The sequence below is a fragment of the Streptomyces sp. NPDC059534 genome, assembly GCF_042743475.1.
In the GTDB taxonomy this organism is placed as follows: domain Bacteria; phylum Actinomycetota; class Actinomycetes; order Streptomycetales; family Streptomycetaceae; genus Streptomyces.
The window spans coordinates 39023-95405 of the sequence record NZ_JBHWAQ010000015.1 but is presented as its reverse complement, the minus strand read 5'-3'; the positions used below and the strand labels follow the sequence as shown (position 1 = coordinate 95405).

At 72.2% G+C, this 56383-nt stretch carries 52 protein-coding genes (1 of these 52 only partly in view); 33 read left to right on the top strand and 19 right to left on the bottom strand.

What is annotated here, in order from left to right; translation table 11 throughout:
* The 4 genes from ACFVZH_RS19340 to ACFVZH_RS19325 form a co-directional block, all read right to left on the bottom strand.
* Positions 1-300 carry the 5' portion of a hypothetical protein gene (locus ACFVZH_RS19340; RefSeq protein WP_384898587.1) on the bottom strand. Its footprint begins 858 nt before the window's first position, so 300 of the gene's 1158 nt are visible here — the first part of the coding sequence; it begins with the start codon at positions 298-300; the stop codon falls past the left edge of the window.
* Complete coding sequence (locus tag ACFVZH_RS19335) at positions 282-1010, bottom strand: ABC transporter ATP-binding protein (protein WP_384898586.1); 729 nt, start codon at positions 1008-1010, stop codon at positions 282-284. The genes ACFVZH_RS19340 and ACFVZH_RS19335 overlap by 19 nt, the downstream gene beginning before the upstream one ends.
* 202 nt (positions 1011-1212) lie before the next feature.
* On the bottom strand, positions 1213-2592 hold the full coding sequence (locus tag ACFVZH_RS19330; protein ID WP_384898585.1) for an aspartate aminotransferase family protein: 1380 nt from the start codon (positions 2590-2592) through the stop codon (positions 1213-1215).
* Positions 2577-3083, bottom strand: a complete 507-nt coding sequence (locus ACFVZH_RS19325; RefSeq protein ID WP_033204802.1) for an Lrp/AsnC family transcriptional regulator — start codon at positions 3081-3083, stop codon at positions 2577-2579. The genes ACFVZH_RS19330 and ACFVZH_RS19325 overlap by 16 nt, the downstream gene beginning before the upstream one ends.
* 190 nt (positions 3084-3273) lie before the next feature.
* On the opposite strand from ACFVZH_RS19325, the gene ACFVZH_RS19320 reads away from it, so the two are divergent.
* From ACFVZH_RS19320 to ACFVZH_RS19305, 4 genes are all read left to right on the top strand, one after another.
* Positions 3274-4710, top strand: a complete 1437-nt coding sequence (locus ACFVZH_RS19320; protein ID WP_384898584.1) for a gamma-aminobutyraldehyde dehydrogenase — start codon at positions 3274-3276, stop codon at positions 4708-4710.
* A gap of 140 nt (positions 4711-4850) precedes the next feature.
* Complete coding sequence (locus ACFVZH_RS19315; RefSeq protein WP_384898650.1) at positions 4851-6011, top strand: spermidine/putrescine ABC transporter substrate-binding protein; 1161 nt, start codon at positions 4851-4853, stop codon at positions 6009-6011.
* A gap of 11 nt (positions 6012-6022) precedes the next feature.
* Positions 6023-6553 carry an HXXEE domain-containing protein gene (locus tag ACFVZH_RS19310; protein ID WP_384898583.1) on the top strand — a complete coding sequence of 177 codons (531 nt, stop codon included), beginning with the start codon at positions 6023-6025 and terminating at the stop codon, positions 6551-6553.
* Positions 6554-6616: 63 nt separating this feature from the next.
* Complete coding sequence (locus ACFVZH_RS19305) at positions 6617-7156, top strand: hypothetical protein (protein ID WP_384898582.1); 540 nt, start codon at positions 6617-6619, stop codon at positions 7154-7156.
* Here ACFVZH_RS19305 and ACFVZH_RS19300 read toward each other — a convergent pair.
* Positions 7101-7805, bottom strand: a complete 705-nt coding sequence (locus tag ACFVZH_RS19300) for an IclR family transcriptional regulator (RefSeq protein WP_384898581.1) — start codon at positions 7803-7805, stop codon at positions 7101-7103. The genes ACFVZH_RS19305 and ACFVZH_RS19300 overlap by 56 nt on opposite strands.
* A 74-nt stretch (positions 7806-7879) precedes the next feature.
* Here ACFVZH_RS19300 and ACFVZH_RS19295 point away from each other — a divergent pair, with 74 nt between their 5' ends.
* Positions 7880-8530, top strand: coding sequence for a nitroreductase family protein (locus ACFVZH_RS19295; RefSeq protein ID WP_384898580.1), 651 nt, complete (start codon positions 7880-7882; stop codon positions 8528-8530).
* A gap of 16 nt (positions 8531-8546) precedes the next feature.
* Here the strand turns inward: ACFVZH_RS19295 and ACFVZH_RS19290 are convergent, their stop codons facing one another.
* From ACFVZH_RS19290 to ACFVZH_RS19265, 6 genes are all read right to left on the bottom strand, one after another.
* On the bottom strand, positions 8547-9722 hold the full coding sequence (locus tag ACFVZH_RS19290; protein WP_384898579.1) for a serine hydrolase domain-containing protein: 1176 nt from the start codon (positions 9720-9722) through the stop codon (positions 8547-8549).
* Between the two features lie 128 nt (positions 9723-9850).
* Positions 9851-10534 carry a response regulator gene (locus ACFVZH_RS19285; protein WP_384898578.1) on the bottom strand — a complete coding sequence of 228 codons (684 nt, stop codon included), beginning with the start codon at positions 10532-10534 and terminating at the stop codon, positions 9851-9853.
* Positions 10531-11715: a sensor histidine kinase gene (locus ACFVZH_RS19280; protein ID WP_384898577.1), complete on the bottom strand. Its 1185-nt coding sequence runs from the start codon at positions 11713-11715 to the stop codon at positions 10531-10533. The genes ACFVZH_RS19285 and ACFVZH_RS19280 overlap by 4 nt, the downstream gene beginning before the upstream one ends.
* Positions 11715-12494, bottom strand: coding sequence for an SAM-dependent methyltransferase (locus ACFVZH_RS19275; RefSeq protein WP_384898576.1), 780 nt, complete (start codon positions 12492-12494; stop codon positions 11715-11717). The genes ACFVZH_RS19280 and ACFVZH_RS19275 overlap by 1 nt, the downstream gene beginning before the upstream one ends.
* A complete protein-coding gene (locus ACFVZH_RS19270) occupies positions 12491-13180 on the bottom strand; it encodes a glycerophosphodiester phosphodiesterase (protein WP_384898575.1) in 690 nt (229 codons plus the stop codon). The genes ACFVZH_RS19275 and ACFVZH_RS19270 overlap by 4 nt, the downstream gene beginning before the upstream one ends.
* A 19-nt stretch (positions 13181-13199) precedes the next feature.
* Positions 13200-14231, bottom strand: coding sequence for an adenosine deaminase (locus ACFVZH_RS19265; protein WP_384898574.1), 1032 nt, complete (start codon positions 14229-14231; stop codon positions 13200-13202).
* A 174-nt stretch (positions 14232-14405) separates the two neighbouring features.
* On the opposite strand from ACFVZH_RS19265, the gene ACFVZH_RS19260 reads away from it, so the two are divergent.
* Positions 14406-15101 carry a DUF4190 domain-containing protein gene (locus tag ACFVZH_RS19260; protein ID WP_384898573.1) on the top strand — a complete coding sequence of 232 codons (696 nt, stop codon included), beginning with the start codon at positions 14406-14408 and terminating at the stop codon, positions 15099-15101.
* A gap of 97 nt (positions 15102-15198) precedes the next feature.
* On the opposite strand, the gene ACFVZH_RS19255 is transcribed toward ACFVZH_RS19260, so the two are convergent.
* Positions 15199-15765, bottom strand: coding sequence for an NADAR family protein (locus tag ACFVZH_RS19255; RefSeq protein WP_384898572.1), 567 nt, complete (start codon positions 15763-15765; stop codon positions 15199-15201).
* 175 nt (positions 15766-15940) lie between these two features.
* Between ACFVZH_RS19255 and ACFVZH_RS19250 the strand changes: the two genes are divergently transcribed.
* The 8 genes from ACFVZH_RS19250 (at position 15941) to ACFVZH_RS19215 (ending at position 25656) form a co-directional block, all read left to right on the top strand.
* Positions 15941-17455: a gamma-aminobutyraldehyde dehydrogenase gene (locus ACFVZH_RS19250; protein ID WP_384898571.1), complete on the top strand. Its 1515-nt coding sequence runs from the start codon at positions 15941-15943 to the stop codon at positions 17453-17455.
* Positions 17456-17505: 50 nt separating this feature from the next.
* Positions 17506-18753, top strand: a complete 1248-nt coding sequence (locus ACFVZH_RS19245; RefSeq protein ID WP_384898570.1) for a PotD/PotF family extracellular solute-binding protein — start codon at positions 17506-17508, stop codon at positions 18751-18753.
* Positions 18754-18797: 44 nt separating this feature from the next.
* Positions 18798-19967, top strand: a complete 1170-nt coding sequence (locus ACFVZH_RS19240; protein ID WP_384898569.1) for an ABC transporter ATP-binding protein — start codon at positions 18798-18800, stop codon at positions 19965-19967.
* The gene (locus ACFVZH_RS19235; RefSeq protein WP_384898568.1) at positions 19964-20890 is read left to right on the top strand and encodes an ABC transporter permease; all 927 of its coding nucleotides are present in this window, start codon (positions 19964-19966) and stop codon (positions 20888-20890) included. Before ACFVZH_RS19240 ends, ACFVZH_RS19235 begins: the two co-directional genes overlap by 4 nt.
* Positions 20890-21687 (top strand): ABC transporter permease, encoded by a 798-nt coding sequence (locus ACFVZH_RS19230; RefSeq protein ID WP_384898567.1) that lies wholly within the window; start codon positions 20890-20892, stop codon positions 21685-21687. The genes ACFVZH_RS19235 and ACFVZH_RS19230 overlap by 1 nt, the downstream gene beginning before the upstream one ends.
* Before the next feature lie 36 nt (positions 21688-21723).
* Positions 21724-23142 carry an NAD(P)/FAD-dependent oxidoreductase gene (locus tag ACFVZH_RS19225; protein WP_384898566.1) on the top strand — a complete coding sequence of 473 codons (1419 nt, stop codon included), beginning with the start codon at positions 21724-21726 and terminating at the stop codon, positions 23140-23142.
* 133 nt (positions 23143-23275) lie between these two features.
* Positions 23276-23755 (top strand): hypothetical protein, encoded by a 480-nt coding sequence (locus ACFVZH_RS19220; protein ID WP_384898565.1) that lies wholly within the window; start codon positions 23276-23278, stop codon positions 23753-23755.
* 98 nt (positions 23756-23853) lie between these two features.
* Positions 23854-25656, top strand: coding sequence for a chitinase (locus ACFVZH_RS19215; protein ID WP_384898564.1), 1803 nt, complete (start codon positions 23854-23856; stop codon positions 25654-25656).
* On the opposite strand, the gene ACFVZH_RS19210 is transcribed toward ACFVZH_RS19215, so the two are convergent.
* Entirely contained in the window at positions 25592-26356 is a 765-nt protein-coding gene (locus ACFVZH_RS19210; RefSeq protein WP_384898563.1) for a phosphatase PAP2 family protein, read from the bottom strand. The two genes, ACFVZH_RS19215 and ACFVZH_RS19210, sit on opposite strands and share 65 nt — an antisense overlap.
* A gap of 118 nt (positions 26357-26474) precedes the next feature.
* The gene (gene gabT / locus ACFVZH_RS19205) at positions 26475-27809 is read right to left on the bottom strand and encodes a 4-aminobutyrate--2-oxoglutarate transaminase (RefSeq protein ID WP_384898562.1); all 1335 of its coding nucleotides are present in this window, start codon (positions 27807-27809) and stop codon (positions 26475-26477) included.
* A 267-nt stretch (positions 27810-28076) separates the two neighbouring features.
* Between gabT and ACFVZH_RS19200 the strand changes: the two genes are divergently transcribed.
* Together ACFVZH_RS19200 and ACFVZH_RS19195 are read left to right on the top strand one after the other, a co-directional pair.
* The gene (locus tag ACFVZH_RS19200; protein ID WP_384898561.1) at positions 28077-30596 is read left to right on the top strand and encodes an ATP/GTP-binding protein; all 2520 of its coding nucleotides are present in this window, start codon (positions 28077-28079) and stop codon (positions 30594-30596) included.
* A gap of 206 nt (positions 30597-30802) precedes the next feature.
* Complete coding sequence (locus ACFVZH_RS19195) at positions 30803-32356, top strand: PucR family transcriptional regulator (RefSeq protein WP_384898560.1); 1554 nt, start codon at positions 30803-30805, stop codon at positions 32354-32356.
* A gap of 62 nt (positions 32357-32418) precedes the next feature.
* Here the strand turns inward: ACFVZH_RS19195 and ACFVZH_RS19190 are convergent, their stop codons facing one another.
* Positions 32419-32619 carry a hypothetical protein gene (locus ACFVZH_RS19190; protein ID WP_384898559.1) on the bottom strand — a complete coding sequence of 67 codons (201 nt, stop codon included), beginning with the start codon at positions 32617-32619 and terminating at the stop codon, positions 32419-32421.
* A gap of 163 nt (positions 32620-32782) precedes the next feature.
* Here ACFVZH_RS19190 and ACFVZH_RS19185 point away from each other — a divergent pair, with 163 nt between their 5' ends.
* The 10 genes from ACFVZH_RS19185 to ACFVZH_RS19140 all read left to right on the top strand — a co-directional run bounded on the left by ACFVZH_RS19185 (position 32783) and on the right by ACFVZH_RS19140 (position 46072).
* On the top strand, positions 32783-33754 hold the full coding sequence (locus ACFVZH_RS19185; protein ID WP_384898558.1) for an EamA family transporter: 972 nt from the start codon (positions 32783-32785) through the stop codon (positions 33752-33754).
* Between the two features lie 139 nt (positions 33755-33893).
* Positions 33894-35339, top strand: a complete 1446-nt coding sequence (locus ACFVZH_RS19180) for an aldehyde dehydrogenase family protein (protein ID WP_384898557.1) — start codon at positions 33894-33896, stop codon at positions 35337-35339.
* A gap of 285 nt (positions 35340-35624) precedes the next feature.
* Complete coding sequence (locus tag ACFVZH_RS19175; RefSeq protein WP_384898556.1) at positions 35625-37547, top strand: acyl-CoA dehydrogenase family protein; 1923 nt, start codon at positions 35625-35627, stop codon at positions 37545-37547.
* Positions 37548-37617: 70 nt separating this feature from the next.
* The gene (aroA, locus tag ACFVZH_RS19170; RefSeq protein WP_384898555.1) at positions 37618-38853 is read left to right on the top strand and encodes a 3-phosphoshikimate 1-carboxyvinyltransferase; all 1236 of its coding nucleotides are present in this window, start codon (positions 37618-37620) and stop codon (positions 38851-38853) included.
* Between the two features lie 34 nt (positions 38854-38887).
* Complete coding sequence (gene dxr, locus ACFVZH_RS19165) at positions 38888-40138, top strand: 1-deoxy-D-xylulose-5-phosphate reductoisomerase (protein WP_384898554.1); 1251 nt, start codon at positions 38888-38890, stop codon at positions 40136-40138.
* Positions 40135-41442: a M50 family metallopeptidase gene (locus ACFVZH_RS19160; protein WP_384898553.1), complete on the top strand. Its 1308-nt coding sequence runs from the start codon at positions 40135-40137 to the stop codon at positions 41440-41442. Before dxr ends, ACFVZH_RS19160 begins: the two co-directional genes overlap by 4 nt.
* A 103-nt stretch (positions 41443-41545) precedes the next feature.
* The gene (ispG, locus tag ACFVZH_RS19155; RefSeq protein WP_384898552.1) at positions 41546-42703 is read left to right on the top strand and encodes a flavodoxin-dependent (E)-4-hydroxy-3-methylbut-2-enyl-diphosphate synthase; all 1158 of its coding nucleotides are present in this window, start codon (positions 41546-41548) and stop codon (positions 42701-42703) included.
* A gap of 125 nt (positions 42704-42828) precedes the next feature.
* Complete coding sequence (locus tag ACFVZH_RS19150; RefSeq protein WP_384898551.1) at positions 42829-43674, top strand: GNAT family N-acetyltransferase; 846 nt, start codon at positions 42829-42831, stop codon at positions 43672-43674.
* A gap of 42 nt (positions 43675-43716) precedes the next feature.
* On the top strand, positions 43717-44262 hold the full coding sequence (locus ACFVZH_RS19145; RefSeq protein ID WP_384898550.1) for a GNAT family N-acetyltransferase: 546 nt from the start codon (positions 43717-43719) through the stop codon (positions 44260-44262).
* Between the two features lie 109 nt (positions 44263-44371).
* Entirely contained in the window at positions 44372-46072 is a 1701-nt protein-coding gene (locus ACFVZH_RS19140; RefSeq protein WP_384898549.1) for a proline--tRNA ligase, read from the top strand.
* 81 nt (positions 46073-46153) lie between these two features.
* On the opposite strand, the gene ACFVZH_RS19135 is transcribed toward ACFVZH_RS19140, so the two are convergent.
* Genes ACFVZH_RS19135 through ACFVZH_RS19120 form a run of 4 tightly spaced genes read right to left on the bottom strand, consistent with a single transcriptional unit; the run spans position 46154 to position 49088 of the window.
* Positions 46154-47050 carry a slipin family protein gene (locus ACFVZH_RS19135; RefSeq protein ID WP_384898548.1) on the bottom strand — a complete coding sequence of 299 codons (897 nt, stop codon included), beginning with the start codon at positions 47048-47050 and terminating at the stop codon, positions 46154-46156.
* 45 nt (positions 47051-47095) lie between these two features.
* Positions 47096-47995 carry an aminoglycoside phosphotransferase family protein gene (locus ACFVZH_RS19130; protein WP_384898547.1) on the bottom strand — a complete coding sequence of 300 codons (900 nt, stop codon included), beginning with the start codon at positions 47993-47995 and terminating at the stop codon, positions 47096-47098.
* 32 nt (positions 47996-48027) lie between these two features.
* Complete coding sequence (locus ACFVZH_RS19125) at positions 48028-48444, bottom strand: ferritin-like domain-containing protein (protein ID WP_384898546.1); 417 nt, start codon at positions 48442-48444, stop codon at positions 48028-48030.
* Positions 48441-49088 (bottom strand): hypothetical protein, encoded by a 648-nt coding sequence (locus ACFVZH_RS19120; RefSeq protein ID WP_384898545.1) that lies wholly within the window; start codon positions 49086-49088, stop codon positions 48441-48443. The genes ACFVZH_RS19125 and ACFVZH_RS19120 overlap by 4 nt, the downstream gene beginning before the upstream one ends.
* A gap of 168 nt (positions 49089-49256) precedes the next feature.
* Between ACFVZH_RS19120 and rimP the strand changes: the two genes are divergently transcribed.
* The 7 genes from rimP to truB all read left to right on the top strand — a co-directional run bounded on the left by rimP (position 49257) and on the right by truB (position 56163).
* A complete protein-coding gene (gene rimP / locus ACFVZH_RS19115) occupies positions 49257-49754 on the top strand; it encodes a ribosome maturation factor RimP (protein ID WP_384898544.1) in 498 nt (165 codons plus the stop codon).
* A gap of 2 nt (positions 49755-49756) precedes the next feature.
* Complete coding sequence (nusA, locus tag ACFVZH_RS19110; protein WP_384898543.1) at positions 49757-50752, top strand: transcription termination factor NusA; 996 nt, start codon at positions 49757-49759, stop codon at positions 50750-50752.
* A 75-nt stretch (positions 50753-50827) separates the two neighbouring features.
* On the top strand, positions 50828-51109 hold the full coding sequence (locus ACFVZH_RS19105) for a YlxR family protein (protein WP_384898542.1): 282 nt from the start codon (positions 50828-50830) through the stop codon (positions 51107-51109).
* 145 nt (positions 51110-51254) lie between these two features.
* Positions 51255-54356, top strand: coding sequence for a translation initiation factor IF-2 (gene infB, locus ACFVZH_RS19100; protein ID WP_384898541.1), 3102 nt, complete (start codon positions 51255-51257; stop codon positions 54354-54356).
* A 150-nt stretch (positions 54357-54506) separates the two neighbouring features.
* On the top strand, positions 54507-54800 hold the full coding sequence (locus ACFVZH_RS19095; RefSeq protein ID WP_384898540.1) for a DUF503 domain-containing protein: 294 nt from the start codon (positions 54507-54509) through the stop codon (positions 54798-54800).
* 29 nt (positions 54801-54829) lie between these two features.
* Complete coding sequence (rbfA, locus tag ACFVZH_RS19090; RefSeq protein WP_384898539.1) at positions 54830-55270, top strand: 30S ribosome-binding factor RbfA; 441 nt, start codon at positions 54830-54832, stop codon at positions 55268-55270.
* Positions 55267-56163 carry a tRNA pseudouridine(55) synthase TruB gene (truB, locus tag ACFVZH_RS19085; RefSeq protein ID WP_384898538.1) on the top strand — a complete coding sequence of 299 codons (897 nt, stop codon included), beginning with the start codon at positions 55267-55269 and terminating at the stop codon, positions 56161-56163. Before rbfA ends, truB begins: the two co-directional genes overlap by 4 nt.
* Positions 56164-56383 lie beyond the last annotated feature (220 nt).

Sequence of the window (56383 nt, the reverse complement as noted above, 5' to 3'; positions counted from 1 at the left end):
GGAGGCGGCGGCGATGGCGGTGAGGCGGGCGGGGCCGAGGCCGACCGCCGAGAGTCCGGGCCGCGGCCGGGTGCTCGGGTCGGTGCGGGCGACGGCGACGGCGAACTGGACGGTGGCGGCGAGCGGCAGTACGCACCACAGCAGTCGCAGCACCGAGGCCGAGGAGCGGGCCGGGTGCCCGACGGCGTATCCGAGGGTGCAGAGCAGGAGGAAGCCGACCCCCGCGGCCGCGGCGGCGACGAGGAGCCGCCGGGTGAGGACGAGGGGGTGGGTCCCGCGGGCTAGACGGAGAGCGAGCACGCGGCGACGCCCTCCGCCCCTGACGCCGGGGGTACGGGGGAGACCCGGCGTCCGTCGAGGAGTGCGACCGAGCGGTCGGCGAGCGCCGCGACCTCGCCGTCGTGGGTGGCGAGGAGCACGGTGATGCCGTGCGAGCGGGCGGCGGCGGTGAGGGTCCGCAGGACCTGTGAGCCGTCGGCGCTGTGCAGGGTGGCGGTGGGCTCGTCGGCGAAGAGCACCGAGGGGGTGGTGACGAGGGCGCGGGCGATCGCGATCCGCTGGCGCTCGGAGTGGGTGAGGGCGTGCGGGCGTTTGCGTGCGCTGTCGCCGATGTCGAGCCGGTCGAGCCATTCCAGGGCGGCGGTCTTCGCGGCCCGGTGCGAGACGCCGCGGAGCAGCAGCGGCAGGGCGGTGTTCTCCCAGCCGGTGAGTTCGGGGACGAGGCCGGGTTCGGGGTCGATCCACCCGAAGCGGTCGCGGCGGAGCCGTTCGCGCTGGGCGCGGCTGAGGGTGTGGACGGGGCTGCTGTTGAACCAGACCTCGCCCTGCTGGGCGACGAGCTGGCCGGAGAGGCAGCGCATGAGGGTGGTCTTGCCGCTGCCGCGCGGGCCGGCGACGGCGAGGATCTCGCCTTCGCGGACGCCGAGGGAGACGCCGGTGAGTGCGTCCGAGCCGCCCAGGGCGCAGTGCAGGGAACGCGCCCAGAGCACGTCGTTGTCCGGTGGGGCCATCGCGTACACCTCGATGTCGGATCCGATTCTTGCGTTCCCCCGTCCGGGGGAACGAAGGACGGGCCTGTCGGTCACTGGGCACCGTAAGGATTCGGATCCGCTCATACGGACAGCACGCGGCCCGGGCCGCCTCCATCCACTCGGATGGAGGCATGCCCGGGCCGGGGTCACGCCGTGAGGGCGGCGTGATGCCAGGGGACCTTTAGAGCTTGGTCCACGCCTCGGTGAGCACCGAGCGCAGGATGCCCTCGATCTCGTCGAAGGTGCCCTGGTCGGCGATCAGCGGCGGGGCCAGCTGGATGACCGGGTCGCCACGGTCGTCGGCACGGCAGTACAGGCCGTTCTCGAAGAGCGCCTTGGAGAGGAAGCCGTAGAGGACGCGCTCGGTCTCCTCGTCCGTGAAGGACTCCTTGGTGGCCTTGTCCTTCACGAGCTCGATGCCGTAGAAGAAGCCGTTGCCGCGGACGTCGCCGACGATCGGGAGGTCGTGCAGCTTCTTCAGGGTGTTGAAGAAGTTGCCCTCCTGGTCGAGGACGTGCTGGTTCAGCCCTTCCTTGTCGAAGATGTCCAGGTTGGCGATCGCGACCGCCGAGGACACCGGGTGGCCACCGAAGGTGTAGCCGTGCAGGAAGGTGTTGTCGCCCTTGTAGAACGGCTCCGCGATGCGGTCCGAGACGATGCAGGCGCCGATCGGGGAGTAGCCCGAGGTCATGCCCTTGGCGCAGGTGATCATGTCCGGCACGTAGCCGAACTTGTCACAGGCGAACATCGTGCCGAGGCGGCCGAAGGCGCAGATCGTCTCGTCGGAGACGAGCAGCACGTCGTACTGGTCGCAGATCTCGCGGACGCGCTGGAAGTAGCCGGGCGGCGGCGGGAAGCAGCCGCCGGCGTTCTGCACCGGCTCCAGGAAGACGGCCGCGACGGTGTCGGCGCCCTCGAAGAGGATCTCCTGCTCGATCTGGTCGGCGGCCCAGCGGCCGAAAGCCTCCGGGTCGTCGCCGTGGATCGGGGCGCGGTAGATGTTGGTGTTCGGCACCTTGTGCGCGCCGGGGACCAGCGGCTCGAAGGGGGCCTTGAGGGCCGGCAGACCCGTGATGGACAGGGCGCCCTGCGGGGTGCCGTGGTAGGCGACGGCACGCGAGATGACCTTGTACTTGGTGGGCTTGCCCTGCAGCTTGAAGTACTGCTTGGCGAGCTTCCAGGCCGTCTCGACGGCCTCTCCGCCACCCGTGGTGAAGAAGACCTTGTTGAGGTCGCCCGGGGCGTAGTCGGCGAGGCGCTCGGCGAGCTCGACGGCCTTGGGGTGCGCGTACGACCACACCGGGAAGAACGCGAGCTCCTTGGCCTGCTTGTACGCGACCTCGGCCAGCTCCTCGCGGCCGTGTCCGGCGTTGACCACGAAGAGACCCGCGAGACCGTCGAGGTAGCGCTTGCCCTTGTCGTCGAAGATGTAGGTGCCCTCACCACGCACGATGGTGGGAACGGGCGAGTTCTCGTAGGACGACATGCGGGTGAAGTGCATCCACAGGTGGTCGTACGCGGTCTTGGAGAGGTCCTGGGTCACGATTATCGGGTTCCCCACATATAGGTCTGCTTCTTGAGCTTGAGGTAGACGAAGCTCTCGGTGGAGCGCACGCCGGGGAGGGTGCGGATGCGCTTGTTGATCACATCCAGCAGGTGGTCGTCGTCCTCGCAGACGACCTCCACCATCAGGTCGAAGGAGCCCGCGGTCATCACCACGTACTCGCATTCGGCCATGGCTGTCAGCGCTTCCGCGACCGGATCCAGGTCGCCCTCGACGTTGATGCCGACCATCGCCTGCCGTCGGAAACCCACGGTGAGCGGGTCGGTGACGGCGACGATCTGCATGACGCCCTGGTCGAGCAGCTTCTGGACGCGCTGCCTCACGGCGGCTTCGGAAAGGCCCACGGCCTTGCCTATCGCCGCGTAGGGGCGGCGACCGTCCTCTTGGAGCTGTTCGATGATCGCCAGGGAGACGGCGTCGATCGTCGGGGACGAACCGGTTCCGGTTCTGGAGTCTGTGCTTCGACTGGCCACGGCTTCACTGTGCACCGAGATTGTCCGTTGTGCAACCCCGGAGCGATGTAATTCGTTGTGAGCGGCTCCAAATCTCACTGAATCCGAAGTTGCGGGGGGTCGGGGCTGTTGAAAGCGTCAGTCGAGCGATTAGGCTGAGGTGTCTCGCCCATCGGGACACCGCACAAGGACGTGCGACGACAGAACGTGACAGGAGGGGTGGCAAGTGACCACCGAGCTGCGCCGGCTGCGTAACTACATCAACGGGGAGTTCCGCGACGCGACCGACGGCCGCACCATCGAGGTGGTCAACCCGGCCACCGGCGAGGTGTACGCCACGTCCCCGCTCTCCGGGCAGGCCGACGTCGACGCCGCCATGGAGGCCGCCGCGGCCGCCTTCCCCGCCTGGCGTGACAGCACGCCTTCCGAGCGCCAGAAGGTGCTCCTCAAGATCGCGGACGCGTTCGAGGAGCGGGCCGAGGAGCTCATCGCCGCCGAGGTCGAGAACACCGGCAAGCCGGTCGGGATCACCGCGAGCGAGGAGATCCCGCCGATGGTGGACCAGATCCGCTTCTTCGCCGGTGCCGCCCGGCTGCTGGAGGGCCGCTCGGCCGGCGAGTACATGGAGGGCATGACCTCCATCGTCCGCCGCGAGCCGGTCGGCGTCTGCGCCCAGGTCGCGCCGTGGAACTACCCGATGATGATGGCCGTGTGGAAGTTCGCCCCGGCGCTCGCCGCGGGCAACACCGTCGTCCTCAAGCCCTCGGACACGACCCCCGCGTCGACCGTCCTGATGGCCGAGATCATCGGGCAGATCGTGCCCAAGGGCGTCTTCAACGTCGTCTGCGGCGACCGCGAGACGGGCAAGGCCATGGTCGAGCACCCGACCCCGGCGATGGCCTCCATCACCGGCTCCGTGCGCGCCGGCATGCAGGTCGCCGAGTCGGCGGCCAAGGACGTCAAGCGCGTCCACCTGGAGCTGGGCGGCAAGGCCCCGGTCGTCGTCTTCGAGGACACCGACATCGCGAAGGCCGTCGAGGACATCTCGGTCGCGGGCTTCTTCAACGCCGGCCAGGACTGTACGGCCGCCACCCGCGTCCTCGTCCACACGTCGATCCACGACGAGTTCGTCGCCGCCCTCGCCAAGGCCGCCGCCGAGACGAAGACCGGCCAGCCGGACGACGAGGACGTGCTGTACGGCCCGCTCAACAACGCCAACCAGCTGAAGCAGGTCACCGGCTTCATCGAGCGCCTCCCGGCGCACGCCAAGGTCGAGGCCGGCGGTCACCGCGTCGGCGACAAGGGCTACTTCTACGCTCCCACCGTCGTCTCCGGCCTCAAGCAGGACGACGAGATCGTCCAGAACGAGGTCTTCGGCCCGGTCATCACCGTCCAGTCCTTCACGGACGAGGCCCAGGCCCTGGAGTTCGCCAACGGCGTCGAGTACGCCCTGGCCTCCTCCGTCTGGACCAAGGACCACGCGCGCGCGATGCGCATGTCCAAGGCGCTCGACTTCGGCTGCGTGTGGATCAACACCCACATCCCGCTGGTCGCCGAGATGCCCCACGGCGGCTACAAGAAGTCCGGCTACGGCAAGGACCTCTCGGCCTACGGCTTCGAGGACTACACGCGCATCAAGCACGTCATGACCTCCCTGGGCTGATCACCACCCGGCTCCGCGCGGCCCGGCACCCTGGTCGACAGGGTGTCGGGGCCGCGCGCCGTCGCTCGACGGACCGTCCATTGCCGCAGGTGGCGGGCGGCCGGGATGCTGTCCGGGTGAGAGCGACAGTCAGCAGTTACGTGTCCCGCCGGTCCCTGCTGCGCGGCGCCGGCGGTGTCGGGGCCGCGGCCCTGCTCGCCGGCTGCGGGGTGCCCGCCGCCTACGTCGAGGAGGGCGACCGCACCGGGCGTGACCTGTCCGCGCGGGACCGGACGGTCGACTTCGCCAACTGGCCGCTCTACATCGACACCGACGACGACACGTCCAGGCGCCCGACCCTGGACGCCTTCCGGAAGCGCACCGGGATCTCCGTCCGGTACACCGAGGAGATCAACGACAACGACGAGTTCTTCGGCAAGATCGGCCCGGCGCTGATGAACCGCCAGGAGACGGGCCGCGACCTGATCGTCGTCAGCGACTGGATGGCCGCCCGCTTCGTCCGCCTCGGCTGGGTCCAGGAGATGGACCGCGCCGCCCAGCCGAACGTCGCGCGGAACATCAACCCGCAGCTCCGCTCGCCCGCCTTCGACCCGGGCCGGCTGCACAGCGTGCCCTGGCAGTCCGGGATCACCGGCATCGCGTACAACCGCCGGAAGCTCGGCCGGGAACTGCGCTCCACCCGGGAGCTGTGGGCCGACGACCTGAGCGGCAAGGTCACCCTGCTCTCCGGCCTCGACGAGTCCTTCGCCCTGCTGATGATGGGCGAGGGCGTCGACGTGACCCGGTGGACCGGCGACGACTTCCACGCCCTGTGCGAGCGGATCGAGGGGCTCGTCCGGCGCAAGCACATCCGGCGTTTCACCGGCAACGACTACATCAAGGACCTGTCGACCGGCGACGTGCTGGCCTGTCAGGCGTACTCGGGCGACGTCATCCAGCTCCAGGCCGACAACCCGGACATCGAGTTCGTCGTGCCCGAGGAGGGCGCCGAACTCTGGGCCGAGTCCCTCATGATCCCCAACCACGCCCGGCACAAGGCCAACGCCGAGAAGCTCGTCGACTACTACTACGAGCCCGAGGTCGCCGCCGAACTCGCCGCCTGGGTCAACTACGTCTGCCCGGTGCCGGCCGCCCAGACCGTCCTCGCCGATTCCGGCGACGAGGAGCTGGTGGCCCTCGCCGAGGACCCGCTGATCTTCCCCGACGCGGCCATGCGCGGCCGGCTCGCCATCGCCCGGGACATCGCGGCCGGTGAGCGGCAGGAGTTTGCGAAGAGGTGGAACTCGATCGTCGGGCTGTGAGTTGCACCGGCATGACGGACACTCGCCTCCCTCCGCTCGCCGCCTACGGTCTCTTCCTCGCCTGGGCCGTGCACGACGCCGAGGAGCTCGCGCGCGGGCCGCGCTGGCTCCGGGAGAACCTGCCGGGGCTGCGCGAGCGCTTCCCCGAAGTGCCGGAGGCGGTGTGGCGGGCGGCCGAAGGGGTCGACGAGCGTGAATTCGCCGCGGCCGTCGGGGTGATGGCGGTGATCGTCGCCGCGGCCGCCGCGGCGGGCGCGCGCTCCGGCGGCCGGTCGGCCTTCTACCAGGGCGCGGTCACCGGCTTCGGGCTGCACGGGCTCGTCCACCTCGCTCAGGCCGCCGCCGTACGGGACGTGACACCCGGCTCGGTCACCTCGCCGCTCGTCGTCATCCCCTTCTCGCTGTGGGCGCGCGGCCGGCTGCGGCGGGCCGGAGTGCTACGGCCGGTCCGGCTCGGGGGAGTGGTGGCGGGGCTCGCGTTTGCGGCGGGGGCGACGGTGGTCTCGCATGCGGTGGGACGCAGGCTCGCCGCGCGTTTCTGAACGTGATCAAAATCAACCGCCCCACCTTTCTGAACGCGTTCAATAGGGGTGTACGTTGCCCCCATGAGTCAAACGAACGGGCCGAGAGCCCTTCTCGCGCGCATCCGCGCCTGGCTGGTCGTCTTCGTCGTCTGCCTGGTCCTGAGCGGGGTCACCGCCTTCCCGCTCGTCACCGAACTCAGGCTGCTCGACTCCGCGTTGACCGGCTGGGCCTCGCCCGTGGCCGACCTCCTCCCCGGACTCGCCGAGTGGATCCACCGGGTGCGGGAAGGCGTCACGGCCGCCGACCGGCAGGCCCCGTACCTGCTCTACGGCACCGACTGGCTGGCCTTCGCGCACCTCGTCATCGCGGTCGCCTTCCACGGTGTCCACCGCGACCCCGTCCGCAACATCTGGGTCGTCGAGTTCGGCATGATCGCCTGCGTCGGCATCATCCCGCTCGCCCTGATCTGCGGACCGATCCGGGACATCCCCTTCTGGTGGTCGGTCATCGACATGTCGTTCGGCGTCGTCGGCATCCTGCCGCTCCTGCACGTACGCCGGCTGATCAAGCGCCTGGAGGCCGCGACCACGGCGCCGGAGCCGGTGGCCGTACCCGCGTAGCGGCCGCCCGGACCGCCGCCGTCACCCGGTCCAAGGGTACGCCGGTGGGGACCGTCACCCCGACGGCGGCGACCGTCCCGGCCGGGCCCCGCACCGGGGCCGCCACCGTGAGCTCGCCCAGCCGGTGCTCCTCCGCGCAGACCGCGAGGCCCTCCGCGCGGGCCCGGGCCAGCTGGGCGGACAGCGCCGCCGCGGAGACCACCGTGTGGCGGGTGAGGCGCGGGAGGTCGGCCGGGGGAGCGGTGAGCAGGACCTTGCCGAACGCCGTCGCATGCCCCGGCAGCCGCTCCCCGCTCACCAGGCACAGCGCGCCCGCGGCCCCGGGGCCGGTGAGCACCGCCAGGTCCGCGCGGCCGCCCGTCCGGGCGCCCAGCACCCCCAGCGCCGGCAGCGCCGCGTCGAGCAGGCCGCGCGGGCAGGGCGCCGCCGCGCCGAGCGCACGCAGCCGCAGCCCCAGCCGGTACGTGCCGTCCGCGGCCCGTTCGAGACCGCCCCAGGCCACCAGCTCCCGGACCATGCGCAGGGCCGTCGGCGCCGGCAGCCCCGTCCGCGCCGCGATGTCGGTGAGCCGCAGCGACGCCGGCCCGCCCCGCGCGGCGTCGAAGGCGTCCAGTACCGAGAAGAGCCGTCCCGCCACGCTCTCGCCCATGTCGCCGACCGCGCCTTTCACTCAGTGGAAGCCCGGGCTTCCCGGCCGCGCCGGCCCCGTACGAGGCTCAACACATGAACCTCGGTCTCGCTTCCGACGCCCTGCTCTCCACCACCCGTGCCGTCCGGCACCGCCTCGACCTCACCCGGCCCGTGCCCCGCGAGCTCCTGGAGGAGTGCGTGGACCTCGCCGTCCAGGCGCCCACCGGCCGCAACCGGCAGCGCTGGCACTTCGTCATCGTCACCGACCCGGCCCGCCGTGCCGTCCTCGCCGACCTGTGGCGGGCCGCGCTGACCGCGCCCGGCGCCCATCAGCCGCTGCCGGACCGGGACGTGCGCAGGGCCGAGGTCGCGCCCGGCGTGATGGACCGGGTGTACTCCGGCGTCGGGCATCTGCACCGGCATCTGCACCAGGTGCCCGCGTACGTCATCCCCTGTGTCGAGGGCCGCACCGAGGGCGCCACCGTGACCCACCAGGCCGGCACCTGGGGCTCGATCCTGCCCGCTGCCTGGAGCTTCATGCTCGCGGCCCGCGAGCGTGGGCTCGGCACGGTGTGGACGACGGGGAACCTGCCCGTGGAAAGGGAGTTCGCGCGCTTCCTGGGCATCCCGTACGAGCACGTGATGCAGGCCGCCTTCATCCCCCTCGCCTACACGCTCGGCACCGACTTCCGGCCGGCCCGGCGGATCCCGCGCGAGCAGGTGCTCCACTGGGACCGGTGGTGACCGGCCCGCGGGGCGGTCAGCCGGGCATCCCGTACGCCGCCACCATGAGGCCGAGGGCCGTCCGGTTCATGTCCTGGCCCTTGGCGTCGGTGGCGTTGACGCTGTAGACGAGGGTGCGGGCGCCGTCGCGCGTCGAGGCGATGGCGGTGTTGTACCCCCAGCGGCCGCCGGTCTTGCCCCACACCTCGCGGCCGCCGAGCCGCTTCATCGACAGGCCGGCCGAGTAGGCGGCCGGGTCGCCGGTGTTCAGGTCCGTCACCTTCGGCAGCGTGAACATCTCCTCCAGGAGCGGACCGCGCACCACCCGGCCCGCGAACAGGGCCCGGGTGAACCGCTCCAGGTCGGCGGTGGTCGAGATGATGTCGCCGGCGGCCCAGCCGTCCGTCACCCCCCACACCGAGACGTCACGCAGCCCGGTCGTGCCGTCGTCGAGCCGCATCGTCTGGTAGCCGTGGTTGTACGGCCCGTCGATCCCGGCCGCGGCGCCGGGGAAGTACGTGTCGCGGAGACCGAGCGGCCGCAGGATCCGCCGCTCCACCTGGTGCTCGTACGAGTCGCCGGTGACCCGCTCCACGATCAGACCGGCGATCGTGTAGCCGATGTTGAGGTAGTGCTGCCGGGTGCCGGGGCGGAACTCGCGCGGCTGCGCCGTCGCCGAACGGACCAGCTCCTCCGGCGTGTGGACGTCGAACCGGTTCGCGTACCACTCCTCCACCGTCTCGCCCGGCAGGTCGGCGGCCGGGATGCCGTGGGTGTGGTTCAGGAGCTGGCGCACCGTCACCCGGGCGTACCGGCCGGGGATCAGGTCGGGGAGGTACGAGCGGGCCGGGCGGTCCAGATCGATCCGGCCCTCGGCGGCCAGCTGGAGGACGGTCGCCGCCGTGAACACCTTCGTCACGGACCCGGCCCGGAAGCGGGCGGCCGCGTCCGCCGGGGCGTTCGTCTCCAGGTCGTGGACGCCCGCACTGCCCTGCCAGGAGCCCTCGGTGCCGCCGACCCGGACCAGCGCGGCCGTCGCGTCGGCGCGGGGGAGCCCGGCGATCACCGCGCTCAGGTCCGCACTCGACGGCGCGGACGACGCCGACGCGGCCACCGCGGGGGGCGCCGCGGCGAAGGCCGGGGTGATCGCCGGTGCGGTGACGGCGCCCAGGACCAGGGCGGCCGCGAGCAGCGTGCGGGTGGACTTCCTCATCGTCAACTCCGTGGGTGTGAGCCGTTGTTCTCGATGGCTCCATCCTGCTGACCGGCGGCGATCCACGGATCGCCCGCACCGGCGGTCTTCGGGTGGACGGTTCCTCGCCGACGCGGGGGAGGGCCGGGCTACCCGCCTCCCCCGGACGGGGGAGAGCCCGCCGCGACGAGCCCCGTCTCGTACGCGCAGATCACCGCCTGGATCCGGTCGCGCAGCCCCAGTTTGGCGAGCACGTTCCCCACATGGGTCTTCACCGTGTGGTCGCTCACCACCAGCTCGGCGGCGATCTCCGCGTTGGACAGACCCCGCGCGAGCAGCAGCAGCGTCTCCCGCTCGCGGCCGGTCAGCACGTCGAGGCGCGCGTCGGGGGCGCGGTCCGCCGGGCGCGGTCCGCCCGCCGTGTACTGCTCCACGAGCCGCCGGGCCACGGACGGCGCGAGCAGCGAGTCGCCCGCCGCCACCACCCGTACCGCGTGCACCAGGTCGTCCCGGCGCACGTCCTTGAGGAGGAAGCCGCTCGCGCCCGCGTGCAGCGCCTCGTACACGTACGCGTCGGTGTCGAAGGTCGTCAGGATCACCGTCCGGCAGGCGGACTCCGCGCTGATCGTCCGGCACGCCTCGATGCCGTCCGTGCGGGGCATCCGGATGTCGAGCAGCGCCACGTCGGGGGCGAGGAGGCGGACCGCCTCGACGGCCTCCGTCCCGTCGCCGGCCTCCGCGACGACCTCGATGTCCGGCTGCGCGTCCAGGATCATCGCGAAGCCGCTGCGGACCAGTTCCTGGTCGTCGGCGACCACCACCCGGATCGTCATCTCTCCGCCTCCGCCGTCCTCGTGGTCTTCGCCGTCTCCGGCGTGGTGGGCACGGGCAGCAGGACCCGCACCTCGAAGCCCCGGCCGCCCGGGCCCGGGCCCGTCGCCGCCGTCCCGCCGTGCGCGGCGGCCCGCTCCCGGATGCCGACCAGGCCGTGGCCGCCGGCGCCCGGCCGGGGGCCGCGCCCGTCGTCCGTCACCGTGACGCCCAGGGCGCCCTCCCGGTAGGCCAGCCGGACATCGGCGGTACGGGCGTGGGCGTGCTTGACCACGTTCGTCAGCGCCTCCTGGACGATCCGGTACGCGCTCGCGCCGGTCGCCGCCGGCAGCGCCCGTACCCCGCCCTCCGTCTCGTACGTGACGGACAGGCCGCTGGACCGCACCCGTTCCACGAGGTCCGGGATGCCGCCGAGGTCCGGCTGCGGCTCCCGGGGGGCCGTCCCCTCGCCGCCCTCGCGCAGCAGCCCCAGCATGTGGCGCAGCTGGGCCATCGCCTCGCGGCCCGTCTCCGAGATCGCCTCGAACGCGGCCTCGGCCCGCGCGGGCGCCGCCCGTACGGCCACCGGACCGGCCTCGGCCTGCACGATCATCAGGCTCACCGCGTGCGACAGGATGTCGTGCATCTCCCGGGCGATCCGGGCCCGTTCCCGTGCGGCTGCCTGCTCGGCCTCGATCCGGTGCGCCCGCTGCCGGGCGTCCTGGAGCCGGCCGAAGACGTACGCGGCCACGAACACGAAGAGCGAGAAGGTCAGTTCGCGAGCCGACTGGGTGTTGAGCCACACCGAGACCGGCACCGCGACCAGCATGAGCCCCGCCGTCGCCAGTCGCTTCCAGGCCGGCGAGAGCACGGCGACCGTGTAGACGCTGACGAGCCCGGTGTACGGCAGCGGCTGCCCCGGCCCCTCCAGGGCCAGCCTGTACAGCGAGCTCGCCGCCAGGATCGCGAGCAGCACCGCGAGGGGCGCGCGGCGCCGCCAGACCAGCGGCACCACGGTGAGCGTGGTCAGCCCGTACGCGGGCCAGGTCGCCGGTTCGAGTTCGGGCCCGCGCGGCACCACGAACGGCATCGTCATCGCCGCCTGGACTAGGAGCGCGATGCCGATGTCCACCGCCCACGGATTGGCCGTGCCCCAGCTCCGCGTCCGCTCCCAGGCCCCCCGGACGTCCCCCCGTATGCCCATTACGGCTTACGGCCCACGGCGCCGAACTGGGCCACGACCGGGGCTCCTTCGGCGCGCCAGCGCGCGCACGACACGATCCCCGGCTCCAGCACGTCGAGCCCGTCGAGGAAGGAGGCGAACTCGGCGCGGGTGCGGGCGGTGATCGGCGGGGTCGCGTGCTCGTTCCAGAAGGCCATCGCGGCCTTGTTGGCCTCGCCGCCGAGCTCCGGCTCCAGGGTGGGGTGGGTCAGCACCAAAAAGCTTCCGGAGGGGACGGCGTCCATCAGCGTCCGCACCACCGACCGGGCCTCGTCGGTGTCCAGGACGAAGTTGAGGATGCCGAGCATCAGCACCGCGACCGGACGGGACAGGTCGAGGGTCGCGCCGGCCGCCGCGAGGATCCTCTCCGGGTCCCGCGCGTCCGCGTCGATGTACTCGGTGACGCCCCCGGGCGCGCTCGTCAGGAGCGCGCGGGCGTGGGTGAGGACGATCGGGTCGTTGTCGACGTAGACGATCCGGGCGTCCGGGGCGGTCCGCTGGGCCACCTCGTGGGTGTTGTCGGCGGTCGGCAGGCCCGTACCGATGTCGAGGAACTGGCGCACGCCCGCCTCGGCGGCCAGATGGGTCACCGCCCGGCCGAGGAACGCCCGGTCCGCGCGGGCGACTTCGCCGATGCCGGGGTAGAAGCCGGTGACCTGGTCGCCGACGGCGCGGTCCACCGGGTAGTTGTCCTTGCCGCCCAGCCAGTAGTTCCACACCCGGGCGTTGTGGGCGATGTCGGTCCGGATCCGGTCGGTCACGCGTCAGCCTTTCGCAGGACGGCGGAGAGGGCGTCGACACGGTTGGTGGTGATGGCGTCGGCCCCGTTCAAGATCAGCTTACGCATGGTGCGCCGGGTGTCCGCCGTCCAGGCGGAGAGGAGCAGGCCGTCCCGGTGCACCCGCTCGCTCAGCGCCCGACTCACCAGCCCGAAACGGTAGTTGAGCCACCTCGGCCGCACCACGTCGAGCAGGATCGGGCGGGGCGGGGCGAGCGTGGTCCAGGTCAGGGCGATCTCGGCGGCCGGGTCGGCGGCCCGCACCTGGAGCATCGCGACGGCCCCGGCGCAGTAGTACACCCGCTCCGCGGCGCCGCACTCGCGGACCGTGCCGACGATCCGACGGACCGAAGCCTCGTTCCCGCCCGGCAGGTCCAGCATCAGACGGTGGTCCCCGGCGGCGAGCAGTGCCTCGCGGAGCGTCGGCACCCCGCCGTCGGTGAGCTCGCGCAGCTGCGCGTGGGAGAGCTCCGCGAGGGGCCGGTCGTGCCCCCAGAGCCGCTTCAGGGTGTCGTCGTGAAGGAGGACCGGGACGTCGTCCTTCGTCACCCGGACGTCGATCTCGACGGCGTCCGCCCCCCGCTCGATCGCCGAGGCGATCGAGGGGAGCGTGTTCTCACGGACGCGGTACGGGTCGCCGCGATGGCCTACGACAGTGACGGAGCGCATGGCCCCATTCTCGTCGTCGTCAGCGCGCCAGCCAGTCGTTCGTGTACGTGTCGATCTCGGCGGCGATCAGGGCCTTGCCGGCCGGGTCGAGGAAGGACGCCTCGACCGCGTTCTTGGCGAGGGCGGCGAGGCCGCGCTCGTCGAGGCCCAGCAGGCGGGCGGCGACGGCGTACTCGTTGTTGAGGTCCGTGCCGAACATCGGCGGGTCGTCGCTGTTGACCGTGACGAGCACGCCCGCGTCCACCATCTGCCGGATCGGGTGCTCGTCCAGGGTGGCGACGGCCCGGGTGGCGATGTTGGAGGTCGGGCAGACCTCCAGGGCGATGCGGTGCTCGGCCAGGTGGGCGAGGAGCGCCGGGTCCTGGACCGAGCTGGTGCCGTGGCCGATGCGCTCGGCGCCCAGGTCGTTGATCGCGTCCCAGACGGTCTGCGGGCCGGTCGTCTCGCCCGCGTGCGGGACGGAGTGCAGGCCGGCCGCGCGCGCCAGGTCGAAGTACGGCTTGAACTGCGGGCGCGGCACGCCGATCTCCGGGCCGCCGAGGCCGAAGGAGACCAGGCCCTCCGGGCGGATGCCGTCGGTGGTGGCCAGGCGGGCGGTCTCCTCGGCGGAGGCCAGGCCGGCCTCGCCGGGGATGTCGAAGCACCAGCGCAGGATCGTGCCGAACTCGGCCTCGGCCGCCTTGCGGGCGTCCTCGATCGCCGCCATGAAGGCGCGCTCGTCGATGCCGCGGCGGGTGGAGGAGTAGGGGGTGATGGTGAGTTCGGCGTACCGGATGTTCTGGCGGGCCATGTCCCGGGCGACCTCGAAGGTCAGCAGCCGGACGTCCTCGGGGGTGCGGACCAGGTCGACGACGGAGAGGTAGACGTCGATGAAGTGCGCGAAGTCGGTGAACGTGAAGTAGTCGGCCAGCGCCTCCGGGTCCGTGGGGACCTTGGAGTCCGGGTGCCGGGCGGCGAGTTCGGCGACGATCCGCGGCGAGGCGGAGCCCACGTGGTGGACGTGCAGCTCGGCCTTGGGAAGGCCGGCGATGAAGGGGTGGAGGTCGGTCATCGAATCATCGTAGGCCGGTCGGGTCCCCCCTCGGGGGGCGCCTCGTCGGCCGGGCCGGGCTCGCGGAGTCCCGCACCGTGCCCGGCCGCCGGTCGGTCCCTGATCGGGTCCGACCGGCAGGACACCCCCCGGAGGTGAGGTCGTAGCATGACGTGACCACGATGGGGGAGGCCCATGTCTGACAACCGAGACCAGCCGCAGGGCGGGTACGACCCGGCGGACCCGTGGGCTCCGCCGAACCGCGACGGGGTGGAACTGAGCAAGTCGGCGTCACCGACGCCACCGCCCGTGCACGACCAGATGACCGTGACGTCGATGCCGGCCGCCACCGGCCCCGGCGGCGACGTCCCGCCGCCGCCGGTGGCCCCGGGCGGCCCGGCGGCGACGCCCGACGCGTACGGCTATCCGCCGGCCACGCCCGGGGCGTACGGCTACCCGGCCACCCCGGCCCCGCAGCCGGCCGCGCCGACGCCGCCGACCGCGTCCGGATACGGATACCCCGGCTACGGCTCCGGGTACGGCCAGCAGCAGCCCGGCTGGCAGCAGTCCCCGTCCAACGGCATGGGGACGACCGCGATGGTGCTCGGCATCATCGCGGTGGCCGGGTTCTGCATGTACGGCCTGGGAATGATCCTCGGCATCCTCGCCCTGATCTTCGGCGTCATCGGCCTGAAGAAGGCGAACCGGGGCGAGGCGACGAACCGGGGCATGGCCATCGCGGGCATCGTCCTCGGTTCCATCGGCACCCTGGTGAGCGCCGTCTTCCTCGGCTTCATCATCTGGGCCATCGCCCAGGACTCGTCGAGCTACGACGACTCCGGCACCGACGACCCGTTCGCCTCGGTCCTGGAGATCGAGCGCGGCCGCTGACGCCCGGACGACAGCAAGGGCCCCGCACCTCACCGAGGTGCGGGGCCCTCGCGCGTGCGCGGCCCGTCGGTCGTCCTGGGGCCTGTCGTCACATTCCCTACCGGCCCGATGCGTCCAGCCCGCTCCGGAGCCGGTCGCGGGCCTCCATCAGGGCGAAGCCGAGGAGGTTGAGGCCGTGCCAGCGGGCGGGGTCGTGGGCGCGGGGGTCGTCGGCGGCGAGTCCGATGCCCCAGATGCGGTCCACCGGGCTGGCCTCCACCAGGACGCGGTCCCCGGTGCCGAGCAGGTACGCGCGCAGGGACGGGGCCGAGGCGAACTTGTGGACGCTGCCCTCGACGACGATGCCGAAGCGCTCGCGCTCCCAGACCGTGTCGTCGAACCCCCGCACCAGACGGCCCGCCTTCTTGGCCTCCGCGGGGGTACGGGCGGTCAGCGCGGCCCGCTCGGCCTCGGCGTCCCCGAAGAGCCGCGCCTTGGCCGCCATCATCCAGTGCTCGGCCGTCGCGTACGCCACCCCGTCGACCGTGAAGGGCGCCGGCCACCACTGGCTGAGGCAGCTCGCCGAAAGGCGTCCGTCCGGATGCGGACGGTGACCCCAGAAGAGCAGCCACTTCAGCCGGTCACCCCTGTTGACCTGCTGTGTCAGCTCGTCGATCTTGTTCATGCATGGGAGTGTGGCAGCCGCCACGGACACTCCGTACGGAGATTTTCCGGCCGCCTCGACACATGGTCGACCGATTCCGTCGCGTAACCAAAAGGCAACAACGGAATCACTTGTTGGGGCACTTTCATCATGTCAGGATCGGCACTCAATTCGAGCTGGAACAACGGAGAGCGTCATGGGCAACCGCTTCCAGGTGACGGACCGCTTCGCGGACGGCGCACAGTACATCGGCGGGCGGCTCCGAGCCGGAACCTCCGGTCAGGAACACAGCGTGATCGACCCGGCGACCGGGGACAGCGTGTACACCTACACCCTCGCCTCCACCGCCGACGTGGACGAGGCCGTCGCCGCCGCCAAGGCGGCCTTCCCCGGCTGGGCGGGCGCGACCCCCGGCGAGCGCTCCGACGCGCTGCACCGCCTCGCCGGCGTCCTCGCCGAGTGGTCGGACGAGATCGCGCGGGTCGAGTCGCTCCAGTGCGGCAAGCCGATCAGGCTCACCACCGAGTTCGACGTGCCGGGCACCATCGACAACACCGCCTTCTTCGCGGGCGCCGCCCGCCACCTCCAGGGCCAGTCGGCCGCCGAGTACAGCGGCGACCACACCTCGTACATCCGGCGCGAGCCGATCGGCGTCATCGGCTCCATCGCCCCCTGGAACTACCCGCTCCAGATGGCCGCCTGGAAGATCCTCCCGGCGATCGCGGCGGGCAACACCATCGTCCTGAAGCCGGCCGAGCTGACCCCGCTGACCTCGCTGATGTTCGCGCAGGCGGCGAAGGAGGCCGGCATCCCCGACGGTGTCGTCAACATCGTCAGCGGCTCCGGGCGGGTCGTCGGCGAGCACCTCGTCGGCCACCCCGACGTCGTCATGACCTCCTTCACCGGCTCCACCCCGGTCGGCAAGCGGGTCGCCGAGGTCGCCACCGCCACCGTGAAGCGGCTCCACCTCGAACTGGGCGGCAAGGCCCCCTTCGTCGTCTTCGACGACGCCGACCTGGAGGCCGCCGCGCACGGCGCCGTCGCCGCCTCCCTCATCAACAGCGGCCAGGACTGCACCGCCGCCACGCGCGCGTACGTCCAGCGCCCGCTCTTCGACGCCTTCGTCGCCCGGGTCGCCGAGCTGATGGAGACCGTCCGCCTCGGCGACCCGCTCGACCCGGCCACCGACCTCGGCCCGCTCGTCAGCCACCGCCACCGCGACAGCGTCGCCGGCTTCGTCGAGCGCGCCCGCGGCTACGCCACCGTCGTCACCGGCGGCGAAGCCCCGGGCGGCGACCTCAAGGACGGCGCCTACTACCGTCCGACCCTGATCGCCGGCGCCGCGCAGGACAGCGAGGTCGTGCAGTCGGAGATCTTCGGACCGGTCCTGGTGGCCCTGCCCTTCGACGGCGACGACGAGGGCATCCGGCTCGCCAACGACACCCCCTACGGCCTCGCCGCCTCCGCCTGGAGCCGCGACGTCTACCGGGCCAACCGCGCCACGCGGGAGATCAAGGCCGGCTGCGTCTGGGTCAACGACCACATCCCGATCATCAGCGAGATGCCCCACGGCGGCACCAAGGCGTCCGGCTACGGAAAGGACATGTCGGTGTACTCCTTCGAGGAGTACACGCAGGTCAAGCACGTGATGTTCGACAACACCGCGGTGGCCGCGAAGGACTGGCACCGCACGATCTTCGGGGACCGATAGCAGCCCGCCGCCCGACCAGCGGCTCACACCATCCCGAAAGGGCACAGCGCATGGAGCAGTACGAGCCCGACAGCCTGTCCGCCGCGCAGCAGGCGGCGATACGGCGCAGCCTGACGAGCGGCCGGGGCGCCCTCAGCCGTCGTTCGATGCTGCGCGCCGGCGGTGTCGGCGCGCTCACCCTCGGCGGTCTCGCCGGGCTGAGCGCCTGTGGCATCCCGCCGGCCAAGCGGGAGGGCCAGGGGCCCGCCTCCACGGACTTCTCGGCCAAGGAGAAGAGCGTCGCCTTCTCCAACTGGACCGAGTACATGGACGTCAGCGAGGACGAGAAGTCCCGCCCCACCCTGGAGGCGTTCGCCAAACGCACCGGGATCAAGGTCAAGTACACCGAGGACATCAACGACAACGTCGAGTTCTTCGGCAAGATCAAGCCGCAGCTCGCGGCCGGCCAGGACACCGGCCGCGACCTGATCTGCGTCACCGACTGGCTCGCGGCCCGGATCATCCGGCTCGGCTGGGCGCAGAAGCTCGACTCCTCGAACCTGCCCCACGCCTACGCGAACCTGTCCGCCCAGTTCCGCAGCCCCGACTGGGACCCGGGCCGCGCCTACTCGTACCCGTGGACCGGCATCTCCACCGTCATCGCCTACAACGTCAAGGCGACCGGCGGGAAGAAGGTCGACTCGGTCAGCCAGCTCCTGGACGACCCGTCCCTCAAGGGCCGGGTCGGCTTCCTCACCGAGATGCGCGACTCCGTCGGCATGACCCTGCTGGACCTCGGCAAGGACCCCGGGCACTTCACGGACGCCGACTACGACGCCGCGATCGGGCGTCTCCAGAAGGGCGTCGACAAGAAGCAGATACGCCGCTTCACGGGCAACGACTACACCTCCGACCTGGACAAGGGCGACCTGGCGGCCTGCCTCGCCTGGGCCGGCGACGTCATCCAGCTCCAGGCGGACAACCCGGACATCCGGTACGCCATCCCGGCCGCCGGATACATCACCTCCAGCGACAACCTGCTCGTCCCCGCGCAGTCCCGGCACAAGACGAACGCCGAGAAGCTCATCGACCACTACTACGAGCTTCCCGTCGCCGCCCAGCTCGCCGCGTACATCAACTACGTCTGCCCCGTCGACGGGGTGAAGGACGAACTCGCCAAGATCGACCCCGAGCTCGCGAACAACACGCTGATCCTCCCGGACAAGGCCATGGCCAAGAAGTCGCACGCCTTCCGCTCCCTCACCAGCGCGGAGGAGACGGCGTACGAGGAGAAGTTCGCCAAGCTCATCGGCGCCTGAGCCCGACGTCGTCCACCTCTCTCACTCCCCTGGGACCGCAACCCATGACTGACAAGACTGCTCACACCGGAAAGAACACTGGCGGCGGCGACGTCCGTCTCACCGGGATCAGCAAGTCGTACGGCTCGTTCACCGCCGTCCACCCGCTGGACCTGACCGTCCCGCAAGGCTCCTTCTTCGCCCTCCTCGGCGCCTCCGGCTGCGGCAAGACCACCACGCTGCGGATGATCGCCGGCCTGGAGGACCCGAGCACCGGCACCGTCTTCCTCGGCGACAAGGACGTCACCGACCTCCCGCCGTACAAGCGGCCGGTCAACACCGTCTTCCAGTCCTACGCGCTCTTCCCGCACATGGACATCACCGAGAACATCGCCTTCGGCCTGCGCCGGCGCGGCATCAAGTCGGTGAAGAAGCAGGTCGACGACATGCTGGAGCTCGTCCAGCTCGGCGACAAGGCCCACCACAAGCCGCACCAGCTCTCCGGCGGCCAGCAGCAGCGCGTCGCGGTGGCCCGCGCCCTCATCAACCACCCGCAGGTGCTCCTCCTCGACGAGCCGCTCGGCGCCCTCGACCTCAAGCTGCGCCGGCAGATGCAGCTGGAGCTCAAGCGGATCCAGACCGAGGTCGGCATCACCTTCGTGCACGTCACCCACGACCAGGAGGAGGCCATGACGATGGCCGACCAGGTCGCGGTGATGAACGGCGGCCGGGTCGAGCAGCTCGGCGCCCCCGCCGACCTGTACGAGAACCCGCAGACCACCTTCGTCGCCAACTTCCTGGGCACCTCCAACCTCATCGAGGCCGAGGTCCTGGAGACCGGCTCGGACGTGCTCGTCACGGCCGGCGGCGGCAAGCTCCGGATACCCGGCGACCGCTGTACCTCCGCCGTCCGCCAGGGCGGCAAGGTCCTCGTGGGCGTCCGCCCCGAGAAGATCTCCCTCGCGCACGCCGACGACGCGGGGCAGATCGCCGACGGCCGCAACCGGGTGACCGGGCGGATCGCCGACTCCTCCTTCATCGGTGTCTCCACCCAGTACGTGGTGAACTCGCCGGCGGGCGCGGAGCTCCAGGTGTACGAGCAGAACATCGAGCGGGACACCCGGCTCGTCCCCGGCGCCGAGGTCGTCCTGCACTGGAACCCGGCCCACACCTTCGGCCTCGACGCGGCGCAGGACATCGACGCGGGCGTGGAGACGGTGGAGGACGCCGCATGACCGCAACCCTGGCGAAGGAAGCGCCCCCGATCGAGGAACCGGTTCTGCGCAAGCCCTCCACCCGCAAGCGGCTCGTCCCCTACTGGCTGCTGCTGCCCGGCATCATCTGGCTGCTCGTCTTCTTCGCGCTGCCGATGGTCTACCAGGCGTCGACCTCGGTCCAGACCGGCAACCTGGAGGAGGGCTTCCAGGTCACCTGGCACTTCCAGACCTACTGGGAAGCCTTCCAGGAGTACTGGCCGCAGTTCGTCCGCTCCCTGCTGTACGCCGGCACGGCCACCCTGCTCTGCCTGCTCCTCGGCTACCCGCTCGCGTACCTCATCGCCTTCAAGGCCGGCCGCTGGCGCAACCTGCTCCTCGTCCTCGTCATCGCGCCCTTCTTCACCAGCTTCCTCATCCGGACGCTGGCCTGGAAGACGATCCTGGCCGACGACAGCCTCGTGGTCGACGCGCTGAACGCGCTGCACGTCCTGGACGTCACCAGCTGGCTCGGATGGACCGAGGGCGACCGGGTGCTCGCCACCCCGATGGCCGTCGTCTGCGGTCTGACGTACAACTTCCTGCCCTTCATGATCCTGCCCCTCTACACCTCCCTGGAGCGGATCGACGGACGGCTGCACGAGGCCGCGCAGGACCTGTACGCCTCGCCGGCGACCACCTTCCGCAAGGTGACCTTCCCGCTGTCGATGCCCGGCGTCGTCTCCGGCACCCTGCTCACCTTCATCCCGGCGAGCGGCGACTACGTCAACGCCGAACTGCTCGGCTCGACCGACACCAAGATGGTCGGCAACGTCATCCAGTCGCAGTTCCTGCGGGTCCTCGACTATCCGACGGCCGCCGCGCTCTCCTTCATCCTCATGGCGATCGTGCTGCTCATGGTCACCGTCTACATCCGCCGAGCGGGAACGGAGGACCTGGTCTGATGCGCTGGATCCGTCGCAACCTCGTGGTCATCGCGGGCCTGCTGACGCTCGCCTACATGATCCTGCCGAACATCGTCGTGATGGTGTTCTCGTTCAACAAGCCGAACGGGCGCTTCAACTACTCCTGGCAGCGCTTCTCGCTGGACGCCTGGAAGGACCCCTGCGGCGTCGCCGACATGTGCCAGTCGCTGTCGCTGTCGCTCCAGATCGCCGCCTGGGCGACCCTCGGCGCCGTCGCGCTCGGCACGATGATCGCCTTCGCGCTGGTCCGCTACCGCTTCCGGGCGCGCGGCGCGATCAACTCGCTGATCTTCCTGCCGATGGCGATGCCCGAGGTCGTCATGGCCGCCTCGCTGCTCACGCTCTTCCTCAACATGGGGATAGAGCTGGGCTTCTGGACGGTCCTGATCGCCCACATCATGTTCTGTCTGTCGTTCGTCGTGACGGCGGTCAAGGCCCGGGTCATGTCCATGGACCCGCGCCTGGAGGAAGCCGCGCGCGACCTCTACGCGGGGCCCACGCAGACCTTCCTGCGCGTGACCCTGCCGATCGCGGCACCCGGCATCGCGGCCGGCGCGCTGCTCGCCTTCGCGCTCTCGTTCGACGACTTCATCATCACCAACTTCAACGCGGGTCCCAACACCGTGACCTTCCCCATGTTCGTCTGGGGCTCGGCGCAGCGCGGCACCCCCGTTCAGATCAACGTCATCGGCACCGCGATGTTCGTCCTCGCGGTACTGATGGTCATGGCCGGGCAGATCATCACGAACCGGCGCAAGAAGACAGCAACAGCCTGACCGAGCCCCGGTCAGGCACCGAAGGAGTTGGAAACCATGGCCCCAGTCGCCATGCGTCTCGCTGCACAATCTCTCTCCGACGCCCAGCCCGTCCCCTTCTGGCTGGAAGACCCGGGCAAGCCCGGCGCCCTGCCCGCCCTCACCGGCACCGAGAAGTGCGATCTCCTCGTCGTCGGCGGCGGTTACAGCGGACTGTGGACCGCGCTCCTCGCCAAGGAGCGCGACCCCGCCCGGGATGTCGTACTGATCGAGGGGCGCGAGGTGGGCTGGGCCGCCTCGGGCCGCAACGGAGGCTTCTGCGCCGCCTCCCTGACCCACGGCTTCGGCAACGGGCTCGCCCGCTGGCCGCAGGAGCTGCCGCAGCTGGAACGGCTCGGTGAGCAGAACCTCGACGGCATCGAGGAGGCGGTCGCCCGCTACTCCCTCGACTGCGACTTCGAGCGCACCGGCGAGATCGACGTCGCCACCGAGCCGTACCAGGTCGAGGAACTGGCCGAGGTGTACGCGGAGATCGACCGGCTCGGTCTCGCGGACGGCCTCGAACTCCTCGACCGGGACGCCGTCCGGGCCGAGGTCGACTCGCCGACCTTCCTCGGCGGCCTCTGGGACCGCCGCGGCGTCGCCATGCTCAACCCGGCCAAGCTGGCCTGGGGCCTGAAGCGGGCCTGCCTCGGCCTGGGCGTCCGGATCTTCGAGAACACCCCCGGTCTGGAGCTGGTCTCCGTCGGCGCCGGCATGGGCGTGCGCACCCCGTACGGCCGGGTCGTCGCCGAGCGGGTCGCGCTCGGCACCAACGTCTTCCCGTCCCTGGTCAAGCGCGTCCGGCCGTACACCGTCCCGGTCTACGACTACGCGCTGATGACCGAGCCGCTCAACGCCGAGCAGCTCGCCTCCGTCGGCTGGAAGAACCGGCAGGGCCTCGGCGACTCCGCCAACCAGTTCCACTACTTCCGGATCACCGCAGACCACCGCATCCTCTGGGGCGGCTACGACGCGATCTACCCCTTCGGCGGCAAGCTGAACGCCGACATGGACCACCGCCCGGAGACCTACCTCAAGCTCGCCGAGCACTTCTTCCGCTGCTTCCCGCAGCTGGAGGGGCTGCGCTTCAGCCACGCCTGGGGCGGCGCGATCGACACCTGCTCGCGCTTCTCGGCCTTCTTCGGCACGGCCCACCAGGGCAAGGTGGCGTACGCGGCCGGCTTCACCGGCCTCGGCGTCGGCGCCACCCGCTTCGGCGGGGACGTGATGCTCGACCTGCTCGCCGGGGAACGCACCGAGCGCACCGAGCTGGACATGGTCCGCTCCAAGCCGATGCCGTTCCCGCCCGAGCCGATCGCCTGGGCCGGCATCGGCATCACCAAGTGGGCGCTTGCCCGCGCCGACGAGAACGGCGGCAGGCGCAACCTGTGGCTGAAGACGATGGACCGCTTCGGCCTCGGCTTCGACAGCTGACCCGCGACGACCCCTCGCCATCGGGTGTGACTCACCTCACAACCGGCGGGTAGGCGAAGTCGCGTAAGAGAAGCCCCCGTACCCGCTCTCTCCGGGTGGACACCGTGTCCGCGCGGAGAAGGAGAGCTTTGTGATGACTGGTACGGGGGCTTCTGGCGTCAGGAGCGCGGTGGAGTGGCTGGCCTCGGTCGCACCCGATCCCGACGCCTGCCGGTGGGAGTGGGAGCGCAACCCGCACGGGGTCGCGCTGCTGCCCGCCGGCAGGCGCTGGGACGTGCTGATCCTGCCGGGCGAGCTGGGCGGCCCCACGCTCGACGTGCTGAACCGGCTGGTGGACCGGCCGGGGCCGGTCCTCGCCGACTTCGGCGACGCCCGGATCGGCTTCTTCGTCCCGCCCGGCACCGCCGCCCGCTGGCTCGGCACCGGGGTGCGCGGCGCCGGCGCCGGCACCTGGATCGTGGTGCCGTATCCCGGGCGGGTGACCGGCGGGGTGCGCTGGCTGGTGGCGCCGGACGGCGCGGGCACGCTCAACGACGCCTCGCTCCTGGAGCTGGCGATGCACGAGGCGGCGGGCGGGCTGGCCCGGGGTGAAGGGGGGAGCGGCGGGGTCTGACCGCCCGCGAGGAACGAACAGAGGTCTTGACCACTTGATTGGTCTGGACCATGCTGTGGCGCGCTCCCACCTCGATTCCCCCACCCCCGGAGGCAGTTGTGGACCGCACCAGACCCCTCACCCTGCTGTTGGCGGGCGCCCTCGCCGCCGGCGGACTCCTGGCAGCCACCCCCACGGCCCAGGCCGCCGACGCCGAACTCGCCCGCAACGGCGGCTTCGAGGCCGGACTCGACGGCTGGACCTGCTCGGCGGGCAGCGGAGCCGCCGTCACGTCCCCCGTGCACGGCGGGACGAAGGCGCTCCAGGCCACCCCGGCCGGCAGCGACAACGCCCGCTGCTCCCAGACCGTCACCGTCAAGCCCAACTCCTCGTACACGCTGAGCGGCTGGGTCCGCGGCAGCTACGTCTACCTCGGCGCGACGGGCACCGGCACCACCGACGTCTCCACCTGGACCGGCTCCGCGCCCGACTGGCAGCGCCTCGCCACCACCTTCACCACCGGCGCCTCCACCACCTCGGTGACGATCTACACCCACGCCTGGTACGGCACCCCCGCCTACCAGGCCGACGACCTCTCGCTCTACGGCCCCGGCGGCGACCCGGTCCAGCTCCCGGCCGCCCCCACCGGTCTCGCGGCCGGCTCCCCGACCTCCACCACCGTGCCGCTCACCTGGGCCGCCGTGTCCGGCGCCACCTCGTACCACGTCTACCAGGGCGCCACCAGGATCCAGACGGTCACCGGCACCTCGGCCACCGCGACCGGACTCACCGCCTCCACCCCGTACACCTTCCAGGTCACCGCCGTGAACAGCGCCGGCGAATCCCCGAAGTCGGCCGCCGTGACCGCGACCACGACCTCCGGCGGCGGAGGCGGGGGCGGCGGCCTGCCCGCGCACGCCCTCGTCGGCTACCTCCACGCCAGCTTCGCCAACGGCTCCGGCTACACCCGGATGGCCGACGTCCCCGACTCCTGGGACGTCGTCAACCTCGCCTTCGGCGAACCGACCTCGGTGACCTCGGGCGACATCCGCTTCAGCCTCTGCCCGGTCGCGGAGTGCCCGAACGTCGAGACGCCCGCCGAGTTCAAGACGGCGATCAAGGCCAAGCAGGCCGCGGGCAAGAAGGTCCTCATCTCCATCGGCGGCCAGAACGGCCAGGTCCAGCTCGCCACCACCGCCGCCCGCGACACCTTCGTCTCCTCCGTCTCGAAGATCATCGACGAGTACGGACTCAACGGCCTCGACATCGACTTCGAGGGCCACTCGCTCTCGCTCCAGACCGGCGACACCGACTTCCGGAACCCGACCAGCCCGGTCATCGTCAACCTGATCCAGGCGGTCAAGACCCTCAAGGCCAAGTACGGCCCCGGCTTCGTCCTGACCATGGCCCCGGAGACCTTCTTCGTCCAGCTCGGCTACCAGTACTACGGCTCGGGCCCCTGGGGCGGCCAGGACCCGCGCGCCGGCGCCTACCTGCCGGTCATCCACGCCCTGCGCGACGACCTCACCCTTCTGCACGTCCAGGACTACAACTCGGGCTCCGTCATGGGCCTGGACAACCAGTACCACTCCATGGGCGGCGCCGACTTCCACATCGCCATGACCGACATGCTCCTCACCGGCTTCCCCGTCGCCGGCAACACCGACCGCTTCTTCCCCGCCCTCCGCGCCGACCAGGTCGCCATCGGCCTCCCCGCCTCCACCCAGGCGGGCAACGGCCACACCGCCCCGGCCGAGGTGAACAAGGCCCTCGACTGCCTGACGAAGAAGACCAACTGCGGCACGTACCAGACCCACGGCACCTGGCCCGCCCTGCGCGGCCTCATGACCTGGTCGATCAACTGGGACCGCTACAACCAGTGGGCCTTCTCGCAGAACTTCGACGCGTACAACTGGAGCTGACGGCCAGGATCAGCAGCCCCAGGCAGAGGCTGGCCACCACGTCCAGCGGCCAGTGGAAGCCGCGCAGGACCAGTCCGGTCCCCGTCGCCGCCGTGAGTACGGCGGCGACGGGGATCAGCCGGTTCGAGACGAGGAACGCGGCGCCGAAGTAGGCGACCGTCGCCGTCGCCGTGTGGCCCGACGGGTAGTAGCCCTGGGCCCAGGGTTCCAGGGGGCCGGGGCGGGCCGTCCACTCCTTCAGGGGGATCACCGCCAGCGGTACGGCGGCCATGGCCAGCCCCGCGTACAGGGCGGCGGCGCGCCGGCCGCGCAGGAAGGCGTACGCCATCGCGCAGGCCAGGACCGGAAGGGCGACCGTCATGTTGCCGAGGTCGGAGGCGAGTTCGCCGAGCCACCGGGGGACCGAGTCCACCACCGCGTGGGACACCCGCTCGTCGAGCCTGGCCAAGGGGCCGTGGACGAGCACCTGCCAGGTCACGACGACGAGGGCGACGAGCGCCGAGAAGAGAGCCGGCCGCCCTGGAACAGGGGGGGTGGTTCCAGGGCGGCCGAGGGGATCGGGCTGCCGCGCGCCCCGGGGGGTGTGGGGCGTGCGGCCATCCGATCGGTGAGGAGTCCCGGAGCACGAGGCGCCGGTGGTGTGCGCGAAGGCACGGTGTGGGCGGGGCTGGGGAGGCTCCGCCCGGGGTGTTTCTCTCATCTGCAGAAACCGTACGCCAGAGAAGAGGGGGCCGACAGCGGGAACGGTATCCCGCCATCGGCCCCCCACAGAGTCTTCACACCGTGTGTGAGTTCCGGGTCGTGAGGACCCGGAACGCTCAGATCTGGGCGAACGCGTTCTCGATGACGTCGAGGCCCTCGTTGAGCAGGTCCTCGCCGATGACCAGCGGCGGCAGGAAGCGCAGCACGTTGCCGTAGGTGCCACAGGTCAGGACCAGCACGCCCTCGGCGTGGCACGCCTTCGCGAGCGCGCCCGCGGCCTCCGGGTTCGGCTCCTTGGTCGCGCGGTCCTTGACCAGCTCGATCGCGATCATGGCGCCGCGGCCGCGGATGTCGCCGATGGCGTCGAACTTCTCGGCCATCGCCGCCAGGCGGGCCTTCATGAGCTCCTCGATGCGCTGCGCCTTGCCGTTGAGGTCGAGCTCCTTCATCGTCTCGATGGAGCCCAGCGCGGCGGCGCAGGCCACCGGGTTGCCGCCGTAGGTGCCGCCCAGACCGCCGCCGTGGACGGAGTCCATGATCTCGGCGCGGCCGGTGACGGCGGCGAGCGGCAGACCGCCCGCGATGCCCTTGGCGGTGGTGATGAGGTCCGGGACGATGCCCTCGTCCTCACAGGCGAACCACTGGCCGGTGCGGCAGAAGCCGGACTGGATCTCGTCCGCGACGAAGACGATGCCGTTGTCGTTGGCGAACTTCACGATCGCCGGCAGGAAGCCCTTGGCCGGCTCGATGAAGCCGCCCTCGCCGAGGACCGGCTCGATGATGATCGCGGCGACGTTCTCGGCGCCGATCTGCTTGGTGATGTTGTCGATCGCCTGGGCCGCGGCCTCGGGGCCGCAGTTCTCCGGGCCGGTGGGCCAGCGGTAGCCGTAGGCGACCGGCACGCGGTAGACCTCGGGCGCGAACGGACCGAAGCCCTGCTTGTACGGCATGTTCTTCGAGGTCAGCGCCATCGTGAGGTTCGTACGGCCGTGGTAGCCGTGGTCGAAGACGACGACGGCCTGGCGCTTGGTGTACGAACGGGCGATCTTGACCGCGTTCTCGACGGCCTCGGCGCCCGAGTTGAACAGCGCGGACTTCTTGGCGTGGTCGCCCGGGGTCAGCTCGGCCAGCGCCTCGCAGACCTCCACGTAACCCTCGTACGGCGTCACCATGAAGCAGGTGTGGGTGAAGTCCTGGAGCTGCGCGGACGCGCGGCGCACGACGGCCTCGGCGGAGGCGCCGACCGAGGTCACGGCGATGCCGGAGCCGAAGTCGATCAGACGGTTGCCGTCGACGTCCTCGATGATGCCGCCACCGGCCCGCTGGGTGAAGACGGGGAGCGTGGAGCCGACGCCACTGGCGACCGTGTCGAGACGGCGGGCCTGAAGCTCCTGCGACTTCGGACCGGGGATGGCGGTGACGACGCGCCGCTCCTGCGGGACAGCGTTCATGCGGGGCTCCTGGGGATGTTCTGGACGCACTTGCGGGTTTCCTCCGCAGGCTAGGCGGGGGAACGGGCGAGAGGCATGCGCCGATCGGGAGTGATGGGGGGTGTGTCGTTGTCCGGGATGGACAGGGCCCGTCCGGTTCCGCCCCCCGGAGACGCCGTACCGGTGATCGGCCGTACGGGTGGTCGAAACCCCTCCGGGGCGGTCCCGGCCCACTAGATTGACGGTGGCACAGACGCGGCGACCTGGCTGTTCAGGGGGCAGGGGTTCATGGAGACCGACGGCACGTACGAGTCACGCGACACCAGGGGCAGCGCGGTCCCGCGCCCAGCGGGGCCGCCGACCGGTGCCCCGGCCCACGCGGCGCCCCCGGCCGGACCCCCGCAAGGGGGCGCGCGTCCGGCCCCGCCCCGCGTCCCGCCCCGCCCGACGGGCGCCCCGGGAACCCCCGAAGCCCCCGCCGGGCCGGGGTATCCGGCCCCCGCCGGGCCCGGGCCCGCCGCACCCGCCGCCCCTGTCGTCGCTTGGCTGGACGCACCGCGCCCCGAGACCGCGCCGCCCGGCGTCTGGCGGTTCCGGCACGTGCCCCCGCCGCCGCCCAAGGAAGCCCGGCGGCTCGCGCCCGTGACCGTGGTCGGCCTGGTGATCCCGCTGGTCGTGGGGCTCCTCCTGTGGTCGGCATGGCGGCGCGGCGTCGTCCCGTACCAGTGGATCCCGCTCGCCACCTTCACCCCCGGCGACTGGTGGTACGCCGGAGGCACCTCGCCCCGCGACTGGCACGGCGCCGAGGCCCACGTCGTCTACGACGGGGTCTTCTTCGCCGGCCTCCTCTACGCGATCGCCCGCCTCGGCGCCTGGGCCGAACTCGCCCGCCATCTGCTCGCCGACCGTCGGCCGCCGGTGCGCGCCGCCCTCGCGGCCGGCGCCGCGCTCCTCGCGCTGACATTCGTCTGGCCGGACGCCTTCCCCGGCGTCGGCTGGGAGCCGCTGCCCCTGGTCGGCCCCGCGCTCTCCCTGGTGGTGCTCCTCGGCGGCGGCTACGACGTCCTCGCCTCGCCGTTCCTCGTCTACACCGTGTACACGGTGATCACCGCGGCCGTGCTGTGGCCGTTCGCCCGCCTCGGCGAGTGGCGCGCCCTGGCCCGCGCCCGGCTCCGGGCCCGCGCCGCCCGCGGCGCCACCGCCCCCGCGGCCCCGCTCGACGCGGCGGCGCCGGTCCCGCTCTCGCAGTGGCCCGAACTGCGGGCCGCGGGGGAGCGGCGGGCCGCCGACCTGCTCGCCGCCGAGGTCCACGCCGGACGGATGAACGACGTGGACTGCGCGCGCGTACGCCGGCACCTGGACGGGCGGGGAGGGGGCGCCGGAAGCGGTCCCGCCTCCATCGCCGACACCGTGCTGAGCCAGGGCGCGGCCGCCTGGGCGCACCCCTCGGGCGACCGCGACCTGCCGGTCCGCGCCGCCACCCACGACCTGCTGCTCGGGCAGGTCCGCATCGGCCGCTGCGTGGCCGAGGAGCGCAACCCGGCCGCCTACCGGGGCGCGGGTCTGGCCCTCGACCCGTCCGTGCTCGGCACCTCGCTGCTCGTCGTGGGGCCCTCCGGCGCCGGGAAGACGGCCCGCCTGACCCGCCCGGTCGTCGAGTCGCTCACCCTCCAGGCCCTGACCGGGGGCTGCGCGGTGGTCGCCGTCGGCGCGGCCGACGCGCAGCTCGGCCCCGACGACGCCTACGACGTGGTCGTCAGGCCGGGCGACCCGGCCTCGCCGTACGACCTCGACCTGTACGCCGGACTCACCGATCCCGACGAAGCGGCGGCCCTGCTCGCGGAGGGGCTGGTGGGGGACGTCGAGCAGCTCGACGCCCGGCGCGCCGCCACGGTCCTCGCCCAGCTGATCGGCCCCCACCGGGCCGTCCACGGCCGCTTCCCCTCCGTACCCGCGCTCCGCGAACTGCTCGAAGCGGGCCCGGAGACGCTGACCGCGCTGCTCGACCGGCTGCCGGCCGACAGCCCGGCCGCGATGCGCCGCGAGCTGGAGGCCCGCGTCCGGCAGGCCGGCACGGCCGCGGACGCCGGGCCGCTCCTGGCGGACCGCCTGTCCCTGCTCGACCGGCCGGTGTTCGCCGAGTTCTTCGGCGCCGACACCGGAGGCGTACGGCCCTTCTCCCTGAAGTCCGTCGTCCACCACCCCCTGCGGGTCCGCGTCACCCTGCCCGAACGCGGCCACGAGGAGGCGTCGCGGCTCCTCACCCGGCTGCTCCTCGCCCAGTTCCTGGCGGCGGCCAGGACCGCCGGCAACCGCGGCCACTTCGTCTGCCTCGTGCTCGACGACGCCACGGGGGCGGTCACCACCGGAACGGTCCGCTCCCTCCAGCGGCTCCGTCCGCAGAACGCGGGCGTCGTCCTCGGCCTGCGCACCCTCGGCGAGGTCCCCGAGCCCCTGCACGGCCCGCTGCTCGGCTCCGTCGGCTGCCGCGTGGCGCTCGCCGGCATCACCACCTGGGACGGCCGGGGCTTCGCCGAGACCTGGGGCAAGGAATGGATCGAGACCACCGAGGTGGCCCACCACACCGTCTTCGCCGACCAGCCGATGACCCGGTTCATCCACGCCCTGCGCAAGAAGGTCACCGGCAAGGCGGTGACCACCGACGCCGTCACGACCCGGAAGGTCGAACGCGAGCGGTGGTCCGCGTCCGAACTGGCCCACTCCGTGCCGCCCGGCCACGCCGTCGTGTCGCTGACCACCGTCCGGGGCGCGCACACGCCCCCCGTCCTGGTCGACCTGCGCGGCTGACCGGGACGCGAGGGACCCGGGCCGGGGGCCCCTCGCGCCGGGGCGGCCGAGAGCCCCGCGCGCCCGGGTGGCCGAAGCCCCGGGTGGCCGGGTGGCCGAGAGTCGTCCGTTCCGCGTGGCTGAGCGGGCACCCATCGGCCCTGGCACAATCGGGGGCGCCGCTCGGCTGAGCGGTGCCCCCTCGCTCAAAGGTCCGACGGTCGCCAATGCCGCCCACCCTCGCCTCGCTCGTGCAGCACTCCGCCCTCAAGCTCATCGTCCGGGCCGGTGAGGACCGTCTCGACACCCCCGTCCGCTGGGCCCATGTCAGCGAGCTCGCCGACCCCGTCCCGTACATGGAGGGGGGCGAGCTGCTCCTCACCACCGCGCTCACGCTGGACGCGGAGGACCTGGAGGCGATGCGCCGCTATGTGCGGCGGCTGCTGGGGGCCGGGGTCGTCGGGCTCGGCTTCGCCGTCGGCGTCAACTACGAGGAGATCCCGCCGGCCCTGCTCGACGCGGCCCGCGAGGAGCACCTGCCGCTCCTGGAGGTGCCCCGCAGGACCCCGTTCCTCGCCATCAGCAAGGCGGTGTCGGCGGCCATCTCCGCCGACCAGTACCGGGCCGTGACGGCCGGTTTCGAGGCCCAGCGCGAGCTGACCAGGGCGGCGCTCGGCGAGGGTCCCGAGGCCGTCGTCGCCCGGCTCGCCGCGCACGTCGACGGCTGGGCCGCGCTGTACGACACCTCCGGCACCGTCGTCGCCGTCTCACCCGAGTGGGCGGCCCGCCGGGCCGCCCGGCTGACCGCCGACGTGGAGCGGCTGCGCGACCGGCCGGCGCCCGCCAGCGCCGTCGTCGGCGGTACGGACGACCGTGTGGAACTCCAGTCGCTGGGCACCGGACGGCGGGTGCGCGGCGCCCTCGCGGTCGGCACGGGCGCGCCCCTCGGCACGGCCGAGCGGTACGCGGTGCACTCGGCGATCGCGCTGCTCACCCTGACGACGGAACGTTCCCGCTCGCTCCAGGCGGCGGAGCAGCGGCTGGGCGCCGCGGTCCTGCAGATGTTGCTCTCGGGCCAGCCGGACCACGCGCGCGCGGTGGCGGGCGATGTGTACGGCGGGCTGCTCGACGCCCCGTTCCGGCTGCTCGTCGCCGAGTCCGCCGGGGGAGAGACGGCCGCCGAGCCGCCGCTGCCGGTGCTCGCCGAGGCCCTGGAGGCGGCGGCCGCACGGGCCGGCGAGGCGGTCCTCGCCGTGACCGGGAGCGGAGAGCGGCTCGTCGTCCTCGCGGGCGACGGCGGCGCGGTCGTCGCCGCGTGCGAGGGATACGCGGAGCGCGACGCGGAGGACGTCGGCGTCGTCATCGGCCTCTCGGCCCCGGTCGCCCCGGTCGGTGCCGCCGGCGCGTACAAGCAGGCCGAGCAGGCGCTGTCGGTGGCCCGGCGGCGCGGCCGCGCGCTGGTCGAGCACGAGGACCTGGCGGCGGGCTCGGTCCTGCCGCTCCTCGCCGACGACGCCGTCCGGGCCTTCGCCGACGGGATGCTGCGGGCCCTGCGGGACCACGACGCGACGGGCCGCGGCGACCTGGTCGCCTCCCTGCGCGCCTGGCTCTCCCGGCACGGCCAGTGGGACGCGGCGGCGGCGGACCTGGGCGTCCACCGGCACACCCTGCGCTACCGGATGCGCCGCGTGGAGGAGATCCTCGGCCGTTCCCTCGACGACCCGGACGTCCGCATGGAGCTGTGGCTGGCGCTGAAGGCGACGGGCGAGGGCACGGAGTAACGGCCCACGCGTCCCACCCGGCCCGTACGTCCCACCCACCCCACCCGTGCGCCCCGGCCCGGTCAGCCGTCGGAGGAGGCGTCCCCGTTCCCGCCGCCGCGCCGCAGGCTCCGCCGGCGGCCCTCGCGTACCACCTCGCCCCCCAGGAGGGTCACGGCGGCCACGGCGCGGACCCAGCGCGGGCCGCCGCGGGCCGCCCACACCACGCAGGCGCAGCCTCCGACGGCGAGGACCAGGACGCCGATCAGTACGTAAAGGATCATGCTTTTCCCCCTTGGTGGTGCGGTCCCGACCATCCTGTCACCCCGTCGAGGGCGGCCTGAAGAGGTGGCGCGCGGCCCTCGTGGCGCCCGCGTTCCGATATTCCTGCCCGGATCCGGGCAGATTTCTTGGTTGTTCGCCCCCGGACTCCCTACTCTCCTGCACATGACAAGCTCCGCCGTCGATCCGGCCCCCGAGGCCCGTCAGGCCGCCCCCGAACCCCTCGACATCGCGACCCCGGCACCGGCCCGCCGGATCACCGGCGCCGTGTGGGCCGCGCTCGGCGTCGTGTACGTCGTGTGGGGGTCGACCTACCTCGGCATCCGGATCGCCGTCGAGACGATGCCGCCCTTCCTCTCCTCGGGCGCCCGCTTCGTCACCGCGGGCCTGCTGCTCACCGGGATCATCGCCTGGCGCCAGGGCCCCGCCGCCCTCAAGGTCACCCGCCGGCAACTCGGCTCCGCCGTCCTGATCGGCCTTCTCCTCATCCCCGGCGGCAACGGCCTCGTGGTGCTCGCCGAGACCTCCATCCCCTCCGGCCTCGCCGCGCTCCTCATCGCCGTCGTCCCCGCCTGGGTCGTCATGCTGCGCGCCGCCACCGGCGAGCGCCCCGGCCTCGGGGCCGTCGGCGGCGTCCTGCTCGGCCTGGTCGGCCTCGCCGTCCTCACGCTGCCCGGTCTGAGCGGCGAGGTGAAGATCGGCGGCATGCTCGTGGTCGTCCTCGCGACCCTGCTGTGGTCGGTCGGCTCGTTCTCCTCCTCCCGCCTGCCCATGCCCCCGAACCCGTTCACGGCCAGTGCGTACGAGATGATCGTCGGCGGTCTCGCCGGGCTCCTGATCGGCGCCGTCCGGGGCGAGCACCACGGCCTCGACCTGACCGCGGTATCGGGCCGCTCGTGGGCGGCCCTGGCCTACCTGATCCTCTTCGGCTCGCTCCTGGCGTTCACGGCGTACGCCTGGCTCCTCCAGGCCGCCCCGCTCTCCCTCGTCGCGACCTACGCCTACGTCAACCCGGTCGTCGCCGTCCTCCTCGGCGCGCTCGTCCTGAACGAGGCCCTGACCTGGCCGCTCCTGCTCGGCGGCGCGGTCGTCGTCGGCGGCGTCTGTCTGATCGTCTCGACCGAACGCCGCGGGTGACGGCGGCCCCTTCGGCCAATTCGGACAGAGGTCCATCCCCATCACTCCACACCGGACAAGCCCACGCTTGCCGCACCGGCCCTAACGTGTCACGAGAGCAATCGCTCGCACCCCCCGATACGGAAAGGGCCGGGACGCAATGACGACCACCCACGCCTTCTGGCTCGCCGGCCGCGAGGCCACCGGCGAGGCCACCTTCGACGTCACGAACTCGTACGACGGACGTCTGGTCGGCAAGGTCAGCGTGCCCACCGAGGCCCAGGTCGAGGAGGCCGTCGCCGCCGCGCACGCCGTCGTCGACGAGTTCGCCGCGACCCCGGCGCACGTCCGCGCCGCCGCCCTCGACCACGTGTCGAAGCGGCTCGCCGAGCGCACCGAGGAGATCGCCCTCCTGATCTCCGCCGAGAACGGCAAGCCGATCAAGTGGGCCCGCGGCGAGGTCGGCCGTGCCGTCTCCGTCTTCCGTTTCGCCGCCGAGGAGGCCCGCCGCTGGAACGCCGGCGAGGCCCAGCGCCTGGACACCGAGGCGGGCGGCGCGGGCCGCCTCGCCCTGACCCGCCGCATCCCCAAGGGTGTCGTCCTCGGCATCGCGCCGTTCAACTTCCCGCTGAACCTCAGCGCCCACAAGGTCGCCCCGGCCATCGCCGTCGGCGCCCCCATCATCCTCAAGCCGGCCCCGTCGACCCCGATCTCCTCCCTGATCCTGGGCGAGATCCTGGCCGAGACCGACCTGCCGGCCGGCTCCTGGTCCATCCTGACCGTGCCGAACGACCGCATGCCGGCCCTCGTCCAGGACGAGCGTCTCCCGGTCATCTCCTTCACCGGCTCCGACAAGGTCGGCTACGCCATCCAGCAGTCGGTGCCCCACAAGCACTGCACCCTGGAGCTCGGCGGAAACGCCGCGGCCGTCGTCCTGCCCGACTGGTCCTCCGAGGAGGACCTGGACTGGGCGGCGAGCCGGATCGCCACCTTCTCCAACTACCAGGGCGGCCAGTCCTGCATCTCCGTCCAGCGCGTGATCGTCGACTCCTCCGTCCACGACCGCCTGCTGCCGAAGATCGTCGCCGCCGTGGAGTCCCAGGTCACCGGTGACCCGTCCGACTCCGCCACCGACGTCGGCCCGCTGGTCGACGAGGCCGCGGCGCAGCGTGTCGAGTCCTGGGTCGACGAGGCCGTCGCGGCCGGCGCCAAGCTCCTCACCGGCGGCAAGCGCGAGGGCGCGACCTACGCCCCGACCGTCCTCACCGACCTCCCGGCGGACGTCACCCTGGCCCGCGCCGAGGTCTTCGGCCCGGTCCTGACCATCACCAAGGTCGACGGCGAGGCCGAGGCGTTCGCCGCGGTCAACGACTCCGACTTCGGCCTCCAGGCCGGTGTCTTCACCCGCGACCTGCAGACGGCCTTCCGCGCCCACCGCGCGCTCGAGGTCGGCGGCGTGATCGTCGGTGACGTCCCCTCGTACCGCGCCGACCAGATGCCGTACGGCGGCGCCAAGCGCTCCGGCGTCGGCCGCGAGGGCGTCAAGTACGCCATGGACGACTACACGTACGAGCGTGTCCTGGTCCTCACGGGCCTGGCGCTGTAACCCGTACGCCACGAGGCCAGGCGGCCCGAGCCCACTGTGCGGGGGTTCGGGCCGTCTTTCGTCGTGCCCACGGGCGCGTCGACCAGCCGGAGGACCTCGGCCGGCCCCGCCCGGGAGACACCGGGCACGCCCCCCGCACCCCCAGCCCCGCCGCCCCCGCACCCCCAGCCCCGCCGCCCCCGCGCCCCCGGCCCCGCCCCGCCTCCCGCGGACCTCTCCGCTCCCGCCGCCTTTCCGAACCCCCGGTTATCGGGTACGACGGACAGGAAGCCCCAGGAGGCGTCCATGACCGCACCCACCCAGCGGCCCAAGGTCACCGAACGCGAGGCCCGCCAGACGGCCGAGGCGGCGCGCGAGCGGGACTGGCACAAACCGAGCTTCGCCAAGGAGCTGTTCCTCGGCCGGTTCCGGCTGGACCTCGTCCACCCCCACCCGCTCCCCGCCGACGAGGACGTCCGGCGCGGCGAGGCGTTCCTCGCCGTCCTCCGCGACTTCTGCGAGACCCGGATCGACGGCGCCCGCATCGAACGCGAGGCGCGCATCCCCGACGAGACGATCACCGGCCTCAAGGAACTCGGCGCCCTCGGCATGAAGATCGACCCGGCGTACGGCGGCCTCGGCCTCACCCAGCTGTACTACAACCGCGCCCTCGCCCTCGTCGGCTCCGCCAGCCCCGCCGTCGGCGCGCTGCTCTCCGCGCATCAGTCGATCGGCGTACCGCAGCCGCTCAAACTGTTCGGCACCCAGGAGCAGAAGGACACCTTCCTGCCCCGGCTCGCCCGCACCGCCCTCTCCGCGTTCCTGCTCACCGAACCCGACGTGGGCTCCGACCCGGCCCGGCTCGCCACCACCGCCGTACCCGACGGGGACGCGTACCTCGTCGACGGCGTGAAGCTCTGGACCACCAACGGGGTCGTCGCCGACCTCCTGGTCGTCATGGCCCGGGTGCCCGCCTCCGAGGGCCACCCCGGCGGCATCACCGCCTTCGTCGTCGAGGCGGACGCCCCCGGCATCACCGTCGAGCACCGCAACGCCTTCATGGGACTGCGCGGCCTGGAGAACGGCGTCACGCGCTTCCACCGCGTCCGCGTCCCGGCGGCCCACCGCATCGGCCCCGAGGGAGCCGGCCTCAAGATCGCCCTCACCACCCTCAACACCGGCCGGCTCTCCCTCCCCGCCACCTGCGCGGGAGCCGCCAAATGGTGCCTGAAGATCGCCCGCGAATGGTCCGGCGTGCGCGAGCAGTGGGGCAGGCCCGTCGCCCGCCACGAGGCCGTCGGCACCAAGATCTCCTTCATCGCGGCCACCGCCTTCGCCCTGGAGGCCGTCGTCGACCTCGCCTCCCAGCTGGCCGACGAGGACCGCAACGACATCCGCATCGAAGCCGCCCTCGCCAAGCTGTACGGCTCCGAGAAGGCATGGCTCATCGCCGACGAGCTCGTCCAGATCCGGGGCGGCCGCGGCTACGAGACCGCCGACTCCCTCGCCGCCCGCGGCGAACGGGCCGTCCCCGCCGAGCAGCTCCTGCGCGACCTCCGCATCAACCGCATCTTCGAGGGCTCCACCGAGATCATGCACCTGCTCATCGCCCGCGAGGCCGTCGACGCCCACCTCTCCGTCGCCGGCGACCTCATCGACCCCGACACCTCCCTCGCCGACAAGGCGAGGGCCGGCGCGCGGGCGGGCGGCTTCTACGCCCGCTGGCTGCCGGGACTCGTCACTGGCCCCGGACAGCTGCCCGGCGCGTACGGCGAGTTCGGCGACCTCGCGGTCCACCTCCGGTACATCGAACGGACCTCCCGCAAGCTCGCCCGCTCCACCTTCTACGCGATGTCTCGCTGGCAGGGCCGCATGGAACTCAAGCAGGCATTCCTCGGCCGCATCGTCGACATCGGCGCCGAACTCTTCGCCATGAGCGCCGCCTGCGTCCGGGCCGAACTCCTGCGCACCACGAGCGACCACGGCGCCGAGGCCCACCAACTCGCCGACGCCTTCTGCCGGCAGGCCCGCCTCCGCGTCGACGAGCTCTTCACCCGCCTCTGGTCCAACACCGACGACCTCGACCGCCGCGTCGTCGACGCCGTCCTCTCCGGCGCCCACACCTGGCTCGAAGCCGGCGTCGTCGACCCCAGCGGCACCGCCCCCTGGATAGCCGACGCCACCCCCGGCCCCTCGACGCGGGAGGACGTCCACCGCCGCATCCCGTGAACGGCCCGCCCGCGTCCCGCCATGCGGAACGCGGGTCCACCGGGCGGAACGGAACGGCAGGATGGGGGCCGTGACCGTCATCGACATCCCCGGCTCCAAGTCCGTCACCGCTCGCGCGCTGTTCCTCGCCGCGGCGGCGGAGGGCACCACCACGCTGCTGAGGCCGCTGGTCTCGGACGACACGGAGGGCTTCGCCGAGGGGCTCGGCGCGCTCGGCTACGCGGTCCGCCGCGAGGCCGACGCGTGGCATGTCGAGGGCCGGCCCGCGGGCCCGGGCGCGGACACCGCGGAGGTGTACTGCCGGGACGGCGCGACGACCGCCCGCTTCCTGCCCACGCTCGCGGCGGCGGGCCACGGCACGTACCACTTCGACGCCTCCGCGCAGATGCGGGCACGCCCCCTCGGCCCCCTGTCGACGGCCCTGCGCACCCTCGGCGTCGACCTGCGCCACGGCGGGCAGGAGGGCCACCACCCGCTGAGCGTCCACGCCCACGGGGTGAAGGGCGGCGCCCTCACCCTCGACGCGGGCCAGTCCTCCCAGTACCTGACGGCGCTGCTCATGCTGGGGCCGCTCACCGCGGAGGGCCTCGACATCACCGTGACCGACCTGGTCTCGGAGCCGTACGTCGAGATCACCCTGGCGATGATGCGGAGCTTCGGCGCGGAGGTCCGCCAGGAGGGCCGGACGTACCGGGTCGCGCCCACCGGCTACCGGGCGGGGACGTACGGCATCGAGCCGGACGCGTCCACCGCCAGCTACTTCTTCGCCGCCGCGGCCCTCGAACCCGGCCGCTCCGTCACCGTCCCCGGTCTCGGCACCGGCGCCCTCCAGGGTGACCTGGGCTTCGTGGAGGTGCTGCGCCGGATGGGCGCCGAGGTGGAGATCACCGACACGGGCACCACCGTCCGTTCCACGGGCACCCTGCGCGGCCTCACGGTCAACATGCGGGACATCTCGGACACCATGCCGACCCTCGCCGCGCTCGCGCCCTTCGCCGACGGGCCGGTCCGCATCGAGGACGTCGCGAACACGCGGGTGAAGGAGTGCGACCGGCTCGACGCGTGCGCGGAGAACCTGCGCCGTCTCGGGATCACCGTCCGCACCGGCCCCGACTGGATCGAGATCCACCCCGGCACCCCGTCGGGACCGGCCGAGATCGCCACCCACGGGGACCACCGGATCGTCATGTCCTTCGCGGTCACGGCCCTGCGCACGCCCGGGATCACCTTCGACGACCCCGGCTGTGTGAAGAAGACGTTCCCCGACTTCCACCGGGTCTTCGACACGTTCGTCCACACCCCGTGAAGACCGCGCGGCGTTTGCGGCAAGAATGGGGGGCATGAGCGACCGCCCCTCTCCTCTCGCCGACCCGCACATCGCCTTCGACGTCTCCGAAGGACGCCGGGACATCGTCGTCCTCGGCTCGACCGGGTCCATCGGCACGCAGGCCATCGACCTGGTGCTCCGCAACCCCGACCGCTTCCGGGTCACCGCCCTGGCCGCCTCGGGCGGCCGGGTCGGCCTGCTCGCCGAGCAGGCGCACCGGCTGAAGGTCGCCGCGGTCGCCGTCGCCCGCGAGGAGGTGCTGCCGGAGCTGCGCGACGCGCTGAAGGCGCTGTACGGCTCCGAGCCGCTGCCGGAGGTCCTGGCGGGACCGGACGCCGCCACGCAGCTGGCGGCCTCGCCGTGCCACACGGTCCTCAACGGCATCACCGGCTCCATCGGCCTCGCGCCGACGCTGGCGGCCCTCGAAGCCGGCCGCACCCTGGCCCTCGCCAACAAGGAGTCGCTGATCGTCGGCGGCCCCCTGGTGAAGGCGCTCGCCAAGCCGGGCCAGATCATCCCGGTCGACTCCGAGCACGCGGCCCTGTTCCAGGCGCTGGCCGCCGGCACCCGCGCCGACGTGCGCAAGCTGGTCGTCACGGCGTCCGGCGGCCCGTTCCGCGGCCGTACGCGGGAGCAGCTGGCCGGCGTGACCCGTGAGGACGCGCTCGCCCACCCCACCTGGGCCATGGGCCCGGTGATCACGGTCAACAGCGCCACTCTGGTCAACAAGGGCCTGGAGGTCATCGAGGCCCACCTGCTCTACGACATCCCCTTCGACCGCATCGAGGTCGTGGTCCACCCCCAGTCGTACGTCCACTCGATGGTCGAGTTCACGGACGGTTCCACGCTCGCCCAGGCCACCCCGCCGGACATGGGCGGTCCCATCGCCATCGGCATCGGCTGGCCCGAGCGGGTCCCCGACGCGGCCCCGGCCTTCGACTGGAGCAAGGCGTCCACCTGGGAGTTCTTCCCGCTCGACACCGAGGCGTTCCCGTCCGTCGGCCTGGCCCGGCACGTGGGCGCCCTGGGCGGCACCGCCCCCGCCGTCTTCAACGCGGCGAACGAGGAGTGCGTGGAGGCGTTTCTCGCCGGGCGGCTGCCGTTCAACGGAATCATGGATACCGTCACTGCGGTCGTCACCGAGCACGGACAGCCCACCCGGGGAACCTCGCTCACGGTGTCGGACGTCCTCGAAGCGGAGACCTGGGCACGGGCCCGGGCCCGTGAGCTCGCAGCGAAGGCAACAGCGGAGGCCCGCGCATGACCGAAATGCTCCTGTACGCCCTGGGCATCGTGCTGTTCGCGCTGGGACTGCTCGTCTCCATCGCCTGGCACGAGCTCGGCCACCTCTCGACGGCCAAGATCTTCGGCATCCGCGTGCCGCAGTACATGGTCGGATTCGGCCCCACGATCTGGTCGAAGAAGCGCGGCGAGACCGAGTACGGCATCAAGGCCATCCCGGCCGGCGGCTACATCCGCATGATCGGCATGTTCCCGCCCGGCGAGGACGGCAAGATCGAGGCCCGCTCCACCTCGCCCTGGCGCTCCATGATCGAGGACGCCCGGGAGGCTTCGTACGAGGAGCTCCAGGAGGGCGACGAGACCCGTCTCTTCTACACGCGCAAGCCGTGGAAGCGCGTGATCGTGATGTTCGCCGGACCGTTCATGAACCTGGTCCTGGCGGCGGCGCTGTTCTTCGGCTCGATGATGACCCTCGGCATCGAGGGCCAGACGACGCAGGTCGCGGGCGTCCAGAAGTGCGTCATCAAGCAGAGCGAGAAGCGCGAGAAGTGCGCGGCGGGCGACCCCGTCTCCCCGGCGTTCCAGGCGGGCCTGCGGGACGGCGACAGGATCGTCGCCTTCAACGGCGCACCGGTGAGCGACTGGGACACCCTCTCCGACCGCATCCGCGACACCATCGGCCCGGCGACGGTCACCGTCGAGCGGGCCGGACAGCGCGTCGACCTGCACCCCACGCTGGTCTCCAACAAGGTGCCGGCCAAGGACGGGGACGGCAAGCTCGTCCAGCCGGTGCGGTACATCGACGCCGGATACCTCGGCTTCGCCTCCAAGTCCGAGGTCGCGCCCCTCACCTTCGGCGAGACCACCGAGCGGATGACCGACCTCCTGGAGAACGGCGTCCACTCCGTGATCGCGCTCCCGGGCAAGATCCCCGGCCTGTGGGACGCCACCTTCGGCGACGGCGAGCGCGCCGACGACTCCCCGGTGGGCGTGCTCGGCGCCGCCCGGATCACCGGCGAGCTGATGACCGTCGAGGCCCCGCCGACGACGATCCTCGTGATGTTCATGAACCTGCTGGTCATGTTCAACGTCTCGCTGTTCCTGTTCAACATGCTTCCGCTGCTGCCGCTCGACGGCGGCCACATCGCGGGCGCCCTGTGGGAGTCCGTGCGCCGCCACACGGCCCGGATCTTCAAGCGCCCCGACCCGGGCCCGTTCGACGTGGCCAAACTGATGCCCGCCGCGTACGTGGTGGCCGGCGTCTTCGTCTGCTTCACCCTGCTCGTCCTCGCCGCCGACATCGTCAACCCGGTGAAGCTGACGTAGCTCCCAGGGGGGACGGACCCGATGGTGTCCGGCCCCCCGCCCCCGGGGCGGTAACCTCGGAGACCTGAGCCCGCCGACGCACAACCTTGAGGTTGCACAAAAGATGACCGCGATTTCTCTCGGTATCCCGACCGTCCCGACCCGGCTCGCCGAGCGGCGCAAGAGTCGCCAGATCCAGGTCGGCAGCGTGGCCGTCGGCGGTGACGCCCCCGTCTCCGTGCAGTCGATGACCACGACCCGCACGTCCGACATCGGCGCCACGCTCCAGCAGATCGCCGAGCTCACCGCCTCCGGCTGCCAGATCGTGCGCGTCGCCTGTCCCACCCAGGACGACGCCGACGCGCTCGCCACGATCGCCCGGAAGTCGTCGATCCCGGTCATCGCCGACATCCACTTCCAGCCGAAGTACGTCTTCGCCGCGATCGACGCCGGCTGTGCGGCCGTCCGCGTCAACCCGGGCAACATCAAGCAGTTCGACGACAAGGTCAAGGAGATCGCCAAGGCGGCCGGCGACGCCGGCACCCCGATCCGCATCGGCGTCAACGCGGGCTCGCTCGACGCGCGGCTGCTGAAGAAGTACGGCAAGGCCACTCCCGAGGCGCTCGTCGAGTCCGCCCTCTGGGAGGCGTCCCTCTTCGAGGAGCACGGCTTCCGCGACATCAAGATCTCGGTCAAGCACAACGACCCGGTCGTCATGGTCGAGGCGTACCGCCAGCTCGCCGCCCAGTCCGACTACCCGCTGCACCTCGGTGTCACCGAGGCGGGCCCGGCCTTCCAGGGCACCATCAAGTCGGCCGTCGCCTTCGGCGCCCTGCTCTCCCAGGGCATCGGCGACACCATCCGCGTCTCGCTCTCCGCGCCGCCGGTCGAGGAGATCAAGGTCGGCATCCAGATCCTGGAGTCGCTGAACCTGCGCCAGCGCCGCCTGGAGATCGTCTCCTGCCCGTCCTGCGGCCGCGCCCAGGTCGACGTCTACAAGCTCGCCGAGGAGGTCACCGCCGGCCTCGACGGCATGACCGTCCCGCTGCGGGTCGCCGTCATGGGCTGCGTCGTCAACGGCCCCGGCGAGGCCCGCGAGGCCGACCTCGGCGTCGCCTCCGGCAACGGCAAGGGCCAGATCTTCGTGAAGGGCGAGGTCATCAAGACCGTCCCCGAGTCGAAGATCGTCGAGACCCTCATCGAAGAGGCGCTCAAGATCGCCGAGCAGATGGAGAAGGACGGCATCGCCAGCGGCGAGCCGACGGTCGCCGTCGCCGGCTGATCCCCATCCGTTCCACCAAGCCCCTCCACCCCACCGGGCGGAGGGGCTTCGTGCGCACGACGGGCTCCGCCCCGGAGCTGAGGGGTACAGTGCGGAGACCAGCAGATCCGCACCGTGAGGCCCCCGTGTTGACACAGACGACCACCCGGGTCCTCGAACCCGCCGACCTCGGCGCCGCGCTCGCCGTCCTGGAGAGCTCCCCCGTCGAGAACGCCTTCGTGGCCGCCCGCGTCCAGGTCGCCGGGCTCGACCCCTGGCGGCTCGGCGGCGAGATGTGGGGCTGGTACACCGAGGGCCGGCTGCGTTCCCTCTGCTACTCCGGCGCCAACCTGGTGCCCATCTGCGCGACCCCCGACGCGGTCCGCGCCTTCGCCGACCGGGCACGCAGGATCGGCCGCCGCTGCTCGTCGATCGTCGGCCCGGCCGAACCCACCAGGGAGCTGTGGCGCCTCCTGGAGCCCAGCTGGGGCCCGGCGCGGGACGTCAGGGCCCACCAGCCGCTGATGGTCACCGAGGAACCCTCCACCACCGTCACGCCCGACCCGCTGGTGCGCCGCGTCCGCAGGGACGAGATGGAGGCGATCATGCCCGCCTGCGTGGCCATGTTCACCGAGGAGGTCGGCGTCTCCCCGCTCGCCAACGACGGCGGACTGCTCTACCAGGCCCGGGTCGCCGAGCTGGTCGGAGCGGGCCGCTCCTTCGCCCGCATCGAGGACGGCAAGGTCGTCTTCAAGGCCGAGATCGGCGCCGCGACCCGCCACGCCTGCCAGATCCAGGGCGTCTGGGTCGCCCCGGAGCACCGGGGCAAGGGCCTCTCCGAGACCGGCATGGCCGCCGTGCTCCAGTACGCCCTGGCGGACGTCGCGCCCGTGGTCAGCCTGTACGTCAACGACTACAACACGCCCGCCCGGGCCTCGTACCGCCGCGTCGGCTTCCGTGAGACCGGCGCGTTCACGAGCGTGCTGTTCTGAACGTGCTGCCCGAGGAGGGCGGCCGCTTGTAGGGTGCGCCGCATGGATGACGCAGAGGTCGTGATCGGGCCGGCCAATCTCGCAGCCCGGGTGGACGAGGCCCTCGCCGTGCAGGCCATCGCCTTCGGCCTCGACGCGGACGAGGTCGCCGTACGCCGTCACATCGTGCTGCGCCACCTGATGAACCCCGGCGCCCGCGCGTACGGCGCGACCACACCGGACGGCCGCCTCGTCGGCTTCGTGTACGGGATGCCCAACGACCGCACCCACTGGTGGTCCACCGTCGTCGAGTCCTACCTGCGCGTCAACGGCACCGCCGACTGGCTCGACGACTCCTTCGTCATCACCGAACTCCACGTCCACCCCGCCTTCCAGGGCCGGGGCCTGGGCCGCGAGCTGATCACGACCATCACCGACGGCGCCGCCGAACCGCGCTCCATCCTCTCCGCGATCGACACCGACTCCCCGGCCCGCGGCCTCTACCGCGCCCTCGGCTACCGGGACCTCGCACGCCAGGTCCGGTTCCCGAGCGCCGTCCGCCCGTACGCCGTGATGGGCGCGCCACTGCCCCTGCTGCGCCGGAACTGATTTCTCCTGCCAGGGGCGGCCCGGCTAACCTCGGGGCCATCACCTCCCCCAGGCTCTCGGCCTCGCTCGAGCAGGGGGGACCCCCAGCCCGGCAGGAGTTACGAGAACCATGGCCAACGCACCGGTCCAGCGCATGTCCCAGTTGATGGCGAAGACGCTGCGCGACGACCCGGCGGACGCCGAGGTCCTCAGCCACAAGCTCCTCGTCCGCGCCGGATACGTCCGCCGCACCGCCGCCGGCATCTGGAGCTGGCTGCCCCTCGGCAAGAAGGTCCTCGCCAACGTCGAGCGCATCGTCCGCGAGGAGATGGACGCCATCGGCGCCCAGGAGGTCTCCCTCCCCGCCCTCCTGCCGCGCGAGCCCTACGAGGCGACCGGCCGCTGGAACGAGTACGGCGCCGAGCTCTTCCGCCTCCAGGACCGCAAGGGCGGCGACTACCTCCTCGGCCCCACCCACGAGGAGATCTTCACCCTCCTGGTCAAGGACCAGTGCTCGTCCTACAAGGACCTGCCGGTCATCCTGTACCAGATCCAGACGAAGTTCCGCGACGAGGCCCGCCCCCGCGCCGGCATCCTGCGCGGCCGCGAGTTCCTCATGAAGGACTCGTACTCCTTCGACACGGAGGACGAGGGCCTCGCCCAGTCCTACGCCCTGCACCGCCAGGCGTACCAGCGCGTCTTCGAGCGCCTCGGCCTCGACTACCGCATCTGCGCCGCCACCGCCGGCGCCATGGGCGGCTCGAAGTCCGAGGAGTTCCTCGCCCCGGCCGAGGCCGGCGAGGACACCTTCGCCGACTGCCCGAACTGCGACTTCGCCGCGAACACCGAGGCCGTCTACCAGGAGCCGAAGCCGGTCGACGCCGCCGCGGTGCCCGCCGCCGAGGAGATCCCGACCCCCGACACCCCCACGATCGAGACGCTCGCCGCCTCGCTGGGCGTGCCCGCCTCCGCCACCCTGAAGAACCTCCTGGTGAAGGTCGACGGCGAGATCGTCGCCGTCGGCGTCCCCGGCGACCGCGAGGTCGACCTCGACAAGGTCGAGGCGCACTTCGCCCCGGCCACCGTCGAGCTGGTCACCGAGACCGACTTCGCCGCCCGCGCCGACCTCGTCCGCGGCTACGTCGGCCCCCAGGGCCTGGAGAAGGTCACCTACATCGCCGACCCGCGCGTGGCGCCCGGCACCGCGTGGATCACGGGCGCCAACAAGGACGGGATGCACGCGAAGAACGTCGTCGCGGGCCGTGACTTCGAGGTCGCCGAGTACGTCGACGTCGTCGTCGTCCAGGAGGGCGACCCGTGCCCCAAGTGCGGTACCGGCCTCAAGCTGGACCGCGCCATCGAGATCGGCCACATCTTCCAGCTGGGCCGCAAGTACGCCGACGCCCTCAAGCTCGACGTCCTCGGCCAGAACGGCAAGCCGGTCCGCGTGACCATGGGCTCCTACGGCATCGGCGTCTCCCGCGCCGTCGCCGCCCTCGCCGAGCAGACCGCCGACGACAAGGGCCTCTGCTGGCCCGCCGAGGTCGCCCCCGCCGACGTGCACGTCGTCGCCGCCGGCAAGGCGCTCCAGACCGAGCTCGCGCTGGAGGTCTCCGGCAAGCTGGCCGCCGCCGGCCTCCGCGTGCTCGTCGACGACCGCCCCGGCGTCTCCCCGGGCGTCAAGTTCACCGACGCGGAGCTGATGGGCGTGCCCAAGATCCTCGTCGCCGGCCGCCGCTCCGCCGAGGGCGTCCTCGAACTCAAGGACCGGCGCACCGGCACCCGCGAGGAGCTCACCCTCGAAGAGGCCCTCGCCCACCTCACCGCCTGACCGCAGAGCGGGCCCAGCTCCCGCCCCCGCCGTGTGGGCCATCGTCCCGCAGGGCGGGGGCGGGGGCACGGGCGAGCGGGTTCAGGCCGAGTCCTCGCGTGGGGTCGGTTCGACCGAGGGGCCGGTCAGGTCTCCGATGGCTTCGACGGCGGCCGCGCGGCCCTTCAGGTACGCCTCGCCGGACGGCGGCCGAGACTCCGTGGCCGAGTCCGCGGCCGTGGGCGCGGCCCGTTCGAGGAACCGGAGGAGTTCCACCGGAATCGGCAGGACGAGGGTGGAGTTCTTCTCGGCGGAGACGGCCATGACGGTCTGGAGGAGCCGGAGCTGGAGGGCCGCGGGTTGCGCGGACATGACGCCGGCGGCTTCGGCGAGTTTCTTGGACGCCTGGAGCTCCGCGTCGGCGTTGATGACCCGCGCCCGCCGTTCCCGGTCGGCCTCGGCCTGGCGGGCCATGGAGCGCTTCATGGTCTCGGGCAGGGAGACGTCCTTGATCTCGACGCGGTCGATGGCGACGCCCCAGCCCATCGCGGGGCTGTCGAGCATCAGTTCCAGGCCCTGGTTGAGCTTCTCGCGGTTGGACAGGAGGTCGTCGAGGTCGCTCTTGCCGATGATGGACCGCAGGGAGGTCTGCGCCATCTGGGAGACGGCGAACTTGTAGTCCTCGACCCGGATCAGCGCGTCGGCGGCGTCGACGACCTTGAAGTAGACGACCGCGTCGACGCGTACGGTCACGTTGTCGCGGGTGATGCCCTCCTGCGCGGGCACGGGCATGGTGACGATCTGCATGTTCACTTTGTGCAGCCGGTCGACGACCGGAACGATCATCGTGAAGCCGGGGGAGCGGATGTCGTCGCGCAGCCGCCCGAACCGGAAGACGACGCCGCGCTCGTACTGTTTGACGACCCGCGCCGCCGCGCCCGCGTACACCGCGGCCGCCGCGGCCGCTCCGGCCACCGCCACCAGCAGCTCTTCGATCATCACGGCCCCCTGGATTGAGCCGAACGGTACAAAAAGGGTATTCCCCTACAGCCAGCTCGCGAACTCCAGGAGCAGCTCGGCATCCTGCCGTCGCCCCGCCGTGAGGGCCCGCGTCCCGGATTCGACCGCGCGGAACAGGGTCCAGCCGTGCAGCCGCTCCCGGTCCAGGTCCAGCGAGTCGGCGAGTTTGTTCACCCGTCGCCGGGCCGCGGAGGCGCCGGAGGACGCGGCCACCAGGTCCTCGACGCGGTCCCGTACGAGCCGGGCGAGGTCGTAGGCCCGCTCGCCGACCAGCGGCTCGGGGCCGACGGCCAGCCACGGCGCCCGGTCGCCGGCGAGCACCTTGCCCTGGCGGAAGTTCCCGTGCAGGAGCACCGTCTCCGCGTCGGAGGCGACGAGCTTCTCGCGCGCGGCGAGCGCCGCCGCCGTCAGCTCGCCGGCCGCCTTGTCGGTCCGGTGCTCCTCCATGGCCGCGGCCTGCCGGGCGGTCCGTTCGGCCACCGTCTCGAAGCCGTGCTCCGTCGGGGGCTCGACCCACAGCTTGCGTACGGTGCCCGCGGCCTCCAGGAGCGCCTTCGCCTCCGGCAGGGAGCGCAGGGAGACCTCGGGGTGCAGCCGTTCGAGGACGAGAGCGCCCGGCCCGGCCTCGCCGAGGAGCTGGACCGCGCCCCAGCCGTTCCAGTGCGCCAGCGCGTCCCGTTCCAGGTCGGGCCGGGTGAACGGGGGTGCGATCTTCAGGGCGGCGGGGGAGCCGTCGGGCCGGCGGACGAGCGCGACGAGGCTGCTCCGCCCGCCGGGGGCCATCACCCGTTCGGCGTCCAGGGACGCGTGGCCGAGCGCCTCGTCGGCGAGCGCGGGCAGCTTCCCGAGCCACTCGGCCGCCGCGGCGTCCCCGTACGTCTCGCCGAGTGTCCTGGCGAGTCGCTGCGGCGGTTCGAAACCCATGCGTGCGTCGTTTCCTTCGGTCGGGTCCGGACTCACACTCGCTCGGCGAGCCCAGGAAAGGTTACGTCGCTGCCGCGCCAGCGGACGGCGCGTACCGCCGCCTCCCGGAGCGCGGCGGCCGCCTCGCGGCGCAGCGGGCCTCCGGTGGCCCGTACGAGGTCGGAGTAGACCCCGGCGACCCGGTCCTCCAGGACGGCCGCGAGCCGCGCGGCGCCGGCCGGGTCGGCGACGCGGAACGGCAGCTCGTACGCGGCCTCCGAGGCCACCGGGGTGCCGCCGAGGTCGCGGACGGTGCGGCGCAGCGCGTCGCGGCGCGCCCGGTGGGCCTCGTACGCCGCCGTGGCCTCGGGGCGCCGCCCGGTGCCGATCCGGCCGCCGACGATCCCGTACCCGTACACCGCGGCGTGCTCGGCGGCGAGGGCGGCCTGGGCGGCGTCGAGGGCGCTCATGCCCGTGCTCCTTCGGTCAGCAGGTAGGCGTGCGCGGCGCCGGCCGCCGCCACCGAGGCGAGCAGCCGGGCGTACTCGGGCGGGGCGGTGAGCAGTGCGGCCGTGTGCCGGTCGGACGCCTCGCGCGCGGCGGCGGCGAGCTGCTTCAGCGCGGCCTTCGGGTCGGCCGGTACGGCGGCGACGGGCGGCTTCACCACGGGGGACCCGGTCGCGGGCGCGGTGGCGGAGGGGGCGCCGGTCGGGGACGCCGTGGCGGCGGGCGAGGCGGGCGGCGCCGTGGGGGAGGCGGTCGGGGACGCCGGGGAGGCCGACGGGGTCGCGGGGGCCGCCGCGGGGGCCACCGTCGTACCGCCCTCGGCGAGCGCCTTCGTGTGGGCCGCCGCCGAGTGCCGCAGCGGGGTCAGGCGGGGGGCGAGCGCGGGGTGCGCGGCGAGCGTCGCGTCGTAACGTTCCAGCAGTCCGCGGGCGGTGGTCGCCGAACGCAGCCGCAGCGCCGCCTCGGCGCGCGCCACCCGTTCGGCCTCCAGCTCGGCGGCGCTCGGCCGCCGCGTACCGCTGTCGGACGAGGTGGTGCAGCCCGTGAGGGCCGCCGCTCCCGCCGCCGCCCCCGCCACGAGGAGCGCGCGCCTGCCCGTCGTCGTCACGCCTTCTCCCTCGGCTGTCGTCCGTCGTCGAAGATCGTCGAGATCACCGCAGGCGAGCGTACCCGCGGGCCCTGGGCCGGTGGACGGCAACACCCTCCGGGACCGGATACCCTTTGGTCTGACACGCGACGAACCCACAACAGCACACGCGGCCGAGGAGTCACCCGGATGAGCACCACCCAGAGCGACAGGCTGCGCGGACTCGTGGAGCCGCTCGTCGCCGCGAAGGACCTGGATCTGGAAGAGATCGAGGTGTCCCGGGCCGGCCGCCGCGGACTGCTGCGGATCATCGTCGATTCGGACGAGGGCGTCGAGCTGGACGCCTGCGCCGAGCTGAGCCGCGCGATCTCCGAGAAGCTCGACGAGACCGACGCGATGGGCGAGGGCGAGTACGTCCTCGAAGTCAGCTCCCCCGGCGCCGACCGCCCCCTGAGCGAGCACCGCCACTACGTGCGTGCCACCGGCCGGCTGGTCAAGCTCCAACTGGCCGAGGAGGGCGAGCTCGTCGCCCGGATCCTCGCCGTGGACGAGGACGGCCTCGACCTCGAAGTGCCGGGCGTGAAGGGGCGCAAGCCCACCGCCCGCCGGGTCGAGTTCGCCGACATCGCCAAGGCGCGTGTCGAGATCGAGTTCAACCGCAAGGACAAGAAGGAAGAGGAGGCGTAGCCGTGGACATCGACGTGAAGCTTCTCAAGGGCTTGGCGCATGAGAAGGAGATCTCCTTCGACCAGCTGGTCGAGGCGATCGAGTCGGCCCTCCTCATCGCCTACCACCGCACCCCCGACGCCCGCCGCCACGCGCGCGTGGAGCTGAACCGGCAGACCGGTCATGTGACGGTCTGGGCGAAGGAGGACCCCTCCGAGCTGGAGGAGGGCCAGGAGCCCAAGGACTTCGACGACACCCCGTCGGACTTCGGCCGGATCGCGGCGAGCACCGCCCGCCAGGTCATCCAGCAGCGACTGCGGGACGCCGAGAACGACGTGACGTTCGGCGAGTACGCGCGCCGCGAGGGCGATGTCGTCGCCGGTGTGGTGCAGCAGGGCAAGGACCCGAAGAACGTCCTGGTCCGCCTCGACGACAAGCTGGAGGCCATCCTCCCGGTCCAGGAGCAGGTGCCGGGCGAGGACTACACGCACGGTCTGCGCCTGCGGACGTACGTCGTCCGGGTGGCCCGCGGTGTCCGCGGTCCCTCCGTCACCCTTTCGCGCACCCACCCCAATCTGGTGAAGAAGCTCTTCGCCCTGGAGGTGCCGGAGATCGCCGACGGCTCGGTCGAGATCGCGGCGATCGCCCGTGAGGCCGGTCACCGCACCAAGATCGCCGTCCGTTCCACCCGTTCGGGCCTGAACCCCAAGGGTGCCTGCATCGGCCCGATGGGCAGCCGCGTCCGCAACGTGATGGCGGAGCTGCTCGGCGAGAAGATCGACATCGTCGACTGGTCGGACGACCCGGCCGAGATGGTGGCGAACGCGCTCTCCCCGGCCCGGGTCTCCAGGGTCGAGGTCGTCGACCTGGCGGCTCGCTCCGCCCGGGTGACGGTGCCGGACTACCAGCTGTCGCTGGCGATCGGCAAGGAGGGCCAGAACGCCCGCCTCGCCGCGCGGCTCACCGGCTGGCGGATCGACATCCGTCCGGACACGGAGCAGGCCGGTCCGCAGGACTGAGCCCGTTTTTTGGCCAACAACTGTTCGATTCCTGCCCCAAACGGGTGGGGTCGGTACGGGGAGGTAGACTTAATCGTGTCTGGCCGGACGCAAGCCCGCGTATGCCCTGAACGAACCTGTGTGGGATGTCGGGAGCGAGCGGCCAAGAGCGATCTGCTGCGGATCGTGGTGATCAAGGACGAGTGTGTTCCGGATGATCGCGGTACGCTGCCCGGCCGGGGTGCGTACGTGCACCCCGCCGTGGTCTGTCTCGACCTCGCGGTACGCCGCCGGGCGTTCCTGAGGGCCTTCAAGGTCCAGGGCCCGCTCGACACGGCGGAACTGCGTTACCACGTCGAGCGGTCGGCACCGCAGTGAAGAAGTACGGCACGGATCACCGTGCGGTCAGGTACCTCGCGAGTTGGAAGTAGGTCGAGATTGCGATGAGCACTCGATGAGTACGCGATGAGTACGCCCATGAAGTAGCGACGGTCCGGCGGTAACCGGACCTAAAAGGAGCGAAGTGGCTAAGGTCCGGGTATACGAACTCGCCAAGGAGTTCGGTGTGGAGAGCAAGGTCGTCATGGCCAAGCTCCAAGAACTCGGTGAATTCGTCCGTTCGGCGTCCTCGACGATCGAGGCGCCGGTCGTGCGCAAGTTGACTGACGCTTTGCAGGGTCCCGGCGGCAACGCCGGCAAGACCGCTGCCAAGCCTGGCGCGCCCCGCAAGGCAGCGCCCTCCCCCGCGGCGCCGTCTCCGGCCGCCGCGGCTCGTCCCGCTGCTCCGAAGCCCGGCGCCCCGGCCCCCAAGCCGGCCCCCGCCGCGCCTGCGGCGCCGGCTCCGGTCACTCCGGCCGCGCCCGCGAGCAGCACCCCCTCTCAGGCTCCGGCCGCCTCGGGCCCCCGCCCGGGCCCGAAGCCCGCGCCCAAGCCGGTCACGCCGGCTCCGGCCGCCCCGGAGTTCACCGCGCCCCCGTCGGCTCCCGCCGCCGGTCAGCGTCCCGGTGGCGCCGCGCAGGGTGCCCGTCCCACCGGCGAGCGTCCCGCCCGCCCGCAGGGTCAGGGCGCGCCGCGTCCGCAGGGCCAGGGTGCACCGCGCCCCGGCGGCCAGCAGGCCCCGCGTCCGGGCGGTGCCCGTCCGGCCGGCCCGCGTCCGGGCAACAACCCGTTCACCTCGGGTGGCTCCACCGGCATGGCGCGACCGCAGTCGCCCCGCCCCGGTGGCGGCGCCCCGCGTCCGCAGGGCGGCCCCGGCGCCGTTCCGGGCGCTCCGCGTCCGCAGGGCGGCCCCGGTGGCGCCCCGCGTCCGCAGGGCCAGGGCGGCGCGCGTCCCACCCCCGGTGGCATGCCGCGTCCGCAGGCTCCCCGTCCGGGCGGCGCGCCCGGCGGTAACCGTCCGAACCCGGGCATGATGCCGCAGCGTCCCGCTGCCGGCCCGCGCCCCGGTCCTGGCGGTCGTGGTCCCGGTGGCCCCGGCGGTCGTCCGGCCGGTCCCGGCGGTGGCGGCGGCGGTCGTCCCGGCTTCGCCGGTCGTCCGGCCGGTCCCGGCGGTGGCGGCGGCGGCTTCGCCGGCCGTCCCGGTGGCCCCGGTGGTGGCGGCGGCGGTCGTCCGGGTGGTCCCGGCGGCGGTGGCGGCGGCTTCGGCGGTCGTCCCGGTGGCTTCGGTGGCCGTCCCGGCGGTCCGGGTGGACGTGGTGGCACGCAGGGCGCCTTCGGCCGTCCCGGCGGTCCCGCGCGTCGTGGTCGCAAGTCGAAGCGTCAGAGGCGCCAGGAGTACGAGGCCATGCAGGCCCCGTCCGTGGGCGGCGTGATGCTGCCTCGCGGTGGCGGCGAGGTCATTCGCCTGTCGCGCGGTGCGTCCCTCACCGACTTCGCCGAGAAGATCGGCGCCAACCCGGCGTCGCTCGTCGCGGTGATGATGAACCTCGGCGAGATGGTCACGGCGACGCAGTCGGTCTCCGACGACACGCTGACCATGCTCGGCGAGGAGATGAACTACACCGTTCAGATCGTCTCGCCGGAGGAAGAGGACCGCGAGCTCCTCGAGTCCTTCGACATCGAGTTCGGCGAGGACGAGGGCGGCGAAGAGGCTCTGGTCTCCCGTCCGCCGGTCGTCACCGTCATGGGTCACGTCGACCACGGTAAGACCCGACTTCTCGACGCGATCCGCAAGACGAACGTCGTCGCGGGCGAGGCCGGTGGCATCACCCAGCACATCGGTGCCTACCAGGTGGGTACCGAGGTCAACGGCGAAGAGCGTCGCATCACCTTCATCGACACCCCGGGTCACGAGGCGTTCACCGCCATGCGTGCCCGTGGTGCGAAGTCGACCGACATCGCGATCCTCGTGGTCGCGGCCAACGACGGCGTCATGCCGCAGACGATCGAGGCGCTCAACCACGCCAAGGCCGCCGGCGTCCCGATCGTCGTCGCGGTCAACAAGATCGACGTCGAGGGTGCGGACCCGACCAAGGTCCGCGGTCAGCTGACCGAGTTCGGTCTGGTGGCCGAGGAGTACGGCGGCGACACGATGTTCGTCGACATCTCCGCCAAGCAGGGTCTGCACATCGACTCCCTGCTCGAGGCCGTCGTCCTCACCGCCGACGCCTCGCTCGACCTGCGGGCCAACCCGAACCAGGACGCGCAGGGTATTGCGATCGAGTCCCACCTCGACCGTGGTCGCGGTGCCGTCTCGACCGTCCTGGTCCAGCGCGGAACGCTGCGCATCGGCGACACCGTGGTGGTCGGCGACGCGTACGGCCGTGTCCGGGCGATGCTCGACGACAAGGGCAACAACGTCGAGGAGGCGACCCCGTCGACTCCCGTCCTGGTCCTGGGTCTCACCAACGTCCCGGGTGCCGGCGACAACCTCCTGGTTGTCGACGAGGACCGTACGGCCCGTCAGATCGCCGAGAAGCGCGCTGCGCGTGAGCGCAACGCCGCCTTCGCCAAGCGCGTCCGCCGGGTGTCCCTCGAGGACCTCGACAAGGTGCTCAAGGCCGGTCTCGTCCAGGAACTCAACCTCATCATCAAGGGCGACGCGTCCGGTGCGGTCGAGGCCCTGGAGGCTTCGCTGCTCCAGCTCGACGTCGGCGAAGAGGTCGACATCCGTGTCCTGCACCGCGGTGTGGGTGCGGTCACCGAGTCGGACATCGACCTGGCCATGGGCTCCGACGCCATCGTCATCGGCTACAACGTCCGTGCGGCCGGCCGTGCCGCGCAGATGGCGGAGCGCGAGGGCGTCGACGTCCGGTACTACTCGGTCATCTACCAGGCGATCGAGGAGATCGAGGCGGCGCTCAAGGGCCTCCTCAAGCCGGAGTACGAAGAGGTCGAGCTCGGTACGGCGGAGATCCGCGAGGTCTTCCGCTCGTCCAAGCTGGGCAACATCGCCGGTGTCCTCATCCGCTCCGGCGAGGTCAAGCGCAACACCAAGGCTCGCCTCGTCCGCGACGGCAAGGTCATCGCCGAGGACCTCACGATCCACGGTCTGCGCCGCTTCAAGGACGACGTCACCGAGATCCGCGAAGGCTTCGAGGGCGGTATCAACCTCGGAAACTTCAACGACATCAAGATCGACGACGTCATCGCGACGTACGAGATGCGCGAGAAGCCGCGCGCCTGATCGCGTCCGATCGCAGCAGTGAGCAGGGGCCGGTCGGCGGAAGTAATTCCGTCGATCGGCCCCGGCCGTTGCGTGTACGGTTCTGGTGTCCCTGCCAGGCGATGGCGTGGCAGGCCACCGAACCCGAACCGGCGGGACATCCGGCACCGCATGTACGTGGGGACTCTGTCCTTCGATCTGCTCCTCGGCGACGTCCATTCGCTGAAGGAGAAACGCTCCGTCGTCCGGCCCATCGTCGCCGAGCTCCAGCGCAAGTTCGCCGTGAGCGCGGCCGAAGTGGGCGACCAGGACCTCCACCGCAGGGCCCGGCTGGGCGTCGCGCTGGTGTCCGGGGACCACGGATTCGTATCGGACGTGCTCGACCGCTGTGAGCGGCTCGTCGCCGCGCGTCCCGAGGTGGAGCTGCTGTCGGTGCGCCGCAGGCTCCACACTGATGAAGACTGATTGAGCAAGGCAAAGAAGGAGAAGGACCAGTGGCCGACAACGCGCGGGCGAAGAAGCTGGCGGACCTCATCCGGGAGGTGGTCGCGGAGAAGCTGCAGCGCGGCATCAAGGACCCCCGCCTGGGTACGCACGTGACCATCACGGACACCCGCGTCACCGGTGACCTGCGGGAGGCCACGGTCTTCTACACGGTCTACGGCGACGACGAGGAGCGGGCGACCGCCGCGGCCGGTCTGGAGAGTGCCAAGGGCATCCTCCGTTCGGCCGTGGGCCGGGCGGCGGGGACCAAGTTCACCCCGACCCTGACCTTCGTGGCCGACGCCCTCCCGGAGAACGCCAAGACGATCGAGGACCTCCTCGACAAGGCGCGTGCCTCCGACGCCCAGGTGCGGGAGGCGTCCTCGGGCGCCGCCTTCGCGGGCGAGGCCGACCCCTACAAGAAGCCGGGCGAGGACGAAGCCGCCGAATGAGCAACGCAAAAACGCCCGACGGCCTTGTCATCGTCGACAAGCCGTCGGGCTTCACTTCGCACGACGTCGTGGCCAAGATGCGGGGGATCGCCAAGACCCGCCGCGTCGGCCACGCCGGCACGCTCGACCCCATGGCCACCGGCGTCCTCGTCCTCGGCGTGGAGCGGGCGACCAAGCTCCTCGGTCACCTCGCGCTGACCGAGAAGGAGTACCTGGGCACCATCCGCCTGGGCCAGACGACGATCACCGACGACGCCGAGGGCGAGATCACCGCTTCGGTGGACGCCTCCAAGGTGACCCGCGAGGGCATCGACGCGGGCGTCGCCGAGCTCACCGGCGCGATCATGCAGGTGCCGTCGAAGGTCTCCGCGATCAAGATCGACGGCAAGCGGTCGTACGCGCGCGTGCGCGGCGGCGAGGAGTTCGAGATCCCGGCCCGTCCGGTCACCGTCTCCTCCTTCCGGGTGTACGACGTGCGGGAAGCCGTCGCCGAGGACGGCACGCCCGTCGTCGACCTGGTCGTCTCGGTCGTCTGCTCCTCCGGTACGTACATCCGGGCGCTCGCCCGGGACCTCGGCGCCGGGCTCGGCGTGGGCGGCCATCTGACCGCGCTGCGCCGCACCCGCGTCGGGCCGTACAAGCTGGACGCGGCCAGGACGCTGGACCAGCTCCAGGAGGAGCTCACGGTCATGCCGGTCGCCGACGCGGCCTCGGCGGCGTTCCCGCGCTGGGACGTCGACGAGAAGCGGGCCCAGCTGCTCCTGAACGGAGTGCGCCTGGAGATGCCCGCGTACCCGGCGGGGCCGGTCGCCGTCTTCGGACCCGAGGGCACGCTGCTCGCGCTGGTCGAGGACCAGCGGGGCAAGGCCAAGAGCCTCGCCGTCTTCGGCTGAGCGGTCTTCGGCCGACGGGCTTCGACCGGACGGTCTTCGGCCGACGGGCTTCGATCGACGGCTTTGGCCGACGGTCTTCGGCTGAGCTGACGGGAGCCGGACCACCGGACCGGCCTCACCGTGGGGGGGGGCCCGCCCCCGGGCCCCCCCCCCCGGGTGCCCCCCCCCCCGACCCCCCCCCCCACCCAGTGCGGGCCGGGGCCCGGAGTAACCCCCACGC

Bases quoted from the DNA above. Each gene is read 5' to 3' on its own strand.
- ACFVZH_RS19335 (WP_384898586.1), bottom strand. From the start codon at position 1,010: ATGGCCCCACCGGACAACGACGTGCTCTGGGCGCGTTCCCTGCACTGC.
- ACFVZH_RS19310 (WP_384898583.1), top strand. From the start codon at position 6,023: ATGACGGACACTCGCCTCCCTCCGCTCGCCGCCTACGGTCTCTTCCTC.
- ACFVZH_RS19305 (WP_384898582.1), top strand. From the start codon at position 6,617: ATGAGTCAAACGAACGGGCCGAGAGCCCTTCTCGCGCGCATCCGCGCC.
- ACFVZH_RS19300 (WP_384898581.1), bottom strand. From the start codon at position 7,805: ATGGGCGAGAGCGTGGCGGGACGGCTCTTCTCGGTACTGGACGCCTTC.
- ACFVZH_RS19295 (WP_384898580.1), top strand. From the start codon at position 7,880: ATGAACCTCGGTCTCGCTTCCGACGCCCTGCTCTCCACCACCCGTGCC.
- ACFVZH_RS19290 (WP_384898579.1), bottom strand. From the start codon at position 9,722: ATGAGGAAGTCCACCCGCACGCTGCTCGCGGCCGCCCTGGTCCTGGGC.
- ACFVZH_RS19285 (WP_384898578.1), bottom strand. From the start codon at position 10,534: ATGACGATCCGGGTGGTGGTCGCCGACGACCAGGAACTGGTCCGCAGC.
- ACFVZH_RS19280 (WP_384898577.1), bottom strand. From the start codon at position 11,715: ATGGGCATACGGGGGGACGTCCGGGGGGCCTGGGAGCGGACGCGGAGC.
- ACFVZH_RS19270 (WP_384898575.1), bottom strand. From the start codon at position 13,180: ATGCGCTCCGTCACTGTCGTAGGCCATCGCGGCGACCCGTACCGCGTC.
- ACFVZH_RS19265 (WP_384898574.1), bottom strand. From the start codon at position 14,231: ATGACCGACCTCCACCCCTTCATCGCCGGCCTTCCCAAGGCCGAGCTG.
- ACFVZH_RS19260 (WP_384898573.1), top strand. From the start codon at position 14,406: ATGTCTGACAACCGAGACCAGCCGCAGGGCGGGTACGACCCGGCGGAC.
- ACFVZH_RS19255 (WP_384898572.1), bottom strand. From the start codon at position 15,765: ATGAACAAGATCGACGAGCTGACACAGCAGGTCAACAGGGGTGACCGG.
- ACFVZH_RS19250 (WP_384898571.1), top strand. From the start codon at position 15,941: ATGGGCAACCGCTTCCAGGTGACGGACCGCTTCGCGGACGGCGCACAG.
- ACFVZH_RS19245 (WP_384898570.1), top strand. From the start codon at position 17,506: ATGGAGCAGTACGAGCCCGACAGCCTGTCCGCCGCGCAGCAGGCGGCG.
- ACFVZH_RS19240 (WP_384898569.1), top strand. From the start codon at position 18,798: ATGACTGACAAGACTGCTCACACCGGAAAGAACACTGGCGGCGGCGAC.
- ACFVZH_RS19235 (WP_384898568.1), top strand. From the start codon at position 19,964: ATGACCGCAACCCTGGCGAAGGAAGCGCCCCCGATCGAGGAACCGGTT.
- ACFVZH_RS19230 (WP_384898567.1), top strand. From the start codon at position 20,890: ATGCGCTGGATCCGTCGCAACCTCGTGGTCATCGCGGGCCTGCTGACG.
- ACFVZH_RS19225 (WP_384898566.1), top strand. From the start codon at position 21,724: ATGGCCCCAGTCGCCATGCGTCTCGCTGCACAATCTCTCTCCGACGCC.
- ACFVZH_RS19220 (WP_384898565.1), top strand. From the start codon at position 23,276: ATGACTGGTACGGGGGCTTCTGGCGTCAGGAGCGCGGTGGAGTGGCTG.
- ACFVZH_RS19210 (WP_384898563.1), bottom strand. From the start codon at position 26,356: ATGAGAGAAACACCCCGGGCGGAGCCTCCCCAGCCCCGCCCACACCGT.
- gabT (WP_384898562.1), bottom strand. From the start codon at position 27,809: ATGAACGCTGTCCCGCAGGAGCGGCGCGTCGTCACCGCCATCCCCGGT.
- ACFVZH_RS19200 (WP_384898561.1), top strand. From the start codon at position 28,077: ATGGAGACCGACGGCACGTACGAGTCACGCGACACCAGGGGCAGCGCG.
- ACFVZH_RS19195 (WP_384898560.1), top strand. From the start codon at position 30,803: ATGCCGCCCACCCTCGCCTCGCTCGTGCAGCACTCCGCCCTCAAGCTC.
- ACFVZH_RS19190 (WP_384898559.1), bottom strand. From the start codon at position 32,619: ATGATCCTTTACGTACTGATCGGCGTCCTGGTCCTCGCCGTCGGAGGC.
- ACFVZH_RS19185 (WP_384898558.1), top strand. From the start codon at position 32,783: ATGACAAGCTCCGCCGTCGATCCGGCCCCCGAGGCCCGTCAGGCCGCC.
- ACFVZH_RS19180 (WP_384898557.1), top strand. From the start codon at position 33,894: ATGACGACCACCCACGCCTTCTGGCTCGCCGGCCGCGAGGCCACCGGC.
- ACFVZH_RS19175 (WP_384898556.1), top strand. From the start codon at position 35,625: ATGACCGCACCCACCCAGCGGCCCAAGGTCACCGAACGCGAGGCCCGC.
- dxr (WP_384898554.1), top strand. From the start codon at position 38,888: ATGAGCGACCGCCCCTCTCCTCTCGCCGACCCGCACATCGCCTTCGAC.
- ACFVZH_RS19160 (WP_384898553.1), top strand. From the start codon at position 40,135: ATGACCGAAATGCTCCTGTACGCCCTGGGCATCGTGCTGTTCGCGCTG.
- ispG (WP_384898552.1), top strand. From the start codon at position 41,546: ATGACCGCGATTTCTCTCGGTATCCCGACCGTCCCGACCCGGCTCGCC.
- ACFVZH_RS19145 (WP_384898550.1), top strand. From the start codon at position 43,717: ATGGATGACGCAGAGGTCGTGATCGGGCCGGCCAATCTCGCAGCCCGG.
- ACFVZH_RS19140 (WP_384898549.1), top strand. From the start codon at position 44,372: ATGGCCAACGCACCGGTCCAGCGCATGTCCCAGTTGATGGCGAAGACG.
- ACFVZH_RS19135 (WP_384898548.1), bottom strand. From the start codon at position 47,050: ATGATCGAAGAGCTGCTGGTGGCGGTGGCCGGAGCGGCCGCGGCGGCC.
- ACFVZH_RS19130 (WP_384898547.1), bottom strand. From the start codon at position 47,995: ATGGGTTTCGAACCGCCGCAGCGACTCGCCAGGACACTCGGCGAGACG.
- ACFVZH_RS19125 (WP_384898546.1), bottom strand. From the start codon at position 48,444: ATGAGCGCCCTCGACGCCGCCCAGGCCGCCCTCGCCGCCGAGCACGCC.
- rimP (WP_384898544.1), top strand. From the start codon at position 49,257: ATGAGCACCACCCAGAGCGACAGGCTGCGCGGACTCGTGGAGCCGCTC.
- ACFVZH_RS19095 (WP_384898540.1), top strand. From the start codon at position 54,507: ATGTACGTGGGGACTCTGTCCTTCGATCTGCTCCTCGGCGACGTCCAT.
- truB (WP_384898538.1), top strand. From the start codon at position 55,267: ATGAGCAACGCAAAAACGCCCGACGGCCTTGTCATCGTCGACAAGCCG.